The 57,671-nt window shown below is 65.1% G+C and carries 36 protein-coding genes and 1 pseudogene (1 of these 37 running past the window's edge); 19 read left to right on the top strand and 18 right to left on the bottom strand.

Features of this window, described 5'->3' with window-relative positions; translation table 11 throughout:
* Together IAE58_RS02170 and IAE58_RS02165 are read right to left on the bottom strand one after the other, a co-directional pair.
* Positions 1-116 carry the 5' portion of a cyclic peptide export ABC transporter gene (locus IAE58_RS02170; protein WP_199932983.1) on the bottom strand. Its footprint begins 1,561 nt before the window's first position, so 116 of the gene's 1,677 nt are visible here — the first part of the coding sequence; the start codon lies at positions 114-116; its stop codon lies off the left edge, out of view.
* Positions 113-2,584 (bottom strand): penicillin acylase family protein, encoded by a 2,472-nt coding sequence (locus tag IAE58_RS02165; protein ID WP_199932984.1) that lies wholly within the window; start codon positions 2,582-2,584, stop codon positions 113-115. The genes IAE58_RS02170 and IAE58_RS02165 overlap by 4 nt, the downstream gene beginning before the upstream one ends.
* Before the next feature lie 372 nt (positions 2,585-2,956).
* Between IAE58_RS02165 and IAE58_RS02160 the strand changes: the two genes are divergently transcribed.
* The 4 genes from IAE58_RS02160 to IAE58_RS02145 are packed head-to-tail and all read left to right on the top strand — an operon-like array spanning position 2,957 to position 12,122.
* On the top strand, positions 2,957-5,188 hold the full coding sequence (locus IAE58_RS02160; RefSeq protein WP_199932985.1) for a TonB-dependent receptor: 2,232 nt from the start codon (positions 2,957-2,959) through the stop codon (positions 5,186-5,188).
* 31 nt (positions 5,189-5,219) lie between these two features.
* On the top strand, positions 5,220-6,017 hold the full coding sequence (locus tag IAE58_RS02155; protein ID WP_199932986.1) for a metallophosphoesterase: 798 nt from the start codon (positions 5,220-5,222) through the stop codon (positions 6,015-6,017).
* On the top strand, positions 6,014-11,362 hold the full coding sequence (locus tag IAE58_RS02150) for a non-ribosomal peptide synthetase (RefSeq protein WP_199932987.1): 5,349 nt from the start codon (positions 6,014-6,016) through the stop codon (positions 11,360-11,362). Before IAE58_RS02155 ends, IAE58_RS02150 begins: the two co-directional genes overlap by 4 nt.
* Position 11,363: 1 nt before the next feature.
* The gene (locus tag IAE58_RS02145) at positions 11,364-12,122 is read left to right on the top strand and encodes a 4'-phosphopantetheinyl transferase superfamily protein (RefSeq protein ID WP_199932988.1); all 759 of its coding nucleotides are present in this window, start codon (positions 11,364-11,366) and stop codon (positions 12,120-12,122) included.
* Here IAE58_RS02145 and IAE58_RS02140 read toward each other — a convergent pair.
* Complete coding sequence (locus tag IAE58_RS02140; RefSeq protein ID WP_199932989.1) at positions 12,110-12,904, bottom strand: alpha/beta fold hydrolase; 795 nt, start codon at positions 12,902-12,904, stop codon at positions 12,110-12,112. The genes IAE58_RS02145 and IAE58_RS02140 overlap by 13 nt on opposite strands.
* Positions 12,905-13,082: 178 nt before the next feature.
* On the opposite strand from IAE58_RS02140, the gene IAE58_RS02135 reads away from it, so the two are divergent.
* Genes IAE58_RS02135 through IAE58_RS02125 form a run of 3 tightly spaced genes read left to right on the top strand, consistent with a single transcriptional unit; the run spans position 13,083 to position 29,030 of the window.
* Positions 13,083-16,460 (top strand): non-ribosomal peptide synthetase, encoded by a 3,378-nt coding sequence (locus IAE58_RS02135; protein ID WP_199932990.1) that lies wholly within the window; start codon positions 13,083-13,085, stop codon positions 16,458-16,460.
* A gap of 58 nt (positions 16,461-16,518) precedes the next feature.
* A complete protein-coding gene (locus IAE58_RS02130; protein ID WP_200734970.1) occupies positions 16,519-25,563 on the top strand; it encodes a non-ribosomal peptide synthetase/type I polyketide synthase in 9,045 nt (3,014 codons plus the stop codon).
* An 8-nt stretch (positions 25,564-25,571) separates the two neighbouring features.
* On the top strand, positions 25,572-29,030 hold the full coding sequence (locus IAE58_RS02125) for a non-ribosomal peptide synthetase (RefSeq protein WP_199934300.1): 3,459 nt from the start codon (positions 25,572-25,574) through the stop codon (positions 29,028-29,030).
* A 35-nt stretch (positions 29,031-29,065) separates the two neighbouring features.
* Here IAE58_RS02125 and glmS read toward each other — a convergent pair whose 3' ends face one another.
* The gene (glmS, locus tag IAE58_RS02120) at positions 29,066-30,904 is read right to left on the bottom strand and encodes a glutamine--fructose-6-phosphate transaminase (isomerizing) (RefSeq protein WP_108754230.1); all 1,839 of its coding nucleotides are present in this window, start codon (positions 30,902-30,904) and stop codon (positions 29,066-29,068) included.
* Between the two features lie 201 nt (positions 30,905-31,105).
* On the opposite strand from glmS, the gene IAE58_RS02115 reads away from it, so the two are divergent.
* The 7 genes and pseudogenes from IAE58_RS02115 (at position 31,106) to IAE58_RS02085 (ending at position 38,882) form a co-directional block, all read left to right on the top strand.
* Entirely contained in the window at positions 31,106-32,389 is a 1,284-nt protein-coding gene (locus tag IAE58_RS02115; protein ID WP_108754231.1) for an efflux RND transporter periplasmic adaptor subunit, read from the top strand.
* Positions 32,390-32,413: 24 nt separating this feature from the next.
* Positions 32,414-33,136 carry an ABC transporter ATP-binding protein gene (locus tag IAE58_RS02110; protein WP_108757225.1) on the top strand — a complete coding sequence of 241 codons (723 nt, stop codon included), beginning with the start codon at positions 32,414-32,416 and terminating at the stop codon, positions 33,134-33,136.
* 10 nt (positions 33,137-33,146) lie between these two features.
* Positions 33,147-34,448 (top strand): ABC transporter permease, encoded by a 1,302-nt coding sequence (locus IAE58_RS02105; protein ID WP_199934299.1) that lies wholly within the window; start codon positions 33,147-33,149, stop codon positions 34,446-34,448.
* A gap of 20 nt (positions 34,449-34,468) precedes the next feature.
* Positions 34,469-35,686 carry an FtsX-like permease family protein gene (locus tag IAE58_RS02100; RefSeq protein WP_199934298.1) on the top strand — a complete coding sequence of 406 codons (1,218 nt, stop codon included), beginning with the start codon at positions 34,469-34,471 and terminating at the stop codon, positions 35,684-35,686.
* Position 35,687: 1 nt separating this feature from the next.
* Complete coding sequence (locus tag IAE58_RS02095) at positions 35,688-36,077, top strand: PDZ domain-containing protein (RefSeq protein ID WP_199934297.1); 390 nt, start codon at positions 35,688-35,690, stop codon at positions 36,075-36,077.
* Positions 36,078-36,111: 34 nt separating this feature from the next.
* Positions 36,112-37,092, top strand: a pseudogene (locus tag IAE58_RS02090) (sigma 54-interacting transcriptional regulator); the annotation flags it as partial.
* Between the two features lie 428 nt (positions 37,093-37,520).
* Positions 37,521-38,882, top strand: a complete 1,362-nt coding sequence (locus IAE58_RS02085; protein ID WP_199934296.1) for an ATP-binding protein — start codon at positions 37,521-37,523, stop codon at positions 38,880-38,882.
* Positions 38,883-39,026: 144 nt separating this feature from the next.
* On the opposite strand, the gene IAE58_RS02080 is transcribed toward IAE58_RS02085, so the two are convergent.
* Both IAE58_RS02080 and glmU read right to left on the bottom strand, forming a co-directional pair.
* Positions 39,027-39,560 (bottom strand): GNAT family N-acetyltransferase, encoded by a 534-nt coding sequence (locus tag IAE58_RS02080; RefSeq protein ID WP_199934295.1) that lies wholly within the window; start codon positions 39,558-39,560, stop codon positions 39,027-39,029.
* Complete coding sequence (gene glmU / locus IAE58_RS02075; protein ID WP_199934294.1) at positions 39,529-40,896, bottom strand: bifunctional UDP-N-acetylglucosamine diphosphorylase/glucosamine-1-phosphate N-acetyltransferase GlmU; 1,368 nt, start codon at positions 40,894-40,896, stop codon at positions 39,529-39,531. Before glmU ends, IAE58_RS02080 begins: the two co-directional genes overlap by 32 nt.
* A gap of 81 nt (positions 40,897-40,977) precedes the next feature.
* Here glmU and IAE58_RS02070 point away from each other — a divergent pair, with 81 nt between their 5' ends.
* On the top strand, positions 40,978-41,364 hold the full coding sequence (locus IAE58_RS02070; protein WP_199934293.1) for a GtrA family protein: 387 nt from the start codon (positions 40,978-40,980) through the stop codon (positions 41,362-41,364).
* Between the two features lie 274 nt (positions 41,365-41,638).
* Here the strand turns inward: IAE58_RS02070 and IAE58_RS02065 are convergent, their stop codons facing one another.
* From IAE58_RS02065 to IAE58_RS02025, 9 genes are all read right to left on the bottom strand, one after another.
* Positions 41,639-42,061, bottom strand: a complete 423-nt coding sequence (locus IAE58_RS02065; RefSeq protein ID WP_005419509.1) for a F0F1 ATP synthase subunit epsilon — start codon at positions 42,059-42,061, stop codon at positions 41,639-41,641.
* Between the two features lie 2 nt (positions 42,062-42,063).
* On the bottom strand, positions 42,064-43,470 hold the full coding sequence (gene atpD / locus IAE58_RS02060; RefSeq protein ID WP_108750369.1) for a F0F1 ATP synthase subunit beta: 1,407 nt from the start codon (positions 43,468-43,470) through the stop codon (positions 42,064-42,066).
* Between the two features lie 38 nt (positions 43,471-43,508).
* Positions 43,509-44,372, bottom strand: a complete 864-nt coding sequence (gene atpG, locus IAE58_RS02055) for a F0F1 ATP synthase subunit gamma (RefSeq protein WP_010481324.1) — start codon at positions 44,370-44,372, stop codon at positions 43,509-43,511.
* Between the two features lie 83 nt (positions 44,373-44,455).
* Positions 44,456-46,003, bottom strand: a complete 1,548-nt coding sequence (gene atpA / locus IAE58_RS02050) for a F0F1 ATP synthase subunit alpha (RefSeq protein ID WP_199934351.1) — start codon at positions 46,001-46,003, stop codon at positions 44,456-44,458.
* Positions 46,004-46,047: 44 nt separating this feature from the next.
* On the bottom strand, positions 46,048-46,575 hold the full coding sequence (locus IAE58_RS02045) for a F0F1 ATP synthase subunit delta (RefSeq protein ID WP_199934350.1): 528 nt from the start codon (positions 46,573-46,575) through the stop codon (positions 46,048-46,050).
* A gap of 2 nt (positions 46,576-46,577) precedes the next feature.
* Complete coding sequence (locus tag IAE58_RS02040; protein WP_108750366.1) at positions 46,578-47,048, bottom strand: F0F1 ATP synthase subunit B; 471 nt, start codon at positions 47,046-47,048, stop codon at positions 46,578-46,580.
* Positions 47,049-47,155: 107 nt separating this feature from the next.
* Positions 47,156-47,461, bottom strand: a complete 306-nt coding sequence (atpE, locus tag IAE58_RS02035) for a F0F1 ATP synthase subunit C (protein WP_005411133.1) — start codon at positions 47,459-47,461, stop codon at positions 47,156-47,158.
* Between the two features lie 73 nt (positions 47,462-47,534).
* On the bottom strand, positions 47,535-48,335 hold the full coding sequence (gene atpB, locus IAE58_RS02030; protein ID WP_108750365.1) for a F0F1 ATP synthase subunit A: 801 nt from the start codon (positions 48,333-48,335) through the stop codon (positions 47,535-47,537).
* Between the two features lie 31 nt (positions 48,336-48,366).
* Positions 48,367-48,699 (bottom strand): hypothetical protein, encoded by a 333-nt coding sequence (locus IAE58_RS02025; RefSeq protein ID WP_057496518.1) that lies wholly within the window; start codon positions 48,697-48,699, stop codon positions 48,367-48,369.
* Positions 48,700-49,196: 497 nt separating this feature from the next.
* Here IAE58_RS02025 and IAE58_RS02020 point away from each other — a divergent pair, with 497 nt between their 5' ends.
* A complete protein-coding gene (locus IAE58_RS02020; RefSeq protein ID WP_199934349.1) occupies positions 49,197-50,015 on the top strand; it encodes a hypothetical protein in 819 nt (272 codons plus the stop codon).
* 425 nt (positions 50,016-50,440) lie between these two features.
* A complete protein-coding gene (locus IAE58_RS02015) occupies positions 50,441-50,686 on the top strand; it encodes a hypothetical protein (RefSeq protein WP_199934348.1) in 246 nt (81 codons plus the stop codon).
* Positions 50,687-50,799: 113 nt separating this feature from the next.
* Here the strand turns inward: IAE58_RS02015 and lpdA are convergent, their stop codons facing one another.
* The 3 genes from lpdA to IAE58_RS02000 all read right to left on the bottom strand — a co-directional run bounded on the left by lpdA (position 50,800) and on the right by IAE58_RS02000 (position 55,143).
* Positions 50,800-52,608: a dihydrolipoyl dehydrogenase gene (gene lpdA / locus IAE58_RS02010; protein ID WP_199934347.1), complete on the bottom strand. Its 1,809-nt coding sequence runs from the start codon at positions 52,606-52,608 to the stop codon at positions 50,800-50,802.
* Positions 52,609-52,714: 106 nt separating this feature from the next.
* Entirely contained in the window at positions 52,715-54,427 is a 1,713-nt protein-coding gene (gene aceF / locus IAE58_RS02005) for a dihydrolipoyllysine-residue acetyltransferase (protein ID WP_199934346.1), read from the bottom strand.
* A gap of 167 nt (positions 54,428-54,594) precedes the next feature.
* Positions 54,595-55,143 (bottom strand): DNA-deoxyinosine glycosylase, encoded by a 549-nt coding sequence (locus tag IAE58_RS02000; RefSeq protein ID WP_199934345.1) that lies wholly within the window; start codon positions 55,141-55,143, stop codon positions 54,595-54,597.
* Between the two features lie 154 nt (positions 55,144-55,297).
* Here IAE58_RS02000 and IAE58_RS01995 point away from each other — a divergent pair, with 154 nt between their 5' ends.
* Both IAE58_RS01995 and glpD read left to right on the top strand, forming a co-directional pair.
* Positions 55,298-55,933, top strand: a complete 636-nt coding sequence (locus IAE58_RS01995; protein ID WP_199934344.1) for an OmpW family outer membrane protein — start codon at positions 55,298-55,300, stop codon at positions 55,931-55,933.
* Between the two features lie 182 nt (positions 55,934-56,115).
* The gene (gene glpD, locus IAE58_RS01990; protein ID WP_199934343.1) at positions 56,116-57,597 is read left to right on the top strand and encodes a glycerol-3-phosphate dehydrogenase; all 1,482 of its coding nucleotides are present in this window, start codon (positions 56,116-56,118) and stop codon (positions 57,595-57,597) included.
* Positions 57,598-57,671: the final 74 nt, after the last annotated feature.

The raw sequence follows: 57,671 nt of genomic DNA, 5'->3' as shown, positions 1-57,671 counted from the left end.
TAGGCAATCCCCCCTGCAATGCCCGCCATCACTGCCACCAGGATGCGGTTTGGCGATCGCGATGCCAGGAAATGGAACTGCCCCCGATGCAGGTCCGCGCGCTCGATTGGCTTCATTGCGCAGCCCCCTTCGACTCGGCGTTCCGCGGGCGCAGGACCAAGATGCTGTCCGTGCCGCCGTCTGCAGTCGTTGAGCCGATGGAAATGCCCGGCCCCGTCCTGTGTCGCTGTGCAAAATCGGCGTAATGACGGTCGACAATGTTGCCGGACTGACCGCTGTCCAGGCTGAACAGGCTGGCGGCCGGATCGCCCAGCGGAATGACCTGCCGATACGTGGCTCCCAATACCCCATCGTAGCCATGCTCGTCGTCGTAGTCGGCGACTGACACGTTGATCGTGTATCGCCCCCCCGCCGATGGAATGCGTCGATCGAACAGGCGCGCCAGCAGCGGGAACTGGTCGAAGGGTGAGTGCGGAAGCTTCACCTGATGCACCTTGCCCCACGTCCAGTCATCAACGTCACTGCCGCGCAGGCGTCTCAGCTCGATGGCCGCATCATCCAGCGCCGCAAGCGCCATGTCTGCACAGCGCTGCTGCGACCCTCCACACCAGTGCTGCAGCTCACCGCCTGCAATACGCCGCACCAGCTCTGGCCGGAATGTCTCACGCTGCTCCTTGAGAATCGCAAGCCGTTCGCTGTGAACCAGATCCAGACGCAGTGGCGCCTCCGTCATGCGCAGCATCAGATGGCGCGACCATGCGTGATAGAGCGCCGCGCCCACGCTGTCTTCTGACATGCGCCGGTCCCAGTCGTGCAGGCGCTTCAGCAGGTCTTTCTGCAGCGGGGTATGGCCGACGGCGCGTGCAAGCAATGGCAGTGCCTCGGCAGCCTGTGTTTCCATGACGTCCATCTGCATGGCCGACATGTCGCCCGCGGTCAGCTTGCGGCCATCGGACGTGTGCGATGCAAGAAGTGATTCGATGCGTCGGGCACGGTAGTCGGGCTGCCAACTGTTGGAAATCAGCCAAGGATAGTCCGCGTCGTGAATGCGCTGGTTGGCACTCACCACCCGACCACTTACGGGATTGATCTGCGCCGGCAGTTCGGCCGCTTCCAGATAGCGCAACCATCGATGACTATCGTCCCAGCCAGGTGCCGGCAGGAGACCATTTCCGGCATTGCGTACCGGAATGCGGCCGGCCGCAAGCATGGCGATATCACCGCTGCGATCGGCGTAGACGAAGTTGAGTGCCGGTGCGGCGTAGTCGCTCAGCGCGTGGCGGAATGCAGGAAGGTCCTCGGCGTAGTTGATGGCGAGAATGCCGCCATAACTCCGATCATCGGGGTCCAGTGCCGTCCAGCGCAGTGCCAGCGCCCGGCCCCCAGCCGCGACCGCGTCACTTACCAGCGGCCCATTGCGCGTGGAGCGCACCCGCCAGCGGATTGGCGGGTAGCGCTCCCGCAGCGCCGCCGGGAATTCGGCCGCGACATGGATCCACTCATCGCGCGATGTGATCGGCACCCACCTGCCGTCCGCCTCGTACTGTTCCTTGTCCAAGGACAGGCGTTCGGCATAGAGATCCTGCGCGTCGGCGGCAAGATTGGTAGCGGCCCAGGCGATCTTCGCGTTGCGCCCGAAGACCACCACCGGCACGCCCGGCAAGGTTGCGCCGACCACGTCGATGCGATCGCCCTTCAGCTTGGCGAGGTAGAACGTGGTGGGCAGCTGTCGGCGCAGGTGCGGGTCACCGGCGAGCATCGGCACGCCCCCTTCCGTGTAGCGTCCAGCCACCGCCCAGGCGTTGCTGCCCACCCCTTTTCCTCCCAGGCCCGCGTCGCGCTCCATGCGGCCAGTGGCCTGCCATAGTCCGGCCATTGGGTCAGCCGCTGGGTCGCCCGCGCCGGTCACAGCCGTCGCCGGTTCACGAAGGTCCAGGCCGGTCAGCTCCGAGGCACGTTCAGCACCGAGGTGCATCACCAGCACCTGGTTGGCCAGTTCCTGCCGGTAGTTTCCCCCGAGGCTGAGCGCAAGCAGTTTCACCATCAGCAGTGAATCACTTTCTTCCCAGCGTTCCGGTCGTGTACCGAAGTAGCGGTACTCCACGGGAAGCTCGTGGTTTCCCGCAATCCAGGCGTTTACACCCGCCGCGTAGGCACGAAGCCCCGCGCGTTCAACGTCGGTGAGATGGGTCAGCGCCTGGCGTGCGGCTTGCTCCAATCCCAGCGTGCGCATCAGCTTGTCGCTCTGCAATGCACGCTCGCCAAGCACTTCGCTCAGCCTTCCGCGACCGAGTCTGCGCCGGTAGTCCATCTGCCACATGCGATCCTGCGCATGCACGTAACCCAGTGCGAAGAATGCATCGTGATCCGTGGCCGCCGTGATCGAGGGAACGCCGTCATCGTCGCGCTGGATGCGCACCGGCCGCTGCACGCCGGACACCTCCACACTCCCATGAATGCCCGGAACGCTGCGCTTCAACATCCATCCGGCACAAAGACCAGCTGCAAGAAGCGGAACGAACACACAAAGGAGCAATCGACCGACAAAAGGGGAGTGACGCATCCGTTCGTTTCCCACTTCCATATGGAGACTCCGCCGGATTAGATCAGAACCCCTCGCGCAGCGTCAACGCGCCTTTCAGCACGTCGCAGTCAACCCGATAACGTCGTCACAGCGATGCCACATACGTCATCCAAAGACGTAGAAGCGCTGGTCAGTGCGGCGGCTCACACTCTCGATGTGACGTGATCACAACTCAACGCCCGTGCCGTCCGCGCATTCAGCACGCTCTCCGGCTGAGTGCACTTGATGCCACCCAACCTCTCCCCTATGATCCAGCGGAAAGTCCTCTGGATGGAGGCAGGGATGTTGTAACGGTCAGGAGATTGATCGGGCATACGGCAGACCGCTGCAGTACCTGATCAAGTAGTACCCGTCTGACTACCCGGCCCTATCATGCTGAGATCTCTGGTACTTGGCGCTTCACTGCGCTCTCCGCTTTACGCAACCCTGCTGCTGTCACTGCAGAACGCATACGCCCAGGATCCGGCACCGGCTGCCTCTCCTGCAGATGAGGCCTCTTCCGCCACCGCAGGCGACGGAAAGAATGTCACCACGCTGGAATCGATGACCGTGCTCGGCGCCGCCGGGTATGACGCCCGTCGCGATGACACCGTGTCGCGCCTCGTCGTCACACAGGAAGATCTACAGAAGTTCGGTGACACCGAACTGTCCGAAAGTATCAAACGCCTACCCGGCGTCACCGTAGGCGTCGGCCCCGGTGGCAGGTCCGGCGCGATCACCCTGCGCGGCATGGGAAATGGGTACACCCAGATACTGCTCAATGGCGAACGCGCCCCCGAAGGCTTCTCGCTTGACTCGATTTCCCCGGACAGCATCGAGCGCATCGAGATCCAGCGCGCGGCGACGGCCGATCAGCGCGCCGAGGCCATTGCGGGCACGATCAACATCATCCTGAAGAAGGGCACCCGCAAGCGCAGCCAGGACCTCAAGCTCAGCCTCGCCAGCCTGCGCGGCCGTCTTTCGCCCAGCGCCAGCTGGCAGCTTTCCGACCAGCGCGGCGATCTGTCGTACGGGATCAATGGCACCGTGAGCCGGCGCGATTTCCTTGTCACCGAGACCGAGCGCCACACCGACCGCGACGCCAACGATGCCGTGCTGCGCATTCGCGATGGCGACATCCACGTCACCGGCACCACCGACACGCTGTCGCTGTCGCCGAGCATGAGCCTCGCTTTCGAGAATGGTGACACGCTGTCCGTGCAGGGCTTCCTTGATGCATCGGAGTTCCGCAAGAAAGGAGACATCGGGTATTCGATGGAAGTCGGTGACCCCGTCACCCATATGCGCTACCTGCAGGACAGCGACACTGACGACCTGCGCATGCGCGGCGACCTGAACTGGACACGCACCTTCGACAACAGCAGCCGGCTCACCACCAAGCTGGGGCTCAACAACAACCGCCAGGACTATCGCTTCCTCGAGCGTGGTTTTGCCGCCGATGGCAGCCAGAACCTGGACGACCACACCACCGCACGCATCCGCGAACACGGGGTGACCTCCACCGGCAAGTACGCCATTGACCTGTTCGATGACCACTCGCTTGAGCTGGGTTGGGACGGAAGCCTTCAGCGCCGTGAGGAGAGTCGCGTACAGCGGCTGGCCGACCTGCCTGGCGTGACCGGCGCCATCAGCGACCTGGATTTCGAGGCCCGCATCAGCCGAATCGCATTCTATGCGCAGGACGAATGGCAGGTAAGCAAGCAGTGGTCGCTGTATCTCGGGACCCGCTGGGAGTCCTTCAAGACCATCAGCACTGGCAGTTCGTTCAGCCGCATCCGCAACAGCGACCAGGTGCTGTCCCCGTCCATTCAGTCGCTATGGAAGCTGCCCAACACCCGCAACGACCAGATCCGCCTGGCACTGAGCCGCACCTACAATTCGCCCCGCATCGCCCAGCTCATTCCGCGTCCTTACACCTCCACCAACAACAACCCACTGGAACCTGACCAGCGTGGCAATCCGGCACTGAAGCCGGAGCTGGCCACTGGCCTGGACCTGGCCTATGAGCACTACTGGACCGACACTGCCATGTACAGCGTGGGCGTGTACGGCCGCCGCATCGAGGACGTGATCCGTGACGAGACACGTCTGATCGATGGGCGTTGGGTGTCCTCGCCTTACAACGGCGGCAAGGCGCATGCGTGGGGCGTTGAGATGGACAGCAAGTTCCCGCTGCGTTCGCTTCTGCCAAATGCGCCGGCCATTGATGTGCGTTTCAACCTGACGCGCAACTGGTCACGTGTTGACGACGTACCCGGGCCCGACAACCGGCTGCAGGATCAGGCAAAGCTCAGTTCCACGCTTGCAGCCGATTACGAGGTGAATACCGACTGGACCCTCGGCGGAAGCTTCACTTACCAGAATGGCGGCTACATTCGTAATACGCTGAACCAGGCCAAGTTCAGTGCCCCTCGCCGGGAGTTCGATGTCTATGGACTGTGGAGCATCAGCAAGAAAAGCAAGCTGCGCGTGAGCGTGGGCAACCTGCTGCAGCAGGCGATTGTTTCAGGCAACGCTTACTTCGACGCGAACGGCTCGACGGATATAGAGCGGCGCCGCAAAACGGCGCTGCTGTATCGGGCGACACTCGAAATCAAGCTCTGATCTCACGTTCACGACCGGTGCGGCCAGGGGAATGAGGATTTTCGCGCTGTCCGACCTGCACATCGACCATGCCCAGAACCGGGCATGGCTCGAGGCGCTGTCCTGCCAGGATCATGTGGACGACGTACTGATCCTGGCAGGTGACCTGTCCGACCAGCTGCCGCAGCTTCGCTGGTGCCTGACGACGCTGACCCGGCGGTTCCGCACCGTGCTGTTCGTGCCGGGCAACCACGATCTGTGGGTGCTGCGCGACGCACCCGCCCTGTTGTCTACTGGCAAGTTCGCACAGGTGCAGGCAGCGTGTGCCGAATGCGGGGTTTCGATGTCCCCTTTGCACCTGGGCGATATCTCCGTTGTGCCACTGCTTTCCTGGTATGACGACAGCTTCGGTGTGGCCGACGTGGCCCTGCGCGAACGCTGGATGGATTTCCATGCCTGCCGCTGGCCAACCGGCATGCCGGGCAATGGCATCAACGCGCATTTCCTCGGCATGAACGAATCGGCGCTGCGTGTCCGCAATCGAACCGTGATCAGCTTCTCGCACTTTGTTCCGCGTGTGGATCTGTTGCCGGCAGACAACCTGACGACGCGGCTGCTGCTGCCGGTGATGGGAAGCACAGCGCTGGAGGCGCAGATCCGCATGCTGGGCCCGGATATCCACGTTTATGGCCATAGCCATCGCAATACCGATGTAGTCCACGACGGCATCCGTTACATCAACCGTTCGCTGGGCTACCCCAACGAACGCAAGGAGATGGAAGCGGGCATGCGCTGCATCCTGGAACACTCCTTCAACGCTCCCCTGCAACCAAGCGATCTTCCGACATGAACCCATTGTCCAGCCCGGTGGCCGCCGCCACCCTTATCGATGTCGCGCGGGCACATGCGGCGAGCCGGCCGGGAAAGATCGCATTCCGCTTCCTGGGGCCAGAGGAGGAGGAGTCTACGCTGAGTTATGAGCAGCTCCACCACGCCGCGACCCACGTGGCCGCGCACCTGCTGTCGCGTACAGAGGGGAGGCCTGCAGCGGCATTACTGCTGTATCCACCCGGGCTGGAATTCATCCGCGCCTTCATTGGCTGCCTGTACGCCGGGGTGGTTGCCGTTCCTGTCCACCTGCCAGGCACGCGCCAGGAGCACTGGCAGCGATTGACGCGCATCGCCAGCGACGCTGGCGCCACCATGATCCTCACTGACGGGGCGGACCGTGCCGCGGTCAGCCGCTGGCTGCAGTGCGAGCCGGACCTATCCATGGCCGTGGTGGTGACGCCTGCTCTGCACGAAGACGGACGGGGCGCCGCTCACGCCAGGCTGCCCACGATTCCTGCAGAGGCGCTGGCCTTTCTCCAATATACCTCAGGCTCCACCGGCGACCCCAAGGGCGTGATGGTCAGTCACGCCAATCTGATGGGCAATCAGCGGTTGATGCAACGTAAGTTTGGCCATGACGACACGACGGTTGTTGCAGGTTGGCTGCCGCAGTACCACGACATGGGGCTGATCGGGAACATCCTCCAACCTCTGTTCCTCGGTGCGACAGCCATCCTGATGGCGCCCAATGCCTTCCTGCAGGATCCACTGCGTTGGCTGCAGACGATCTCCAGGTTCCGTGCCACGACCAGCGGCGGCCCTGACTTTGCCTATCGGCTCTGCGTCGATCGGATACGCCAGCAGGACAAGGCCGGGCTGGACCTGAGCCATTGGCGGGTCGCCTTCAACGGCGCCGAGCCGATCGCAGCCGCCACGCTGCAGCGCTTCAGCCACGCCTTCGCCGAATGCGGGTTCCGCCGCCAGGCGCTGTTCCCCTGCTATGGGCTGGCCGAGGCAACGCTGTTTGCCACCGGCGCGGCGTGCCAGCAGGGGGCGATCACCCAATGGGTCGACCGCCAGGCGCTGGCCGGGCACCGCGTGCTGCCCACCGGCGGCGATGGAAGCGATGCAGGGACAGCAGTGGAACTGGTCAGCAGCGGTGAACTCCCTGACGAGGGCGCACTCGTCATTGTCGATCCGGACACCGGCCTGCGCTGCGAAAGCGGCACCGTTGGCGAGATCTGGCTGCACAGCACCAGCGTGGCCCAGGGGTACTGGGGGCGCGAGGCGCTGACGCAGGAGAGTTTCCACGCACATCCGAAGGGGGACACGCGCGCGTTTCTGCGTACCGGCGATCTCGGCTTCATCCACGACGGCCAGATCTATGTCACCGGTCGCCTCAAGGACCTGGTCATCGTTCGTGGCCGCAACGTCTATCCACAGGATATCGAGGCTGCCGTGCAGGAGGCCTTCGCCGAGCTGCGGACCGGTGGCGGTGCCTGCTTCGGCACACAGCACGAAGGCGAAGAGGTGCTGACGCTGGTGCAGGAGGTCGAGCGCACCGCCTTGCGCCGGATCGATCCTTATGGATTGTGGCGTGACGTCTCCCAGCTCGTTGCAGAACAGTTCGGGGTTCGGCTGCACTGTCTTTCACTGGTCAAGCCGGCCCAGGTCCCCAAGACATCCAGTGGCAAGATCCGCCGCAGCACCTGCCGCCAGCTGCATGAGTCGCATGCATTGGATGAGCTGGCCCGCTTCCCGTCCGGCATCTCGGAAAGCCCTGCGGCATCCCCGGCCGGGGATGGCGAGGCAGCGCAGGTGTCGACGCCTGCCAACGATGCAAGCAGTGCCCTGCACCTTCTGGCTGAACTCCTGCAGGTGCCGCAGACCCAGCTGCGACCTGATCGCACCCTCACCGCTTATGGCCTGGACTCGCTGCAAGCCGCCGAGCTTGAGCACCGCTTGTCCGCACAGTTCGACCTTCATATCGGCATGGCCCGGTTGCTTGATGGCATGACCGTGGGCCAGTTCCGCGCGGAGACCATGGAGGCACACGCGCTGCCGCGTGCAGTCGTGGAGCTGCCGGCGGCCACGCCGGCTGCCGGGCCAGCAATCGGGCCACAGCAACAGGCGATCTGGCAACTGCAGGCGCTGCGGCCGGAAGCGCGCGCCTACAACATCTCCCTGCCCTTGCGGATAGCCGGCCAGCTGGACCCCGACGTCCTGCGGAAGGCACTGGCCCGTTTGATCGCCCGGCACCCAGTCCTGGACACCCTCTATCAGGAGGTGGACGGGAGACTGTCAGCCGTTCAGCGCGCCGCGGGTGGCGTGCCTTTGACCGTCGTTGCGCTTCCATCGATTCCAGAGGAGATCGAAGCCGCCCTGCACGCGCAGGCATCGGCCGAACTTGCCCTGGATCAGGCCGTATTCCACGCCTATCTTCTACACAACACAGGCCCGGATGAGAGCGTGCTGCATCTGGTGGTACACCACATAGCAGTCGATGCCTGGTCGATGCAGATTCTCGTTGCAGACCTAGCCCGCTCGTATGAGGAGATCATCCACGCACGGCCAGCCCACGATCTGCCGTCGCGATGCTACACCGACTTCCTGCAGATGCAGGAGCGCTGGCTGCACAGCGAAGCGGGGCAGGCACTGGTGGCCGCCGCCAGTGCTGCTACAGCCGCGTATGCCGGCATCATCACACTGCCATCGGATCGCCCCAGACCCAAGCACTTCGGCTTCCACGGCGATGAACTGACGGTTCACCTCGATGCAACGTTGTCGCAAGGCATCCGCAGGATGGCCGCTGGATGGCAAACCACCCTGTCCACTGCAATGCTGGTGGCATGGCAGGCGTTGATGCAACGGCTGAGTGGGCAGAGCTCGTTCATCATCGGCGTTCCGGTCTCGCAGCGCGCCGTGCCGGAGTTTGCAGACGTCGTCGGATGTTTCGTAGACCTCAAGCACATCGCCTGCGACGTCGATCCAGAAGCGCCCATCGACGTGCTGGTTACACAGACCCGCGCACGCGTGCTGGAAATGCTCGAGCAGAAGCAGGTGCCTTCCGCGCTCGCTGGGCGTGGCAACGCCACACCCAGCAGCTGGCCATCAAGCTTGCAACCCAACGTCCGCTTCGCCTTCCAGCAGGCTGGTGGGATCGCCGATGCCGCACCATTCCTGCTCAACCTCGACAACGCACAGATTGAACTGGCAGGGCTGCGGTTCTCGACCTGCCCGCTGTCCACCCGGAGCACACAGGCCGACCTTGGGCTGACCGTCCTTGAGTACCAGGGCAGACTGCATGCGCGTTACAACTACAACCGCGAGATCTTCGACAGGACGAGGATCGAGCGCTTCGCGGCAATGTATGAACAGCTCTGGCGCAGCATCCTGGCCGACGATCATGCTCCGCTGCGGTCGCTGCCCTTGATCGCACCGGCCGAACGCCAGGCGTTGATCCTTCACTCTGCGGCCGTTCCGGTGAGCTTCGACCTCGAACCCTGCGTGCACCTGATGATCGAGCGGCATGCGCGCTGTACGCCAGACGCGATTGCGGTCATCGCAGACGACGATGTTCTCACCTATGCCGACCTCAACACCCGCGCCAACCAGCTTGCACGCTGGATGCAGGCGTGCGGTGTGCAGCAGGAAACGCGGGTCGGACTGTACCTGCAACGCGGCGCTGACATGGCCGTTGCCTTCCTGGCGGCACTGAAGGCCGGTGCGTGCAGCGTCATGCTGGAACCCTCGCTGCCACCGGAGCGCTGCAGACTCATTGCCGAAAGCGCACAGATGGCACTGGTTCTGGTCAACTCCAGCGCAGATACCTGGATGACGCCGGAGACCCAGCTCGATCTGCGCGACACGGCACGATGGCACGTCAACGATGGCAGCAATCTCGATCTTCCAATCCCGCCTGATGCGGCGGCCTATGTCATCCATACCTCCGGCTCGACGGGGCTGCCGAAGGGTGTGGTCGGCGTCCACCGGGGCATCGCCAACCGCACGCATTGGATGATCAAGCACTTCGGCCTGCAAGCGGGTCATCGCGTCCTGCACAGCACGCCAATGGGGTTCGTACGGGCAGAGCGTGAGATCATCTTCCCGCTGGCAGCCGGCGCGACCCTGGTCATCCTGACGGCAGCGGCGCTGAATCGCGCAGACATGCTGCTTGATGCCCTGGAGCATCACGCCATCACCCATACCGCATCGTCGCCTTCACTACTGCGCATGGTCCTGGACCAGGATGCTGCGCGCTTCGCGCACCTGCCGCTGCTTACCCGCTGGTTCGTCGGTGCCGACGCACTCAACCCCGGGCTGATCTCGACGGTGCAGGCGGTGCGCCCCAGCTTGCAGCTGACCTACTTCTATGGGTCCACCGAAGTAAGCTCGGATGTCGCCTACTTCGATGTGCCCGCCGGCTATATCACCGACGCTTCGACCACACCAATCGGGGTGCCCCTGGCCAATACCGGGCTGTACCTGTTGGACGCATTCCTGGAGCCGGTGGCCGAGGGCATGCCCGGTGAGATCCACGTTTCGGGCGCGCAGCTTGCGCGCGGCTATCTGTTCGACCCACAGCTGACCGCAGAGAAATTCATCCCCGACCCGTTCTCCGACACGGTGGGCGCACGCCTGTACCGGACAGGGGATCTCGCCTACCGCCGTCCTGACGGAAACCTGGTGGTGATCGGACGCAATGATGACCAGCTGAATCTCTATGGCCACCGCATCGAGCTTGGCGAGATCGAGCATGCGCTGCGTTCGCTTGAACCTGTCCGTGACGCGGTTGTGCTTCCCCACAGACAGGCCGAGCATGCCATGCTGGTGGCCTACGTCGTCTGCACCGACAGCGTCTTCCTGGCCAAGGTTGGCAACCATCTGGCCGCACGGCTGCCGGACTATATGATCCCCGCACTGTTCATTCCACTGGAAGCGCTGCCGGTAACGGCGCTGGGAAAGATCGATCGTGCTGCCCTGCGTGGTCTCGACCTCGGGTTGGCCACATCAGGGCACCACGCGGCGGTAGAGACCCCGCTGCAGGAGCAGCTGGCAGGCATACTGGCCGAACTGCTGGGAATCCCGGTGTCGCTGATCAGCATCAACCGCAGCTTCTTCGAGCTCGGTGCCAACTCGGCCGCGCTGAGCGAGTTCGTCGTGCGCGCCAACCAACGCGCCCTCCCGCGACGGCTGCGGATCGCAGATGTGTTCCATCATCCCAACATCCGCGCGCTTGCCGCTGCGCTGCAGCCGGAAGCCCGGCACGGTGCTGCAGCCCATGCGGCCCTTCAGGCCGGCAACCGTGCACATGCCCGCCGTCATGCCAGAGAGAACCGCGTAGCGGCGCGGAAGCCTTCCTGACATGCACCCTGCCTCATGGACCATCGACGACAGCCTTCGGTCATATGGCGATGATGGGTTGCCGGCGAGCATCCGTCATCGCGCGCTTCCAGGGGCCAATGGGCACCGACTGTATCTGGTGGAATATGACCCCGCGCAGTTCGTCCCCTCGGCATTCACTGCTGCCGGCATCGCTTGCCCGGATACCATCGCGCGCAGCGTTCCCAAGCGCCAGGCCGAATTCTTCCACGGCCGCAGCGCTGCGCGTCTGGCGCTGATGCAGCTGGGTCACACGGCGCTGACCCAGGTCGGTATCGGGACGATGCGCCAACCGCTGTGGCCGGAAGGCATCATCGGCAGCATTACCCATGCGGGGCCCTACGCCGCTGCGATCGCGCTGCCTGCCTCGCCACACCGTGGAATTGGCATCGACATCGAGATGATCGTAGATGGAGGCACGCTTGAAGCGCTGCGGTCCACCGCTATGGATGCCGAAGAGGCAGCAGTGCTGCAGGCTGCGGTATGCGACCAATGGAGCTACCCCGCGCTGGCGACGGCCCTGTTCTCCGCGAAGGAAAGCCTGTTCAAGGCGGCCCATGCCAGCGTCGGGCGGTTCTTCGGCTTCGAAGCCGCGCGCTGCCGGCGCTGGGATGCGCGTTCCGGCTGCTTGCATCTGCAGCTGACCCAGCCCCTGTGCGCCGGATTCTCGCAGGGCGACACCTGCCAGATCAGTGTATCGCGCCTGGAACGCACAGCAGTGTTCACCAGCTACCTATGGTAGTGACCCGCCCCCCCCACCGCCATGCCGAGGGTGGCGAGCATGCGTTCGCGAACGTAATCGACGACCTCACGTTGATGGCTGTTGATGAAGAAGTGGTCACCCTCGAACCAACGCACCTCCGACCCCACCGTGCTCTCCTCGCCCCATAGGCTCACGTCAATGCCGCTGCCGCGATCATCGCGTCGGCCCGCAAGCACACTGAACGGGACATCCAGCGGCAAAGCCGACTGATAGCGATAGCCGTGCACCAAGGCAAAGTCGGCACGCAGCATGGGCAACAACAGGACCATCATTTCGCGGTTGGCCAGCACTTCCGTGGGCGTTCCATTGAACGCAGCCAACTCCCGTACAAGTGCATCATCTGACATCAGATGCAACGCTGGCCCGGGCGAGCGGTACGCTGCTGGCTCACTGCCGGACAGGAACAGGTGTATTGGAAGTCGGTGGCCCATGCGACGGACACCTCGCGCCACCTCGAATGCAAGCAGCGAGCCAAGGCTGTGGCCAAAGAAGGCGAAAGGCCGCCCATCATCAGCCTCTGCAATAGCTCCGGCAATATCAGTGATGAGAGTATCGAACGATGCTGCGGCGGGCTCGCGCATGCGCGCCCCGCGTCCGGGCAGTTGAATGCCACAGACTTCCACGTGGGGTTCAAGCAAGGCCTGCCAGGGTGCGAAAACTCCGGCGTGCCCACCTGCGTAGGCAAAGCAGTACAGGCGCAGCCGACGCGCGGCATTCGGGCGATGGATGATCCAGGGAGAGGCCACGGCGATGAGTATCATGCAGGGAGCTGGACGACGATAGTACAGGTCGATGCCAGGCAAGCGAAGGCCATGCTAGGATCCATCGACATGCGGACCGGCAGCGTCCTGCGCGCAGAAGGCGCACTGCATGACACACGAATGGACGCGGCCGCTGCCAGGCCTGCCTGCCAGAACGTCTTCATAAGGATATGAAGTTGTGAACGAGATTCGCGAGCTCCTGTCTGGCCTTGCACAGCGCGGCATCAAGTTCACGCTGGAGGATGTCACTCTGAAGACGCGCGCCCCCCCGGGCAGCATTGATGCTGACGTCGCAGCGCTCATCCGCGCGCACAAGCAAGACATCATCCATTTCCTGCAGGCACGCGCCGCGCGAGACGACATCCCGCCCTGTGATCCGCGCATGCGCATTCCGGCCTCGCTTTCACAACAGCGTCTGTGGCTCTCCGATCAGATCCATGATCCTCGCGCGCATACCCTCTGCACGGCATTGCGCATACAGGGAAAATTGAACACGCCGCGGCTGCAACGGGCGCTGGACACCATCGTGAACCGGCACCCGGCGCTACGCACCGTGCTGGAGCATGTAGATGGCCAGCTGTTTCAGCGCGTCCTTCCCTGCGCCCCACTGGATATCCAGCAACAGGATCTGCGCGCGCTCGACGGCCCGGCACGTTACTCCGAAGCGGCTACGCAACGGCGCCGCTTTGAGGCACGGCCCTTCGCCCTGGGTGTAGACCGCATGATGCGGGCACAACTGCTGAGGCTGGACGAGGAGACGTGGCTGCTGCTGTTGGCGGTGCACCATGTGGCCATGGATGATTGGTCCCTCGATATACTCCTGCACGAGTTCAGCACACTCTATGCAGCGGATGACACGGACGAATCGAACGACCCTCCTCCGTTGCCACCGCTGCCAGTCACCTACGCCGATTTTTCCTGCTGGCAACTGGCCCGCTCGCGTAGGCCGCGATGGCAGGCGCAACTGGCATATTGGCAACAGCACCTTGCCGGCATTCCGGCCACGCATTCCATCCCCCTCGATTTCCCCAGGCCCCGCACGATGGGTATATCGGCATTCCAGGTTACCGCACACCTGGATGCCAGCGTAGTATCGCGGCTGAGATCGGTAGCGCGCGCCCATGACGCCACGCTGTTCATGCTGATCCATGCCGCGCTGGCGACCGTCATCTCATGCTGGAGTGGTGAGCAGGACATCGTCATCGGCACACCGGTGTCCGGTCGCACCCATGCCAAGCTGACAGGACTGATCGGCTACTTCTCAAATACGCTGGCGCTGCGCACGCAGCTTGATCCCAGCATGAGCCTGTCGCAGTTGCTGCAGCTGAATCGCCAGCAATGCCTGCAGGCGTACGAGCACCAGGAAGCCTCCTTTGATGCGGTGCTGGATGCGCTGCGCCCGGCCCGCGACCCGGCCTACGCGCCTGTCTTCCAGATTTTCCTCTCAATGCCGCAACGGCATCTACGAAGTTTCAGTTCCTCCGGCGTATCGATGCAGTGCCTGTCACAGGAGAGCCACACCAGCGCCTTCGATTTCGATATTGCCGTCTGCGAACGTGACAACGGATTGACCATCGAATGGAATGCAGATGATGCACTGTTCGAGCGTACCTCGGTGGAACGCCTGGTTCGGGCCTACCTATCGGTCCTGATTGCCTTTACAGACGATCCGCAGGCACGCATCCAGGACCTCGCACTGTTCGACGCAGACGACGAGACCACGCTCACGGCATGGAACGGGACAACCATCGCCCGCACCCATACCTCGGCGCTGCACACGCTGGTAGAAGCGCAGGCATCGCGTACGCCCGAGAAGACAGCGCTAGTGTTCGGCGCCACCCACGTCAGCTATCGCAGCTTGAACGGATGCGCCAATGCACTGGCGACACAGCTGGCGGCGGCAGGTGCAGGGACGGGTTGCTTCGTCGCGGTGATCATGCCCGCCTGCATCGAGGTACCGCTTTCATTCCTGGCCATCATGAAGTCCGGGGCCGCGTTCGCGCCGTTGGACAGCGAGTGGCCGGAGGAGCGGCTGGCCGCTGCGCTGGAGCGGCTTGCGCCAGTGATGGTGCTGCACCTCGCTTCAACGACACGACGCTGGGCGTGGCCTTCACTGCAGGTGGACTGGCGTCAGCTCCCGCGTCAGGCTGATGACAGTATGCCAACGCGCGTCGATGCGCCGATCTATGCAATGCACACCTCCGGATCGACGGGAGCGCCCAAGGCGGCAGTGAATCTGCACAGTGGAATCGTGAACCGACTGGCCTACATGGACCGTTGCTTCGGCACGCAGGCGGACGACGTGGTGCTGCAGACCACCCACCATTGTTTCGATTCAGCCGTCTGGCAGTTCTTCTGGCCGTTGAGCCGGGGCGGCATCTGCGTGATGCGCGAACCCGCGCTGTACACCGATCCGGAACATCTCCGTGAACAGATCACCCGGCACGGAGTCACCCTGACCGATTTCACGCCGACACTGCTTGAAGTCTTCACTCGCCACCTGCAGCGCAGACGGGACGACAGCCCGCTGCCGCTGAAGCACCTCATCGTAGGTGGTGAGGCGATGACCCCGGCACTGGCCAAAGCTTGCGCGCGGGTATTGCCGCTCACCCAGCTGCACAACTTCTATGGCCCCACCGAGGCATCGATCGGGTGTGTGCATCATGTCCTTGCCTGCCCGGCAGGGTCCCGGGTACCCATTGGCAGACCCATCGACAACGTGGTCCTGGCCGTGGTCGACCCATTCCTTCGACCGCAGCCGATCGGTGCACCCGGCGAACTGCTCATCGGTGGAGCCTGCCTGGGCCTGGGCTACGTGGCGGATGCGCCGGCCAATGCCAGCGCCTTCGTGGCGCTCCCGTCACCGTTGTTCGGCCAGACACGCTTCTATCGCAGTGGCGACCGGGTCCGGTGGCGCGCCGACGGTGAACTGGACTACCTCGGCCGTATCGACGACCAGATCAAACTCCGTGGCTACCGCATCGACCCCGGTGACATCTGCGCCGCTCTGCAGGCGCACCCTGATGTACAGCAGGCGCATGTACTCGCAGTGGGTGACGGCAACGCCAGGCAGCTGGTGGCCTTTGTCGTGGCACCGGCGGCAGCGGCCAACGAGGCGTTCATCACCACGCTCCAGGGCGAGGCAGCGCGCGCACTGCCCGAAGTCATGCGCCCCAGTAGTTACGTGCTTGTCGATGCCATTCCGTTGCTGGCAAGCGGCAAGGCCGACCGACGCGCGCTCTCGGCCCTGGCGTGCGCGCCGCGCGCTGCGCGCCCGCACAGCACACCTGGAAGCGCAACCGAACGGATTGTGGCCGAAGCCTGGGCAACCCATCTGGGACGAATCGAACAGGATCTTTCAATGACCGACAACTTCTTCGAGATCGGGGGCAACTCGTTGCTGATCATCGCCGTTCAGCATGATCTCCAGCATCGCTTTTCCGTGCCGTTGGGCGTGGCTGACCTGTTCGCCAACCCGACGCCCCGGCAGCTGGCGCAGTTGATCGAAGAACGACGCGCGATCACGCATTCCCGCATCGACGTCAATCAACACTGAGCGCATCGTCCGCGCGCCCTCGCTTTGACAGCAACCTGCCCGACACCCTGGAAGCCCTATGCAGCCGTCCAACGCCCCGCAGAATCCGGTCACAGAAATTGCGATCATCGGCATGGCCGGTCGCTTTCCGTCCGCCGCCAATGTCGATGCGCTGTGGCAGCTCCTGATCGAGGGCCGTGAGGGGCTCCGTGGTGTCAGCGACGAGGAACTGGAAGCATCCGGTGTCAGCGACCAGATGCGGTCGCAGCCGGGGTACGTGCGCAAGCGGGGAGTGCTGGACCGGAAGCTCGAGTTCGATGCCGCTCTGTTTGGCTACACCCCTGCCGACGCCAGCGTCATGGATCCGCAGTTCGCGGTGTTCCATGAAGTGGCGTGGGAAGCCCTGGAAAACGCAGGCTACGACAGCGGCCAGTATGCTGGGACAATCGGCGTGTATGCTGGCGCCAGCGCCTCCGACGGCTGGTTGGCGCGCATTCTGGATGTCGAAGCGACCATGGCCGACCGCTTCAGCGTTGCCGCGCTGAACAAATCCGGTTACCTGAGCACACGCGTTGCACACCGTCTGGACTTGACCGGGCCAGCGCTGACCATCAACACCACCTGCTCCACTTCGCTGGTCGCAATCCACGCGGCCTGCCAGGCACTGATCGTCGATGACTGCACAATGGCACTTGCCGGCGGTGTGAGTGTGTCCATCGACAACGCGGGGTATGCCTACCAGGATGGCATGGTGCTCGCACCCGATGGCACCTGCCGGCCTTTCGACGTGGACGCCAACGGTACGGGGGCGGGCGAAGGCTGCGGCGTGCTGGTTCTGAAACGGCTGGATCGCGCGGTGGCAGACAATGATCGCGTGTTGGCGGTTGTGAAAGGTTCGGCCATCAACAATGATGGTCGAAACAAGGTGGGTTTCGCAGCGCCGAGCGTCGATGGCCAGGCCCAGGTAATCGCAGCAGCGCTGCAGCGGGCCCATGTCGCTGCCACGTCCATCGGCTACGTGGAAGCGCATGGCACCGGTACCCGCTTGGGTGATCCGATCGAGATCGCCGCGCTGAAGCGCATCTTTGCCGACGCGCCGAGCGCCTCACTTCCGATCGGCTCGGTCAAATCCAATCTGGGCCACCTTGGCGAGGCTGCTGGCGTGGCGGGGGTCATCAAGGCCGTGCTTGCGCTGGGTCATGGCAGTGTTCCGCCCACGTTGCACTATCGTCGCCCCAATCCCCTGCTGGAACTGGAGGGCAGCGCGCTGTACGTCGCGGACCGGCCACTGCCCTTGCGTGGCAAGGAGGGCAACCCCGCGCGCGTGGGCGTCAGTTCGTTCGGCATCGGCGGCACGAATGCCCATGTGATCCTGGAAGCTGCCGATGACAGCCAGCAGGACGACGCGCCGGCCGCGCCGCATCTGGTTTGCCTGTCAGCGGCCAGCGGGTCCGCACTCGCGCAGGTGGAGCAGCGCCTGATCGCCCATGCGGCCTCGCACCCACGCGAGAATCTCGCTGACTTGTGCTACACGCTGCAGGTCGGCCGTCGGCCGCTGCCCCACCGCATCTCATTTGTCGTTTCCGATATTGCTGCGTTGGCAGCTCGGCAGCCAACTGCCACCGGCGCTGGCGATGTCGCGGCCAGCGCACCTGCCGTCTGCCTGCTGTTCCCAGGGCAGGGGTCGGAGTACGCAGGCATGGGACGCGACCTGCATGCACGGGAACCGGTGTTTCGCCAGTACATGGAGCAGTGCCTGGACCTGGCTGATGGGATGGGGCGCACCGATCTGCGCGCGGCCTTCCTGGCTGGTACCGATGCCGCACTGATGCGCACCGACCAGGTACAGCCCCTGCTCTTTGCGGTGCAGTACGCCCTGGCGCAGCAACTCATGCACTGGGGTTGCCAACCCCATGCCCTGCTGGGCCATAGTGTGGGCGAGTACGCCGCCGCCTGCCTGGCTGGCGTGTTCTCGCTGCACGATGCCTTTGCCCTGGTGGTGGAGCGCGGCCGCCTCATGCAGACCCTGCCTGCGGGACGGATGGTGGCAGTGGCATTGGATGAACAGCAGCTGCTGCCGTTGCTGTCCCCGGAGGTTGCCGTTGCGGCGGTCAACAGCCCGCTGCAGACGGTCCTGGCCGGAGAGCCTGCAACCCTTGACGCGTTGCAGGCGCAGTTGCGGGCAGATGGTACGCACACCGCCCAGCTACCGGCACGCCACGCTTTCCACTCGCATCACATCGACCGGATCGTTGCGGAGTTTGAGCGGGCCTTTGAAGGGATCGCTCTGAGCGAACCTGCTTTCCCCATCGTGTCCAGTCTCAGCGGCGATTGGGTCGGTACCGCGGAAATCACTTCTGCAGGCTACTGGAGCCGGCAGATGCGCGAGACGGTCCGCTACGGCCAGGCGGTCCGCACGTTGTGCGTGGATTCAACATGGCTGATGGTCGAGACGGGACCCGGCGCGATACTGACGGCCTTCGCTGCGCAGAACGGCGCAGTCGCCGCCGGCAACCGAAGCATCAGCATGCTGCCATCGCGTGAGCATCCAGAGTACCACCAGCTTCTGGCGGGTCTTGGGCAGCTGTTCGAAGCTGGCGTCACCATTGACTGGACCGCTGTACACGCCGGCCAACAACGGCGACGCGTGGCACTGCCAACCTACCCGTTCGAGGGTAGAAGGCACTATCCGGAACACCTGGTTCGCGGCGTCCCCCGCACTGCTGGCACAGGTACCGTGCAGAGCGGTGAGGCGGCACCGGCACCGGCTCCGGTGCAGGTAAAGGAGCTGGCCGACGTGGAAGAACAGCTCACCACGCTCTGGAGAAACTTCATCGGCAATGACCAGATCCAGCGCCATGACGATGTGTTTGATCATGGTATCGATTCGCTGATGTCTATCCGGGTCATCACTGAGATGCGCGGACTGTTCGGCCTGGACATCACGCTGGAAAAGCTGTTCACGCTGCGAACCATCGCCAGCCAGGCCGAGGAGATCGAAAGGCTGTCGCGCCGACCCGCTGCCATCGATGCAGCGCCCCCGCTCGCGCGCCGGCACGGCATCAGCGAAGGACCACTTTCCGCCTCGCAGAAGCGGATGTGGATCATTTCCCAGCTTGAGGAGGACAGCTCCGCCTACAACACCGGTTTCCACCACTTCATCCGCAATCTGGACCGGCAGGCACTGGAACGGGCATTGCAAGCGGTCGTGCAACGGCATGAAGTACTGAGGACGGTCTATCACTATCGAGATGGCGGGCCCCGCCAGGTGGTCCTGGAATTGTCAGACGTTCCCATCGAGCAGATTGATATCCGCACCCTGCCACCAGAGGCCAAGCGCCACGCTTCCGAGCGCATCTGGCAGGACTGCCTGCTGCGGAGAATCGACCTTGAACGTGACCCCATGCTGCGTGCATGCGTGGTCCATCTCGACGAGGATCTCGACCTGCTGATCGTCACGCAGCATCACATCAGCGCGGACAACTGGTCCTTGAACCTGCTCATCGATGAGATCGCACAGGGCTACGATCGTGAGCTGCATGGCGGAGCGCCACCACCACCGCTGCCACTGCAGTACCTGGACTATGCATTGTGGCAGCAGGAATTCCTGTCCGCGGACGCGATCGAACGCGCGCTGCCCTACTGGAAGACGCGGCTGCACGGTGCGCCTGTGCTGCACAGCCTTCCGCTGGATGCTCCGCGACCTGCGCGTCAAAGCTACCGCGGCACACGCCTGCACAGCCAGGTCGGGCGCGCGTTGCTCGACCAGCTGCAGCAGCTGGGGCAGCGCAATGGTGCAACGCTGTTCATGGTCATGCAGGCCGCATTCTCCACGCTGCTGTCGCGTTACAGCGGTGAGCAGGACATCGTCACCGGCTTCCCTGTGGCCAATCGCCAGCAGACAGAGCTGGAGGGTCTGATCGGCTGCTTCGTCAATACTCTGGTATCCCGGTCGGACACCTCATCCGACCCCACGTTCACTGATTTCCTCCTGCACACGCGCGCAGATCTGCTGGCTGCCTACGCCCACCAGCAATTGCCGTTTGAGACACTGGTGGAGCATCTCAACCCGCCACGAAGCCTCAGCCACGAGCCTGTTGTGCAGATCATGCTGGTTTATCTGGATCAGAGCCAAGCAATGGGCGGGCGCAGCTCACATGCCGACCGCAGCGATGATGTACCGCTTGAACAGGGGGAAATGCGTCTTCCCTTCAGCAAGTATGATCTGACCCTCTACTTCAGCGTCGGCGATGATGGTCTGGCACTGGCGTGGGAGTTCGCAACGGACCTGTTCGCACCGGCAACCATCACCCGCATCACGCAGAACTTCGGTGCACTGCTGGCAGGTATCGCTGCAGCGCCGGACAGGCGCCTCTCCCAGCTGCCCCTGCTCGCCGGTCCCGAGCAGCGCCTGCTGGCTGAGTGCGGGAACCTTATGTCGACCGAGATCCAGCCCACGCCCAGACGCGGCACGGGCAGGAACGCCGACGCGTTCAATTTCAGCTTGTTCTTCTTCGCCAGCGACAACGATAGCGACTCCGCCGCTGACCGCTATCGCCTGCTGACCGAAGGTGCTCGATTTGCCGATCTGCACGGCTTCGAGGCCGTCTGGATGCCCGAGCGCCACTTTGGTGACTTCGGCGGTGCCTTCCCCAACCCTGCGGTGACGGCAGCCCTCATTGCTGGCATGACATCGCGCGTTGGCCTGCGGGCCGGCAGCTGTGTCCTTCCATTGCACAACCCGGTGCGCTTGGCCGAGGACTGGTCGGTGGTGGACAACGTATCAGGAGGGCGGGTAGGCATTGGCTTTGCCGCAGGCTTTTCTGCCCGCGACTTTGTCCTGGCACCAGACCGCTTCGGTCAGCGCCGCCAGACCCTGGCTGCCGATATCAACACTGTAAAGTCGCTCTGGCGTGGCGACGCCGTGTCCCTGCCGGATGGCAACGGCGCGCCTGCGCAGATCCGCATCCGCCCCCGACCGGTGCAGGCGGCGCTGCCGGTCTGGGTCACCACTGCGGGGGGAGAAGAGGGCTTTCGCCGTGCCGGGCAGGGCGGCGACAACGTCCTTACCCACATGATGGGGCAGACGCTGGAAGAACTGCGGAACAAGATCGGGATCTACCGCGAGGAGCGCACCAAGGCCGGTCACGACGGCCCCGGCACGGTGACATTGCTGGTCCACACCTTCCTGGCCGCCAACGAGACGGCCGCCCTGGCCGCCGCGAAGGAGCCGTTCAAGCGCTACCTGGTCGATTCGGTCGGCACGCCGCAGGACGTTACTCGCTTCCTCGGGCAGGACGCCGCCGGTGCGGGCCAGGATGACGTCGATGCCGTGATCGAGCACGCGTTTGATCGCTACTACCATGGCAGCACATTGATGGGCACCCTCGAGCGCTGCCAACCTCTGGCCGAGGCCATACGCGCGAGCGGAGTGAACGAGGTGGCCTGCCTGATCGACTTCGGTGTACCTGCAGACCAGGTGCTGGCGGGGCTGGACCATCTGCGCGCGCTGCGGGAATGCGTGCTTGCCACCCCCGAGCCGCCTGCCGTTGCACCGCCAGCCGCAGGCATGTCGTCCGGTATCGCGTTGACCCTCAGCGATGGTACCCACATCAGTCGGGCAATACTGGATGAGTCTGCGCAGGCACTGGCCCGTATGATGATGTTCCGCGGCCTGACGACCTCCGCGCAGCGAATCGGACTGCATGCTCGCGCGGGGATTGATTTCGCGGTAGGTCTGCTGGCGATTCTGCATGCAGGCGCATGCTGCGTACTGCTGGACATCGATGACGATGACGTTGTTCGGGAGCGTTGCATCGAAGCGGACGTTGCCTGCGTTCTGGCCAGCCCACAGGAAGCGGTCAGGCTGAGTGCGATGGGGCTGCCCGCGCTCGCCTGGGATGCTGCGGGCGCGCCGGAAGGGCCGGCACCTTCCGCGGCGTCGCACGATGGCATGGCGTGCGTCCTGTTCGATGCGGATGACACGGCGATGTATCTCAACCATGCCACCGTTGCCCGGCTTTCGCAGCAACTGCGGCAGCCGGCCAGCGGTGCCCCGACCATTTTCGGCCTGGACCCGACGCTGAGTCACGCAGACGCGTTCGCGGCCTGGCTGCGCATGCTGGCCGGTGACCATCTGGTACTGCTGCCATGTGTGCCCGCGCCGTCGCTGCCTGGGGTGACCGTGGATGAGCTGCTGGTGGCTGCCGACTGGCCGACACGCTGCGCCGGAATCGCTTCCCATGGCAACCCGGCGCGGGTGCGTGTGCTCGGGCCGGGCCAGCCGGAACCACATGCTGTCCTGTCATTGCAACGCGCACTGCCAGACGCGCAGCTGCTGCGCGAACACACCCTGCCCGGCTGTGTTGGGCCCATATCCGCATCGCCACTGCTGGGTCCGACATCAGCTTCAGCAACGCTCGGACGTCCGCACTCGCATGTCCGCGCGTACCTGCTCGATGGCCAGGGCCAACTGGTTCCCCATGGTGCAGTTGGACGGCTGTGGCTGGCAGGTGCGTGCGTGGCTGACGGGTACCTGGATCGACCTGGAGCCACGGCCATCCAGTTCGCGCGCGACGCAAAGCAGCAGGACGATGCCTCGATGTGCGACGCTGCTGTCAGCGCACGCTGGACGGCCGAAGGCCACCTACAGACAGTGGATGCACCGTTTCCGGTATCCGAAGTGCTGCCAGCGCACACTGCTGCCGCTCGCGGTCGCGACGGGCAGAACTGGCAACCGTCGAGCAGCTCCATGGCAGTCCTTGAAATGCAGCTTGCCGCACCGGATAGAGCGAGCCTGCGGGCGTTCGCCGACCGTTCCGGGGCGACCCTGCACCACTTGCTCTTCGCCGTGATGGGCGTGCTGCTGCATCGCTACACCGCGCAGGAGGATCTGCTGCTGGGCTGGTGCGCCGACGCCACCGCATTGCCGCAGCCACTGCACCTGCATCTGCCACCGGAACGGTCGTTCAACGAACATCTGCGCGAAGTACAGGCCGTCTGCAGCGCTGCACGCCGGTTGCCGATCGCTGCCTCACACCCACCTGCCGACACTGCCATACCGGCGGTGGCGATGTTGGTCGGTGCCGGATCACATGCCGCGTCCGGCGCCGCGCTCAGCGCCCGATGGCGAATCGACGGGCAGGGATTGCATGCGCGACTTTGCCATGACCCGAAGCTCTACGACACCGCATCGGTCACACGCTGGGCCATCCACTTCCGTGAACTGCTCGTCGCCTGCATCGCGCAACCGGATACACCTGTCGCAGCATTGCCCATGTTGCCGGCCGAGGAAGCCCATGCGCTGCAGGCGGCCTGCGACCAGAACCATCGCGACTACGGCCCGGCAACCTCCCTGCACCGCATGTTCGAAGCCAGTGTTGATCGCCATCCCGACCGGACCGCCCTGGTTTGTGGCAGCTACAGCATGAGCTATGCAGAACTGGATGTACGTGCCAACCAACTGGCGCATGCGCTGTCCGCGCAGGGCGCATTACCCGGCGCGCTGGTCGGGTTGTGCCTGGCACGCAACCCTGACCTGATCGTCGCCATGCTTGCCGTACTGAAATGCGGCGCAGCCTATCTTCCGTTGGATCCGGGATATCCGGCCAACCGGCTTCGCTTCATGCTGGATGACGCACGCCCCGTTCTGGTTCTGACCCAATCGGCGACCCGGGCTGCCGTCGCGTCGTCCAACATCCGCACGTTCTGCCTGGAGAGCAACGGTCGTTGTTGGGGACACGATGCATCGGTGCAGCGCCCCTCCGTACCTTCGCTGCCGGAAGATCTGGCCTATGTGCTCTACACCTCCGGGTCCACCGGGCAGCCGAAGGGGGTGATGATCGAACACCGCAACGTCACCAACCTGGTCCATTGGGGACGCGAGTTCTGTGGCGAGCAGGCATTGGCCCGTACCGTGCTGGCGACGTCGATCAATTTCGATCTGGCCGCCTTCGAGCTGTACGTGCCTCTCTGCGCCGGCACCACGGTCGTGCTGGTGGATGATGCACTTTCACTGACGGCCAAGGACATGCCGAGCCAGCTTACGGCCGTGCCTTCGATCACTGCAGCGCTGATCGCGCATTCTGGCCTGCCTGACTCGCTTCAGTGGCTGAACCTGGCGGGCGAAGCCGTCGCACCTGCGCTGCTGCGGGGCGGCGGGGGGGGGGCCGCCCCCCACCGACGCATCTGCAATGCCTATGGTCCCACTGAAACGACGACATTCTCCACCGCCGCCCTGATGCGCAGCGATGCACCCGATGATGTCCATATCGGTTGCGCCATCGCCAACACACGGCTTCTGGTGCTCGACCGGGTGGGATGCCGGGTACCTGTCGGAGTCGTTGGCGAACTCCATATCGGCGGCGCCGGTGTTTCGCGCGGGTACCTGAACCGGCCAGACCTTACCGCTGAGCGTTTTGTGGATGATCCCTCCGGGCACAGCGGGGACCGGCTGTATCGCACTGGCGACCTGGTCCGCTGGCGGCCAGACGGCTGCCTGGACTACATCGGCCGCATGGACCAGCAGGTCAAGGTCCGCGGCTTCCGCATCGAACTGGGGGAGATCGAAGCCACGCTGCTGGCCCAGGCCGGTGTTTCCGAAGCAGTGGTCTCTGTCCATGCCGCTCACGACCGCGATCGCAAGCTCATCGCCCATGTCACCGGCCATGGCCTCCGTGCTGGCCAACTGAAGCGGGCGCTGGCCGAGCATCTGCCGGAACACATGGTCCCGGCGGTGATCGACGTGCTTGAGCAGATGCCGCGCCTGCCCAACGGAAAGCTGGATCGTAATGCGCTGCCACAGCCGTCCGACGAAGGGCCCACCAGCGCGGGACCGGACAACGACAGCCAGTCGCGCCTGGCCGCGCTGTTCAGCCAGGTACTGGGGGTGTCAGAGGTTGGTGTGCATGATGATTTCTACGCGCGCGGGGGCCACTCGTTGCTGGCCATCGAGTTGCTTGGCCTGGTCAATGCCACCTTTGGCACCGAGCTGGTGCTGCGCGACATGTTCCAGTCGCGCACCGTGGCCGAGCTGTCCGTGCTCATTGAGCAGAATCGTCTGGTTGAACGCCTTCTGGTGCACGTCGATGAAGACGATTCCACCCTGGAAACCTTCGAGTTCTGAGGCCCCTGATGAACGACATCCTGCGTACGCTCGCCGAAGCCGGCGTCACCCTCTCTCTGCGCGCGGACGGTGTACTGCAGGCCAAGGCGCCGCCGGGTGTACTGGACGATGCACTGCGCAGCCTGATTACCCGCCATCGGGACGCGCTCACCACGGCATTGGCCGGCCGCAGTAGGCCCGCCGCTGCCGCCGTTGCCCTGCCCTCCAGCGAGGGCGGCCCGCCACCTGCTTCCTTCCCGCAGCAGCGGTTCTGGTTCCTGCACCAGTTCGATGCCAATGCCGGTGCCTACGCCATTCCCCTGGCGTTTCGATTGACGGGCGAAGGACCGTTGGCCGAGCAGATCCAGTTCCTCCTCGATGCCCTCGCCGAGCGCCATGCCATCCTGCGCACCACGTTCGCACAGCATGACCACGGACTGATACAGATCGTGCACGCACGCATGCCTGTTCCGGTGCAGTGTGAGGACATCAGCGGGCTCCCCTTCGCGGAAAGGGAGGTGCACCTCCAGGCCTGCATGCTTGCCGAGTCCCGCCAGCCGTTCAATCTGCAGCGTGGCCCACTGCTGCGGGCACGCCTGTTGATGCTGGGCCCGCAGACGCATGTACTGCTGCTGACAGTGCATCACATCATCTTTGATGGCTGGTCGATGGGCGTACTGCTGGATGAAGCCAGGGTGCTGCTTCCCCTGCATGCCCATGACCGCGGCAATGCAGCAACCGCGCTGCCTGCACCTGCGCTGCAGTATGCAGACTTTGCGCGATGGCAGAGGCACCACCTCGACGATGCCACCACACGCCTGCTGCTGGACTACTGGCGTGCCCAGCTGGATGGTGCGCCTGCGACGATGAACCTGCCACAGGACCATGCGCGGCCTGCCGTACGCCAACACCGGGGCGGCCGCGTACCGCTCGACCTTTCGCCCGCAGCGACCGGGCGTCTGGCAGACCTCGCGCGCAGCCACGGCGCCACCCTGTACATGGTATTGCTGGCAGCGTTCAAGACACTGCTGTACCGGTGCTCGGGCGACACCGACATCAGTGTCGGCACGCCGGTTTCCGGCCGCTCCCGGCCGGAGTTTGAAGGCCTGATCGGTTGTTTCATCAACACGCTTGTACTGCGCAGCCGGATCGACGGAAACCTTCCTTTTGTCGCGTTCCTTCACCAGGTCCGCGATACGGCGCTAGGTGCCTACGCTCACCAGGAACTACCTTTCGAGCGCCTTGTAGACGCCCTGCAGCCCGAGCGCAGCCGGGCCCACACGCCATTGTTCCAGGTGATGTTCTCGCTGCAGAACACCCCGCGTTCGGCATTGGAAATTCCAGGACTGCGCATGGAGCCACTGTCGCCGCCCGCAGAGGCCAAGTTCGATCTCGAGTGCGCCTGGACACCCGATGACGACGGCCTTTGCGGCAGTTTCATCTACGACGCGGATCTGTTTGAAGCCGATACCGCAGCGGCCTGGGCAAGCGCCTATCGTGTGCTGCTCGATGGCATTGCGGCGGATCCACTGACGCCGCTGGTCGACCTCCCCTTGCCCTCGCCCTGCATCGCACGTGGTGAGCAGGAACGCCTTGACCAGGTCACTGCATCGGAGAAAGGCGAACCGCTTCTGCATCAGCTGTTCGAGGCACAGGTAGCGGCTCGCCCGGATGCCTGTGCCGTGGTCTCCGCCGAGGCGAGCCTGACCTATGCCGAGCTGGACCGGCGCGCACAGCGCATCGCCCGCCATATCGCACTCCACGGGATCCGCCCGGATGATCGGATCGCGCTGCATGCGGGCCGGACCGCCAACCAGATCGCCGGCATCCTTGGCATTCTCAAATCCGGGGCGGCCTATGTTCCCCTCGACCCTGACCATCCCCACCAGCGCCTGGCCGCCATTGTCGCCGATTGTCAGCCGCTGCTGATTCTCAGCCAGACAGACCAAGACACTCTGCCCTTCCACTACGACGGCCCGGTTGCTGCACTGGACTGCATCTCCGAGGACCCCTCGCAGGATCATCTGCCCGTTCCGCCCACTCCAGGAGGTCTTGGGCCGTCGAGCCTGGCTTACGTGATCCATACGTCCGGCTCCACAGGCCGTCCCAAAGGCGTCATGGTCGAGCACCGCTCTGCGATCAACTTCCATGCAGCCATGGCAACGTCCACCCACCACGGCTGCGCGGCGGGTACCCGCGTTGCATTGAACGCATCGGCGTCGTTTGACATGTCCCTGATGGCGGTGCTGCAACTCCTGTCAGGCCATTGCATCCACGTTCTCCCCTCCGCCGAACGCATGGATGGCCAGGCGCTGCTGCGCTATCTAGAACAGGAGCAGATCGACATCTTCGACTGCACTCCTTCGCAGCTGGAACCGCTGCTTGCAGCCGGGCTGCTCGACCCCGCCCAACCTGCGTCATTGGCTGGCACGGTGGGCGCTCCGCACCGGCCAGGGCGGGTCCTGCTGGGCGGTGAAGCGATCCCCCCCGCATTGTGGTCACGCCTGCTGACCAGTCAGAGCATCCGCTTCTTCAATGTCTACGGCCCCACTGAATGCACCGTCGCGGTAACCCTGCATCCGATCAGTCATGACCAGCCCGCCCCCGTTCTCGGCCGGCCGATCCGCCGCACGAATCTGTACGTGCTCGATCCGCAGGGCAGGCCGTTGCCGCCGGGCATGGTCGGAGAGATCCACATTGGCGGTGCCAGTGTGGCGCGCGGCTACCTCAATCAACCCGCATTGACTGCGGCACGTTTCGTGCCCGATCCGTTCGACACCACACCTGGTGCACGCATGTATCGCAGCGGGGACCTGGGTCGCTGGGACAACGATGGCATCCTGCGCTTCCACGGGCGCAACGACAGCCAGATCAAGGTCCGTGGCCACCGCATCGAACCCGGCGAGATCGAACACATCCTGCGCCGCATCAGCGGCGTTGATGGGGCTGCCGTGGTGTGGCAACCCGACAGCGGAGGGGGCCGTATCCTGGCCTACTTCACCGGAACGGCCGATCCGGCCGAAGTCCGAACGGCAGCGCTGGATTCACTGCCCGCCTACATGTTCCCTGCCTCGATTCAGCGGCTGCAACAGTTGCCGTTGAATGCCAACGGAAAGCTCGACCGCGCGTGCCTGCCGATTCCGCCTGCCGACGTCGCAACCACCAGCCGAACGCCACCGCAAGGGGCAACTGAAATCGCCCTGGCGGCACTCTGGGCGGCGCTGGTGGGAGTGCCCCATGTTGGGCGCGAAGACAACTTCTTCACCATCGGCGGCCACTCGCTTACGGCCATGCGCCAGCAGGCGCATCTGCGCGAAACGTACGGAGTCGACATTCCTGTTTCCGTACTCTTCGACCATCCGGTGCTGCGCAACTTCGCAGACGCCGTGGACAGCCTTCGCCTAGCCACGTCCGACATTGACGATGACTACGCCAGAATGGACGAGGAGGCACTACAGCAACTGCTGGACGCACCTCCTGCGCACTGACCTGCGCTGGCCAGAGGCGGCCAGCGCAGTGCGGCTTATTCCACCGTAACGCTCTTGGCCAGGTTGCGCGGCTTGTCCACGTCGGTGCCGCGTGCCAGCGCGGTGTGGTAGGCCAGCAGCTGCACCGGAATGGTGTGCACCACCGGGCTGAGCACGCCGGCATGGCGCGGGGTGCGGATCACGTGCACGCCTTCGGACTCGTTGAAGTTGCTGTCCTGGTCGGCGAACACGAACAGTTCGCCGCCACGCGCGCGCACTTCCTGCATGTTCGACTTCACCTTTTCCAGCAGGCTGTCGTTGGGCGCGATCACCACCACCGGCATGTCTTCGTCCACCAGCGCCAGCGGGCCGTGCTTCAGCTCACCGGCCGGGTAGGCCTCGGCGTGGATATAGGTGATTTCCTTCAGCTTGAGCGCGCCTTCCAGTGCGATCGGGTAATGCAGGCCACGGCCCAGGAACAGCGCGCTGCTCTTGCGCGCGAAGCGCTCGGCCCAGGCGGCGATCTGCGGTTCCATGTTCAGGGCGTGCTGCACGCTGCCCGGCAGGAAACGCAGCTGTTCCAGGTATTCCGCTTCCTGCGCTGCATCCACCCGGCCATGCAGCTTGCCCAGCACCACGGTCAGCTGGAACAGCGCGGCCAGCTGGGTGGTGAAGGCCTTGGTGGAGGCCACGCCGATCTCGGCACCGGCACGGGTGTAGCAGACCAGTTCGCTGGCGCGCGGAATCGCGCTTTCCGGCACGTTGCAGATCGACAGCGTGTGGGTGTGGCCCAGCGACTTGGCGTACTTCAGCGCTTCCATCGTATCCAGCGTTTCGCCGGACTGGGAAATGGTCACGATCAGGTGCTTGGGATTGGCATACGCGGCGCGGTAGCGGTACTCGCTGGCAATTTCCACGCTGCACGGCAGGCCGGCGATGGATTCGATCCAGTAACGCGCGGTCAGACCGGAGTAGTAGCTGGTACCGCAGGCCAGGATCTGCACGCCTTCAATGCCAGCCAGCACGGCCTCGGCATTCTTGCCGAACAGCTCGGCCGGGAAACCACCGGCGTCGATCGCCGCTTCAATGGTGTCACCCAGCGCGCGCGGCTGCTCGTGGATTTCCTTCTGCATGAAGTGGCGGTACGGGCCCAGTTCCAGCGAGGCCAGCGACACATCGGAAAGATGGGTGTCGCGCTGCACCGGCTGGTCGTGTTCGTCGAACACCTGCACGCCATCACGGCGGATATCGGCGGTGTCGCCCTCTTCCAGGAAGATGACCTTGCGCGTGGCCGAGATCACGGCCGAGACATCGGACGCGACGAAGTTCTCGCCCTCGCCCAGGCCCACCAGCAGCGGGCAGCCCATGCGCGCGCAGACGAAGTGGTCCGGCTCGGCGCGGCTGACCACAGCCAGGGCGTAGGCGCCGGTCAGCTCCTTCACCGTGCGCTGCAGCGCGCCCAGCAGGCTGTCGCCGCCCTTCAGGTGGTGGTGCATCAGGTGCGCGATCACTTCGGTGTCGGTCTGCGACTCGAAGGTGTAGCCCAGCGCGCGCAGCTTCTCGCGCTGCTCTTCGTGGTTTTCGATGATGCCGTTGTGCACCAGCGCCACGCCGTGGCTGATGTGCGGGTGCGCATTGGCCTCGGTCACCCCGCCATGGGTGGCCCAGCGGGTGTGGCCGATGCCCAGGCTGGCGTTGAAGCCCTCGGCCTCGGCGGCGGTGGCCATTTCCGAAACACGGCCGGTGCGGCGCACGCGGCGCACGTCCGGGCGCTCGCCCTGGTCGATCACCGCAATACCGGAAGAATCGTAGCCGCGGTATTCCAGTCGTTTCAGTCCTTCGATCAGTACCGGCACCACATCGCGATCAGCGATCGCACCTACGATTCCACACATGTCGCGTTTCCTTGAAGACGGTGTCGGCATTCTAGCGTGGGTGTCCGCCCTCCCCCGCCTGTCCGCTTAATGAATGTGTCCGCTGAAGTGTCCGCGGACACCCGGACACCGACCGCCGGCCGCTAAATCACTGATTCATAACACCAAAAAGTTGGCACGCGACGTGCTTGGTATGGGCTACCACCGACAGGCACGCACCCGATGATCCGCGACACCTCTGCCCAGGACCAGATCGTTTCCTCCGCCCCGGCCGGCACCTCCCGCTCGGGCGCCGCCCTGCGCCGTTACCGTTGGCCGGTGCTGGGCGGGCTTGCCCTGCTGGCCGCCATCGGCTGGGCGGTGCATGCCTGGTCCAATGCCAGCCGCTCGTTCGACAGCAGCCGGGTGCGCATTGCCGAAGTGCAGCGCGGCGACCTGGTGCGCGACATCGCCGCCGACGGCCGCGTGATCGCCGCCAACAGCCCCACCCTGTACGCCATCTCGGCCGGCACCGTGGACCTGAAGGTGGTGGCCGGTGACGTGGTGAAGAAGGGCCAGGAGCTGGCGATCATCGACAGCCCGGAACTGCGCAGCAAGCTGGCCCAGGAACAGGCCACCCTGGCCGGCCTGGAAGCCGAAGCCAGCCGCGCCGCGCTGGACGCCACCCTGGCCCGCGCCAAGTCGCGCAAGGAAACCGACCAGGCCAGCATCGAACGGCAGGCCGCCGACCGCGACCTGCAGCGCTACCAGCGCGGCTACGACGGCGGCGCGGTGCCGCAGATCGACCTGGCCAAGGCCCAGGACAGCCTGAAGAAGGCCGACATCACCCTGGCCAACGCCACCACCGACGCCCGCCTGCAGAGCCAGGGCGCCGACCTGGATGCGCGCAACAAGCGCCTGCTGGCCGACCGCCAGAAGGCGGTGGTGGCCGAAGTGCAGCGCCAGGTGGACGCACTGACCCTGCGCGCCCCGTTCGATGGCCAGGTGGGCCAGGTGCAGGCCACCCAGGCCACCAACCTGGCGGCCAACGCGCCGGTGCTGGGCGTGGTGGACCTGTCCAAGTTCGAAGTGGAGATCAAGGTGCCGGAAAGCTTCGCCCGCGACCTGGCCATCGGCATGCCGGCGCAGCTGACCGGCGGCAACGGCAAGCCGTTCGCCGGCGAGATCAGCGCCGTCTCGCCGGAGGTGGTGAACGGTGAAGTGAATGCCCGCGTGCGCTTTGCCGCCGCACAGCCCGAAGGCCTGCGCCAGAGCCAGCGCATGTCGGTGCGCGTGCTGCTGGATACGCGCCGGAACGTGATGAAGGTCGAGCGTGGCCCGTTCGTGGAACAGGGCAACGGCGTGGCCTATGTAATGGACGGCCGCACTGCGGTGCGCCGGCCGGTGGAACTGGGCGTCAGCAGCCTGGGCGAAGTGGAAATCAAGTCGGGTGTGCAGCCGGGCGACCGCATCGTGGTCTCCGGCAGCGACCTGTTCAAGGACGCCGAACGCGTCTCCGTCAACTGACACATCCTGGAGAGAGGACACCCCATGTACATGCTCGAAATGCGTTCGGTCGCCAAGGTCTTCCGCACCGAACAGGTGGAAACCCACGCACTGCGCTCGCTGGAACTGCAGGTGAAGGAAGGCGAATTCGTGGCCGTGACCGGCCCGTCCGGCTCCGGCAAGACCACCTTCCTCAACATTGCCGGCCTGCTGGAAACCTTCACCAGCGGCACCTACCTGCTCGATGGCCAGGACGTTAGCACGCTGGGCGATGATGCGCGCAGCCGCCTGCGCAACCAGAAGATCGGCTTCATCTTCCAGGGCTTCAACCTGATTCCTGACCTGAACCTGTTCGACAACGTGGATGTGCCGCTGCGCTACCGCAAAATGAGCGCCAACGAGCGCCGCGAGCGCATCGAGAAGGCGCTGACCCAGGTCGGCCTGGGCTCGCGCATGAAGCACTACCCCAACGAACTTTCCGGCGGCCAGCAGCAGCGCGCGGCCATTGCCCGTGCCCTGGCCGGCAGCCCGCGCCTGCTGCTGGCCGACGAACCGACCGGCAACCTGGACACGCAGATGGCACGTGGTGTGATGGAGCTGCTGGAAGAGATCAACGCCGCCGGCACCACCATCGTCATGGTCACCCATGACCCGGAACTGGCCGCACGCGCGCAGCGCAACGTACACATCGTCGATGGCCAGGTGACCGACCTGGTGCGTGAGCCGGTGCTGGCCACGCCGCGCCGCATCGTTGCCGTGAACGAGTGAGGGCCTGACCATGTTCGCCTACTACGCCCGCCTGGCGACGCGCAGCTTCCGCCGCAACAAGGTGCTGACCGCGCTGATGGTGGTGGCCATCGCGCTGGGCATCGGTGCCTCGATGACCACCCTGACCGTCTTCCATGTGCTCTCCGGCGATCCGATTCCGGACAAGAGCGATCGCCTGTTCTACGTGCAGCTGGACCCGGGTCCGCGCGGTGGCTACGTGCCCGGCGAAGAACCCAATTCGCAGATGACCCGCTTCGACGGCGAGGCCCTGCTGCGCGAAGCCAAGGCCGAACGCCAGGCGTTGATGAGCGCCGGCGGCGGTACCATCGAACCGGACAGCAGCACCCTGCAGCCGTTCACGATCGATACGCGCTGGACCTCGGCCGACTTCTTCCCGATGTTCAACGTGCCCATGCAGTACGGCCGCCCCTGGACCCGCCAGGACGATGAGGGCCGCGCGCGCGTGGTGGTCATCTCCAAGGCGCTGAACGACAAGCTGTACCAAGGCGGCAACAGCGTGGGCAAGGACATCCGCATGGATGGCCAGAGCTTCCGCATCGTGGGCGTGATGAAGGAATGGAATCCCGAACCGCAGTTCTTCGACCTGACCACCGGCAGCTACGGCAAGGATGAGGATCTGCTGCTGCCGGTCACCACCTCCTTCGACATGAAGCTGGGCAGCAGCGGCAACATGAACTGCTTCGGCGAGAACCCGGACGGCAACAGCTATTCGTTGAACGCGCCCTGCACCTGGCTGCAGTACTGGGCCGAAGTGCCGCCGGAAAAGGCCGACGACTACCGCCGCTACCTGGAAAACTACTCCAGCCAGCAGCGTGAGGCCGGCCGCTTCGAGCGCCCGCCGAATGTGCGCCTGCGCAACGTGATGGAGTGGCTGGACTTCAACGGCGCGGTGCCCAGCGATGTGCGCCTGCAGCTGTGGCTGGCGCTTGGCTTCCTGGGCGTGTGCCTGGTCAACACGGTGGGCCTGCTGCTGGCCAAGTTCCTGCGCCGCAGCGGCGAAATCGGCGTGCGCCGTGCGCTGGGCGCCAGCCGCGGGCAGATCTTCCTGCAATGCCTGGTGGAAGCCGGTGCGGTGGGCGTGGTCGGCGGCGTGCTCGGCATCGGCGTGGCCCTGCTCGGCCTGTTCGCGGTGCGCCAGCAGCCGGTGGACTACGCCAAGCTGGCCCACCTGGACGGCAGCATGCTGCTGCTGGCCATCGGCCTGACCCTGTTTGCCAGCCTTGCTGCCGGCTTCCTGCCCGCCTGGCGCGCGATGCAGGTCACCCCGGCCATCCAGCTCAAGTCGCAGTAAGCACCCGAACGAGGACTCCGATGGACATCCGCCCCATCCTCAGCACCCTGCGCCGGCACAAGACCGCTGCCGCCCTGATCGTGCTGGAAGTCGCCCTGACCTGCGCCATCGTCTGCAATGCGCTGTTCCTGGTCAGCCAGCGCGTGGAAAAGATCAGCATGCCCAGCGGCATCGCCGAGAACGAACTGGTAATGGTGCGCGTGAGCGGCATCGGCAAGCAGACCAACGGCCTGGCCCGCACCCGCGAAGACCTGGCCTCGCTGCGCGCCATTCCCGGCGTCACCAGCGCCACCATCATCAACCAGCTCCCCTTCCGCAGCGGTTCTTCAAGCAGCAGCATCCAGCGCCAGCAGGACCAGGAACAGCCGACCACCGAAGCATCGATGTACACGATGTCCGAAGACGGCATCCGCACGATGGGCATCAACGTGATCGCCGGGCGTGACTTCCAGCCCGACGAATACCGGGACTATGAAGTGGTCAGCAAGGCCGGTTCGCAGGACAAGGCGATCCCGGTGATCTTCACCCAGGCCACCGCCGCGAAGATGGAACCCAACGGCAATGCGCTGGGCAAGACCTACTACATGGGCAAGCAGCCGCTGCATGTGATCGGCATCGTCGATACGCTCACCACCCCAACCGGCTGGGCCAACAACTGGTCCGAATCGATGCTGATGCCGCTGCGCCGTGGCTTCGACGAAGGCGGCACCTACATGCTGCGCACCGCACCGGAACGCCGCGACGAGGTACTGAAGGCCGCGGTGGCTGCACTGGAACGCAACGATCCCAACCGCCTGATGCGCGACAAGCTGACCTATGAAGAACAGCGCCAGAAGTACTTCAGCAACGACCGCGCCATGGTCGGCCTGCTGGTGACGGTGTGCGTGGCGCTGCTGGTGGTCACGGCCCTGGGCATCGTCGGCCTGGCCAGCTTCTGGGTGCAGCAGCGCAGCAAGCAGATCGGCATCCGCCGTGCGCTGGGTGCCACCCGCGGGCAGATCCTGCGCTACTTCCAGACCGAGAACTTCCTGCTGGCCACCCTGGGCATCGTGCTGGGCATGCTGGCGGCCTACGCCATCAACCTGGCCCTGATGAACATGTACGAGCTGCCGCGCATGCCGCTGCTGTACCTGCCGCTGGGCGCGCTGCTGCTGTGGGTGCTGGGCCAGATCGCGGTGTTCGGCCCGGCCCGGCGTGCCGCTGCGGTGCCGCCGGCGGTGGCCACCCGGGGGGCGTGAGATGCGCACCCTGGTTCTGGCCCTCGCATTGGTCCTGCCGTTGCCGGCGCTTGCCGGCAGCAGCACGGTGCAGACGATGAACTGGCAGCAGGATGGCGCGCAGCTGGCGCTGCGCTCCACCGAAGGACAGGTGGACGTGCAGGCAGTGCGTCCCGAGGCACGCTTCGGCGTGCGCCGGGGCGACCGCATCCTGCGCGTGGACGACACGCCGGTCCGCCAGATCGATGCGCTTGCCACCGCCCTTCGCCGCGCAGATTCGGCGGGCAGACAACAGGTGTACCTGCTGCTGCGCCGCGACGGCCGCACGCTCAGCCAGGCGGTCAGCGTGGCGACCTGGAAGGCGGTGCTGGTACCGCCGCCAGCGCCGCCGCCCCCGCCACCGCCGCACTGACCTCCCGGCCCCCTGCGCAGCCACGGGTTTGGCTATGCTTGATGGGTGGCGCCGGTCACGGCTCTCTCGGCGCCACCCATCCCTTCTCCAGAATGCGTCCATGCCTGCGATCCTGATCATCGACGACAACGCCAGCGTAGCCACTGCGTTGGACGTGCTGTTTTCCCTGCATGACATCGACACCCTGCAGGCGCAGAGCCCGGCCGAAGGGCTGGCCCTGCTGGAATCGCAGCCAGTGGATCTGGTGATCCAGGACATGAACTTCACCGAGGACACCACGTCCGGTGAGGAAGGCGAAGCACTGTTCGCGCAGATCCGAGCGCGCCACCCCGATCTGCCGGTCATCCTGCTGACCGCCTGGACCCACCTGAGCAGTGCGGTGGACCTGGTGAAGGCCGGTGCCGCCGACTACCTGGCCAAGCCGTGGGATGACCGCAAGCTGCTGACCACGGTGAACAACCTGCTGGAGCTGTCCGAGGCGCGCCGCGAGCTGGACCAGCGCCGCGCCCGCGAACAGCGCCAGCGCACGGCGCTGGAAACCAAGTACGAGCTGTGTGATGCGGTGTTCGCCGATCCAGCCAGCGAGCGCATCATCGCCCTGGCCTGCCAGGTGGCACGCTCAGAACTGCCGGTGCTGATCACCGGCCCCAACGGCGCCGGCAAGGAAAAGATCGCGCAGATCATCCAGGCCAATTCACTGGCGGCCAAGGGCCCGTTCGTGGCGGTGAACTGCGGCGCGCTGCCCTCGGAACTGATCGAAGCCGAACTGTTCGGCGCCGAGGCCGGTGCCTATACCGGTGCCAACAAGGCGCGCGAGGGCAAGTTCGAAGCGGCCGACGGCGGCACGCTGTTCCTGGATGAGATTGGCAACCTATCCCTGGGCGGGCAGATGAAACTGCTGCGCGTGCTGGAAACTGGCCGCTTCGAGCGCCTGGGCTCCAACCGCGAGCGGCAGGTCAAGGTGCGCGTGGTCAGCGCGACCAATGCGGACCTGCCGGCGATGATCCGCGACGGCAGCTTCCGCGAAGATCTGTATTACCGCTTGAACACCGTGGAGCTGGCACTGCCGCCGCTGGCCGAGCGTCCCGGTGACATCCTGCCGCTGGCCGAGCGCTTCCTGGCCGCTGGCAAGCCGCTGTCAAGCGCCGCCGCCGCCGCGCTGCAGCGCCACCCGTGGCCCGGCAACGTGCGCGAACTGCGCAATGTGATCCAGCGCGCCGAACTGCTGGCCAGTGGCCCGCGCATCGAGGTGACCGACCTGAACCTGCCGCGTGCGCCGGCTGCAGCACGCCCCGCGCCGAGCGCCGGCAATGACCCCGACCGCGCGCGTATTGAAGATGTGCTTGCACGCAACCACGGGGTGATCGCGCAGGCGGCCGCGGAACTGGGGTTGAGCCGGCAGGCGTTGTATCGCCGCATGGATCGCCACGGCATTCCGCGCGAATGAAGCGGCGCTCGTTCACCTTCCGCCTGTTCCTGCGCCTGCTGCCGGTGCTGGCACTGGCTGCGGCATTGCCGTGGTTGCTGGCCTACTGGCTGGACCACGGCTGGGCGGTCACCCTGGTTTCCACCGTGCTGCTGCTGGCGCTGATGTGGTGGGCGCTGCGCCGTGCCACCGCACCGGTGCGATCGCTGATGCGGGCATTGGCCGGCACCACCAGCAGCTATCGCGACGGCGAATACAACTTCAGCGTGCATTGGCCCGGCAATGACGAGTTGGGTGACCTGGTGCAGGCCCACCGCGAACTGGGCGATGTGCTGCGCGAACAGCGCCAGGGCCTGGTGCAGCGCGAGCTGCTGCTGGACACCATGGTGCAGAACACGCCGGTGGCCATGCTGCTGATCGCCGCCGGTGGCGATGGCATTGCGCGCGTGGTGTTTTCCAACCTGGCCGCACGCAAGCTGCTGCACGGTGGCTGGAAGCTGGAAGGACAGCGGCTGCAGGATGTGCTGCAGCAGATGCCGGTGGAGCTGCGCGATGCCATCGAGCGCGGCGGCGACAGCCTGTTCGCAGTGCGCCCGGACGTGGACGACGGTACCGAAGTGGACGAGGACGACGAACAGGTTTACCACCTGTCGCGGCGCGCGTTCCATCTGAACGGCCGCCCGCACGATCTGCTGCTGGTGCGGCTGCTGACCGCCGAACTGCGGCGGCAGGAAGTGCAGACCTGGAAGAAGGTGATCCGGGTGATCAGCCATGAGTTGAACAACTCGCTGGCGCCGATCGCCTCGCTGGCCCATTCCGGCGGCGAGCTGGTGAAGCGCGAGCGTTTCGACCGCCTGCCCGAGATCTTCAGCACCATCGAAGACCGCGCACGCCACCTGGAAGGCTTCATCCGCGGCTACGCGCGCTTTGCCAAGCTGCCGCAGCCGCAGCTGCAGACCGTGCACTGGGCGCCGTTCCTGGCCAGCCTGGGCCAGCAGATTCCGTTCACCATGGACCACCCGCCCAGCGAAGACCTGAGCAGCCGCATCGACATTGCCCAGTTCGGCCAGGCGTTGTTGAACCTGCTGAAGAACGCGCATGAAGCCTGCGCCGAAGCCGACCCGCCCAACGACGATGTGCAGGTGCAGCTGACCCGCCTGCCGCAGTGGCTGCGGCTGGATGTGCTGGACCGCGGCAAGGGCATGAACGAGCAGGTGCTGCAGAACGCACTGATGCCGTTCTATTCCACCAAGCGCAACGGCACCGGGCTGGGCCTGGCGCTGACCCGGGAAATCGTGGAAGCGCATGGCGGGCGGGTGTCATTGCAGAACCGCGGCGAGGGCGGGCTGTGCGTGTCGATCCTGTTGCCGGTGGGGTGAACGGGGGGACGTATCCACGCATGGCGTGGATCTACGGCCGATGACCTGGACGTATCCACGCGTGGCGTGGATCTACCGGCGTAGGGCCATGGCCGGCGGCAGTAGATCCACGCTATGCGGGGATAGGCCGATCAAGGTCGGCCGCTACAGCACCCTACGCATCGCGACCCGCAGATGCATCGGAAACGCCAACGCAGCCTCTTCGGCCATCACGGCCTGCAGGCCGGCGCCACATTCCGCTTCCGGCACCGTGACGAATCCTTCGCTGGCGTAGAAGGCCGCGTTCCACGGCACATCGCTCAACGTGGTCAGTACCGCTGCCGGATAGCCGTCTGCCCTGGCCATCGCCAATGCGTGGCGCAACAGCGCACGTCCATGGCCCCGGCGCGCGTGCGCGGGATCCACATCCATCTGCAGCACATGGAACTCACCTGCCAGTTCACCGGCCAGCAGGTAACCGGCGATTCCGCCGTCGGCCGCATCCACCACCCACACCTGCCGGCGCCGCAGACCTTCGTGTAGCGCAGGCAGATCCAGGCCATGCCCGGCAAACACCTGATAGGCATCATGGCCCTTCAGCAGCTCGCCGGCGCGCTGTTCGATGCCTGGTAGCACGCCGAGCTCATCTGCGTGCGGCACACGTGGCTCAGGACTTCCTGATCGGGCGCTTCCAGCCATCGATGGTTTCCTGTCGTGCGCGCGCCAGGGTCAGCTTGCCATCGGGTGCGGTGCGGGTGATGACCGAGCCCGCCGCAATGGTGGCGCCTTCGCCGATCAGCACCGGTGCCACCAGCGCACTGTTGGAACCGATGAAGGCGTTGTCGCCGATGGTCGTGGTCGACTTGTTCACCCCGTCGTAGTTGCAGGTGATGGTGCCGGCGCCGATGTTCACCTTGCTGCCGATCACCGCATCGCCCAGATAGGTCAGGTGGTTGGCCTTGCTGCCCACGCCCAGGGTGACCTTCTTGGTTTCCACGAAGTTGCCCACGTGCACACCATCGGCCAGCACCGTGCCCGGACGCAGCCGCGCGAACGGGCCGATCTGTGCGGCGCCTTCGCTCACCACGCCTTCCAGATCGCAGTGCGCGCGCACCTCGGTGCCCGGCCCCAGGGTCACGTCCTTCAAGCGGGTGAACGGCCCGATGCTTACGCCATCGGCCAGCACCACGGTGCCTTCCAGGATCACGTCCACGTCGATCTGCACGTCGCTGCCCACGGTCACCTGGCCGCGTACATCCACGCGGGCCGGGTCGAGCACGCGCGCGCCCTGGGTACACAGTGCACGCACCGCGCGGCGCTGCCACGCACGTTCCAGCTGCGAGAGCTGCCAGGGATCGTTCGCGCCTTCGGCTTCCTGGGCGTCGGCCACCAGGGCCATCTCCGCCGGGGTGAACTCATGCGCCGCAAAGGCGAACACATCGGTCAGGTAGTACTCGCCCTGCGCGTTGCGGTTGGACAGCTGCGACAGCCAGCGCCGCAGCGCGGTCGATTCGGCGGTGATGATGCCGGTGTTGATGATGCGGATGCGGCGCTGCTCGTCATCGGCATCCTTCTGTTCGACGATGGCGCCGACCTTGCCCTCGGCATCGCGCAGGATGCGGCCGTAGCCGGTCGGGTCGTCCATCTCGGCCACCAGCACTGCCAGGCGGCCCGGCTGCGCCAGCAGGTCACGCAGGGTCTGCGCACGGATCAGCGGCACATCGCCGTACAGCACCAGCACCTGCGCGGCGTCGGGCACTTCGGGCATGGCCTGGGCCACGGCGTGGCCGGTGCCCAGCTGCTGCGCCTGCTCGGCCCACAGCAGGTCCGGCTGGTCGGCGAAGCGCTGGCGGACCGCATCGCCACCATGACCGTAGACCACGTGGATCGCCGCCGGCTGCAGCTCGCGCGCGGTGGCGATCACATGCGCCAGCATCGGCTGCCCGGCGATCGGCTGCAGCACCTTGGGCAGCACCGATTTCATGCGCTTGCCGGCGCCGGCGGCCAGGATGATCACGTGCAGGGGTTGGGTCATGGGCGGCTATCCGTAGGTCGTTGCCGACGATTCTAGAACGCAGGCCGTTAACATGGGCATCCATCGCCATTGTTGTCCGCCATGAGCCTGTTCCGCCAAGGCACCGCCTACCTCGTGATCGGCCTGGCCCAGCTGCTGCTGGACTGGCTGCTGTTCGTCGCCTGCACGGCGGCGGGCATGCCGGTGGTGCCGGCCAACGTGGTGGGGCGACTGGGTGGCATGCTGCTGGGGTTCTGGCTCAACGGGCGCTACACCTTCGCCGATGCACAGGGCGGCCAGCGCCTGGGCTGGCGCCGGTTCGCACGCTTCCTGGCGCTGTGGGTGCTGATGACGATCGCCAGCACCCTGCTGGTGGCCGCCGCCGACCATGCGCTGGGGCTGCAGTACGCGTGGGTGGCCAAGCCGCTGGTGGAAGGCGGGTTGGCGTGCGTGTCGTTCCTGCTGATGCGGTTTGTGGTGTACCGCTGAGGCGACGCGCGCGGTGGTCGACCAACGGTCGACTCTACCCCGCCGGTGTCATGGAAAAACCTACCCGGTAGAGTCGACCGTTGGTCGACTGCTCTTCCGGGATGCCGCTGAAAACCAGCGCTGCGCGCGATAGTCGACCAACGGTCGACTCTACGCCGACCATTGCTCGAAAAGCAGTCGAGCAAGCTCGACTCTACCGGGCCTCGGCCCATTACCCGCACAAACAAAAACGCCGGCACTGGGCCGGCGTTTTCGTGGGCGCTGCGGGTGAACCTCAGTGCTTCAGGTTCTTGCGCAGACGTTCCAGGGCCTGCAGCTGGACCACGGCTTCGGCCAGCTTCTGCTGGGCTTCGGCCACTTCCATCGCTTCACCACGGTTGGCCAGGATGCGCTCGGCTTCTTCCTTGGCCTTACGGACCGAGGCTTCGTCGATGTCCTGTGCGCGGATGGCGGTGTCGGCCAGCACGGTCACTACCTGCGGCTGCACTTCCAGGATGCCGCCGGAAATGGCGAAATCCAGCTGCTCGCCGTTCGGCGTGGTGACCACGACCTTGCCGGGCTTGAGTCGGGTGATCAGCGGGGCGTGCTTGGGCGCAATGCCCAGCTCGCCCAGCTCACCGGTCGCCACGACCAGGGTCGCTTCGCCACGGAAGATTTCCTGTTCAGCGCTGACGATGTCGCAACGAATGGTGCTCATGATCAGGCCTTCTCAGCCATCTTCTTGGCCTTCTCGACCGCTTCTTCAATGCCGCCGACCATGTAGAACGCCTGCTCCGGCAGGTGGTCGTACTCGCCATCGACGATGGCCTTGAAGCCACGGATGGTGTCCTTCAGCGGCACGTACTTGCCCGGCGAACCGGTGAACACTTCGGCCACGTGGAACGGCTGGCTGAAGAAGCGCTCGATCTTGCGGGCGCGCGACACGGCCTGCTTGTCTTCTTCGGACAGCTCGTCCATGCCCAGGATGGCGATGATGTCCTTCAGTTCCTTGTACTTCTGCAGGGTCTGCTGGACGCGCTGGGCGGTGTCGTAGTGCTCATGGCCGATGACCAGCGGGTCCATCTGGCGGCTGGTGGAATCCAGCGGATCGACGGCCGGGTAGATACCCAGCGAGGCGATCGAACGCGACAGGGTGACGGTCGAGTCCAGGTGGGCGAAGGTGGTCGCCGGCGACGGGTCGGTCAAGTCATCGGCGGGAACGTAGACGGCCTGGATCGAGGTGATCGAACCGTTCTTGGTCGAGGTGATGCGTTCCTGCAGGACGCCCATTTCCTCGGCCAGGGTCGGCTGGTAACCCACGGCGGACGGCATACGACCCAGCAGTGCCGACACTTCGGTACCGGCCAGGGTGTAGCGGTAGATGTTGTCGACGAACAGCAGGACGTCCTTACCCTTGCCGTTTTCGTCCTTCTCGTCGCGGAAGTACTCGGCCATGGTCAGGCCGGTCAGGGCGACGCGCAGACGGTTGCCCGGCGGCTCGTTCATCTGGCCGTACACCATCGCCACCTTGTCCAGGACGTTGGAGTCCTTCATTTCGTGGTAGAAGTCGTTGCCCTCACGGGTACGCTCACCCACGCCGGCGAACACGGACAGACCGCTGTGCGCCTTGGCGATGTTGTTGATCAGTTCCATCATGTTGACGGTCTTGCCGACGCCGGCGCCGCCGAACAGGCCGACCTTGCCGCCCTTGGCGAACGGGCACATCAGGTCGATGACCTTGATGCCGGTTTCCAGCAGCTCGGTAGCCGGGGACTGGTCTTCGTACGACGGGGCCGCACGGTGGATTTCCCAGCTGTCGCTGGCGGCCACCGGGCCGGCTTCGTCGATCGGACGGCCCAGCACGTCCATGATGCGGCCCAGGGTACCAGCGCCGACCGGCACGGAGATGCCGCGGTCGGTGTTGATGGCCACCAGGTTGCGCTTCAGGCCGTCGGTGGAACCGAGGGCGATGGTACGCACCACGCCGTCGCCCAGCTGCTGCTGGACTTCGAGGGTGATCTCGGTGTTTTCAACCTTTAGTGCGTCGTACACCTTCGGCACCGACTCACGCGGGAATTCGACGTCGACGACCGCGCCGATGATCTGAACGATCTTGCCCTGACTCATTGCTGCATCCTCTAAATGTGTGCTTTGAACGAACGCGGTCAGACTGCTGCCGCGCCGCCGACGATTTCGGAGATTTCCTGGGTGATCGCTGCCTGGCGCGCCTTGTTGTAGACGAGCTGCAGGGTGCCGATCAGCTTGTTGGCGTTGTCGCTCGCCGCCTTCATCGCGACCATGCGTGCGGCATGTTCGGAGGCGACGTTTTCCAGCAGTGCCTGGTACACCAGCGATTCGATGTAACGCGTCATCACGTGCTCCAGCACGGTCGCGGCATCGGGTTCGTACAGGTAGTCCCAGTCATGGTGGGCGACCTGCTTTTCAGCCGGCGGCAGCGGCAGCAGCTGATCGAAGCTGGCCTTCTGCACCATGGTGTTCACGAAGCGGTTGTAGACCAGGTACACGCGGTCGACCTTGCCTTCGGTGAAGGCGTCGAGCATGACCTTGATCACACCGATCAGCGATTCCAGCTTCGGCACGTCGCCGATGTGGGTCACGCTGCCGACCATGTTGACCTTCACGCGGCGGAAGAAGGTCGATGCCTTCTGGCCGATGGTCACCAGGTCCACTTCGGCACCCTTGTCCTGCCATGCCTTGGCTTCGCCCAGCATCTTGCGGAACAGGTTGTTGTTCAGGCCGCCGGCCAGACCGCGATCGGAGGAGATCACGATGAACCCGACCCGCTTGACCTGCTCACGCTCGACCAGGAACGGATGCTGGTAATCGGTGCTGGCCTGGGCCAGGTGGCCGATCACCTGCTTCATCGCCTGCGCGTACGGACGCGAGGTCTTCATCCGATCCTGCGCCTTGCGGATCTTGGAGGCCGAGACCATTTCCAGGGCGCGCGTCACCTTGCGGGTGTTCTGCACGCTCTTGATCTTGGTTTTGATTTCGCGTCCGCTTGCCATCTCTTGTTTCCCGTGGCGCGGGGCTGCTGCCCCGCGTTGTTCAACCGTTTGAGCGGGGCGAGCCCCGCTCTACGAGCGCTGGATTACCAGCTGCCAGTGGTCTTGAACTCGGCGATGCCCTTCTTGAAGGCACCTTCGATGTCGTTGTCCCAGCCGCCGGTGGCGTTGACCTTGCTGACCAGTTCGCCCTGGGTGTTGGCGAAGTAGGCGTGCAGGCCTTCTTCGAACGCCAGCAGCTTGTTGACCGGCACGTCGTCCAGGTAACCCTCGTTGACGGCGTAGATCGACAGCGCCTGGTTGGCGATGGACATCGGCGCGTACTGCTTCTGCTTCATCAGCTCGGTCACGCGCTGGCCGCGCTCCAGCTGCTTGCGGGTCGCTTCGTCCAGGTCCGAGGCGAACTGCGCGAATGCCGCCAGCTCACGGTACTGGGCCAGCGAGATGCGGATGCCGCCCGACAGCTTCTTGATGATCTTGGTCTGGGCCGAGCCACCGACGCGCGACACCGAGATACCGGCGTTCACGGCCGGGCGGATGCCGGCGTTGAACAGGTCGGTTTCCAGGAAGATCTGGCCGTCGGTGATCGAGATCACGTTGGTCGGAACGAAGGCGGACACGTCGCCGGCCTGGGTTTCGATGATCGGCAGCGCGGTCAGCGAACCGGTCTTGCCGGTGACCTTGCCTTCGGTGAACTTCTCCACGTACTCCTCGGACACGCGGGCAGCGCGTTCCAGCAGGCGCGAGTGCAGGTAGAACACGTCACCCGGGTAGGCTTCACGGCCCGGCGGGCGCTTCAGCAGCAGCGAGATCTGGCGGTAGGCCACGGCCTGCTTGGACAGATCGTCGTACACGATCAGCGCGTCTTCGCCGCGGTCCATGAAGTACTCACCCATGGTGCAGCCCGAGTAGGCGCTGATGTACTGCATGGCAGCCGATTCGGAAGCGGTAGCGGCCACCACGATGGTGTGGGCCAGCGCGCCGTTCTCTTCCAGCTTGCGCACGATGTTGGCGATGGTCGAAGCCTTCTGGCCGATCGCAACGTACACGCACTTGATGCCGGTGCCCTTCTGGTTGATCACCGCATCGATGGCCATCGCGGTCTTGCCGGTCTGGCGGTCACCGATGATCAGCTCGCGCTGGCCACGGCCGATCGGGATCATCGAGTCGACCGACTTGTAACCGGTCTGCACCGGCTGGTCGACCGACTTGCGCCAGATCACGCCCGGAGCAACGCGCTCCACCGGGGCGGTGACGTCGGTGCCCAGCGGGCCCTTGCCGTCGATCGGTTCGCCCAGGGCGTTCACCACGCGGCCCAGCAGTTCCGGACCGACCGGCACTTCCAGGATGCGACCGGTGGTCTTGGCGACGTCGCCTTCGCGCAGGTGCTCGTAGTCACCCAGGACCACGGCGCCGACCGAGTCGCGCTCCAGGTTCAGGGCCAGGGCGAAGGTGTTGTTCGGCAGTTCGATCATTTCGCCCTGCATCACGTCGGCCAGACCGAAGATGCGCACGATGCCGTCGGACACGCTGGTCACGGTGCCTTCGTTGCGCGATTCCGCGGCCAGCTTGACCTTCTCGATGCGGTTCTTGATCAGTTCGCTGATTTCGGAGGGGTTGAGCGTGGTTGCCATCGTCAAGTCCTAGTGCCGGCAGCGGGGCCGGACGTTAAATGAATTCAGTTAGCGAGCGCGGTCTGCAGACGGGCCAGCTTGCCCTTCAGCGAACCATCGATGACCACGTCGCCGGCATCGATCACGGCGCCGCCGATCAGCGAGGCATCCACCGCAGTGGTCACATCGACCTCGCGGTTGAAGCGCTTGCGCAGCGCGACCTTGATCGCGTCCAGCTCGCTGGCCGACAGTTCGGCGGCCGAGGTCACGGTGGCCTTGACCACGTGTTCGGCTTCGGCGCGCAGGGCGTCGTACATGCCGGCGATTTCCGGCAGCAGCGGCAGACGATGCGATTCGGCCAGGATGGCCAGGAAACGCGAGTAGCTTTCGCCGTGGTTCACCGGCGCCAGCAGGGCGACGGCGTCGTCACGGCCCAGCTCCGGGTTGGCGAGCAGGGCCGCCACGCGCGGGTCGGCGGCGACGTGGGCGGAGAACGCGAGGGCGTCCGACCACGGCGCGAACGTGCCTTCGTCGCGCGCGGTCGCGAAGGCGGCGCGGGCGTACGGGCGGGCAAGCGTGAGGGCCTGGCTCATCCTTAGATCTCCGAGGCCAGCTCGTCGAGCAGCGCCTTGTGGGCGTTGGCGTCGATTTCGCGCTTGAGCAGCTTTTCGGCACCGGTCACGGCCAGCGCGGACACCTGCTTGCGCAGATCTTCACGGGCACGGTTGGCGGCGGCGTCGATTTCAGCCTGGGCCAGTTCCTTCTGACGGGTGGCTTCGGTGATCGCTTCGGTACGGGCAGCGTCGACGATCTGGTTGGCGCGCGCGTGGGCCTGGTCGATGATCTCGTTGGCCTTGGTGCGGGCGTCCTTCAGTGCTTCGTTGACCTTTTCCTGCGCCTGGGCCAGATCTTTCTGGCTGCGGTCGGCAGCGGCGAGGCCTTCAGCAATCTTCTGCTGGCGCTCTTCGATCGCGTTCATCAGCGGCGGCCAGATCTTGGTCGCGATGATCCAGATCAGACCAGCGAAGGCGAGCGCCTGCGCAAGAAGGGTGAAATTGATATTCATGGTTAGCTCGATCGCTGGTTTCGGGGTGGATGCGCCGCCGGAGCGGCGCACCCGGACCTTCATCCGAAACCGGGTGCATCAGCACCCGGTCGTCTCAAACCGCTGTATCAGCCGGCCAGAGCCTTGGTGACGGCGCCAGCGAAGGCGGCCGACAGCGGGTTGGCGAAGGCCAGCAGCAGGCCGACGGCGACCGAGATGATGAACGCGGCGTCGATCAGGCCGGCGGTGATGAACATGCGGACCTGCAGGACCGGGATCAGTTCCGGCTGGCGGGCGGCCGACTCCAGGAACTTACCAGCCATGATGGCCAGACCCAGACCGGCGCCCAGCGCGGCCAGGCCGATCATGATGCCGACGGCAAGGGCGGTGGAGCTCTGAATCTGCGCGAAGTTGGTCAGGACGGCGAAGTACATGGTTATCTCCAGGAACTAAGTTGCTAAGGGTGATGAAACGGATGAAGGTTGAAACGCGTTGAAGCTTGGAACTTTAGTGAGCGTCTTCCGACAGGCTCAGGTACACGATCGACAGCATCATGAAGATGAAGGCCTGCAGCGGGATCACCAGCAGGTGGAACAGCATCCAGCCAAGGCCGAACGCACCACCGGCAATGGCACCGAAGAAACCGGCACCACCCAGCACCCAGATCAGCAGGAACACGATTTCGCCGCCGAACATGTTGCCGAACAGTCGCATCGCCAGCGAGATCGGCTTGCTCAGCCACTCGACGATGTTCAGGATCAGGTTGAACGGCATCATCCACTTGCCGAACGGCGCCGTCAGGAATTCCTTGATGAAACCACCCAGGCCCTTCGCACGCAGGGCGAAGAACAGCATCAGGAAGAACACGCTGAAGGCCATGCCCAGAGTGGCGTTGACGTCAGCGGTCGGCACCGGCTTCCAGTAATGGATACCGGCCATTTCCAGCGGCTTGGCGATGAAATCGGCCGGGATCATCTTCAGCAGATTCATCAGCAGAATCCAGAAGAAGATGGTGATGGCGATCGGCGTGACCAGCTTGCTCTTGCCGTGGTAGGTGTCCTTGGCCTGGCGGTCGACGAACTCCAGGCAGATTTCCACGAACGCCTGCCACTTGCCCGGCACGCCAGCGGTGGCCTTGCGGGTGCCCAGCCAGAACGCGACCACGATCACCAGGCCCATCAGGACCGCGGTGAGGAACGTATCGACGTGGATGTGCCAGAACATCCCTTCGCCGTTACCGACCGGGGCGGTCAGGTTCTGCAGGTGATGCTGGATGTAGCTGGTAGGGGTTAGAGCCTCGCCCGCCATGTGTCCGGAACCTTCGTTAATTGAATTTTTGTCAACGCCTGGCCATGGCCAGGACCTGGAACATCAAACCGACGGCGATACCGGCCAGCAGCGCCAATGCAGGCAGCTTGAAGACCAGGAACCCCACCAGCAGGACGCCGAAAACCACGACCCACTTGGCAACGATCGCGACAATCAGCCGCGCCATCGCCGAACCCGCTGCCACCGCCCCACCACTGAGCGCCATCCGTGCCGCCACCCAGCCACCGGCCGAGATCGCAACCCCGGACGCCAGGGCGCCAAGGGCGTACTTCGGCCCTACCAGGAGGAAGGCCAGAGCCAGCACAGCGACTGCAGCCAGCGGGTAGACCGCGGCGCGCAGCATCAGTCGCCGACCCGCTTCAACGGAGTTCAGCACAGGACGTCCCACGTGGTTACAAGTGAATGGCTGAGGCTGCTGAAACAGGGGGTGCCTCATCGAGCCGCCAAATTATAGCAATGGGACAATTTGCGAGACAACCGCTGCCTGTTCATCCCGGGAGCTGCAAGTTGCGGGAACGGCAGGTTTTTTAGGGCCCAACAGGGGGACAATCGCGTCCGCCGCATGCTGCAGCGCAGCGTATTGAACTTTGGTCGCACAGGCGGGAACTTTCCCGCACGCCGGTAGTCTGACCTTTCGACCTGCCTGCTGCACTTCCTCGTCGATGCTCCGCCCAGCAGGTCCCAGGATGGCCCCGAAGCGCGCTCCGGGGCCATCTTCTTTGCAACGTCATTACCGCGCTGAACCGTCCACGCGGCGTGGACCATACGTTCACGTAGGGTGGACGCGCGCGTCCGGCACAGTGGCCTTCATCCCGAATGAACCACTGCAAGGACCCTCTGATGCGCTCCGTACCCACCCTGCTCGCTCTCTCGCTGCTCGCCGCCGGTGCCTCGTTCGCCAACGCCGCCCACGCCGCTGAGGGCGATCCGCGCTTCACGCTGCGCGTGGGTGCCATGAACATCGAGAACGACAACACCATCCGTGGCAACACCACCGTTGCCGGCCAGGACGTCAACGTCAGCGAAGACTTCAAGATGGGCGGCAAGGAGTGGGAGCCGCGCATTGATGGCGTGTTCCGTGTCAGCGACCGCCAGCGCCTGATTTTCGACTACTTCAAGTGGGACAAGGACCGCCGCGAGACGCTGGATGACGGCATCGCCTTCGGCCAAATCAACGTGCCGGAAGGCAGCTTCGTCAAGGCCGAGCTGAAGTACCAGGTCGCCAGCCTGGTGTACGACTACTCGGTGGTGGACACCGAGAAGTTCGACCTGGGCCTGCAGCTGGGTGCCGAATGGGCCAAGGTCAGCGCCAAGGGCTTTGCCGACCTGGGCAACGTCTACAACGGCCGCTTCCTGGACGAGAGCGAGAGCGGCGTGGCACCGGTGGTGGGCGCGCGCCTGAGCTTCACCCCGGCCGACCGCTGGCTGATCAACATCCAGGGCCAGTACCTGAACACCAAGTGGGGCAGCTTCGACGACTATGACGGCGACCTGAGCCGTGCCAATGCCATCGTCGAATACCGCTTCACCGAGACCTTCGGCGTGTTTGCCGGCTATGACTGGTTCAAGCTGGACGTCGACCAGAAGGGCAGCGACGGCGTCGTGGGCCTGAAGCAGGAGTTCAAGGGCCCGATCGCTGGCATCAGCCTGACCTTCTGATCGAGCGTTACCCGATCTCTCCAACGCGGCGCCCGGGCAGCCGGCGCCGCGTTTTTTGTGCCGCGTGGGAGCGGTAGAGTCGACTGTCAGTCGACTGCACTTCGCGGGGAAAGCTGCAAGCCCGCGCTGCGCGCGATAGTCGACTCTACCGCGACGCGTCAGCTGCCGGTTCGCTGGAAACAACCGGAGCCGTCGCAATCAGGACGTTTGATCGCGCCCATCCACGGTCAAGCACCACGTTCGCCGCGTGAGGCAACTACCGAGCTGCAACCCAGTGCACGGATCGGGACGTTCGCAGTCCTAAAACGGAGCGAAAACAAGGCAACCGTGATCTCAGGCCCGTCCCCGGCCTGGGCGATCTCTACCCTGCATGGGCCGATGCGAATCGCCGCGTCGGCGGCTCCTTCCACATGCAGGTAATGCCCATGAAGATCCTTCCCTCTCTCGCTGGCCTGATGCTGGCGCTGTCCATCGCCACCGCTTCGGCACCCGCCCTTGCTACCCAGCCCACCAACGGCCTGCTGGCGGTGTTCCAGGCCGAATACCAGTACTACAAGTGTGTGATCGAGCAGCCCGGCGGCCCGGCTTACGTCATTTCGAACGTCTGGGCGCGCCCTGCGACCGAGGCTGCAAACCTGGCGCGCAGTCGCATCCCGATGGGCCACCGGTAAACGCCTGCGGCATCTGGTAAGCGAAGGGCTGCGATCCAGCCCGCGTCGGCCTCACGGTCGACCACAAAAAACCCGGCTTTCGCCGGGTTTTTTGTGTGCAACGCGCAGGCGCGTTACTTCTTCTTCGGCATGTACAGATCGGTGATGGTGCCGTCGTAGATTTCCGAGGCCATCGCCACCGATTCACTCAGCGTCGGGTGCGCATGGATGGTGTGGCCGATGTCTTCGGCTTCCGCACCCATCTCGATGGCCAGGCCGATCTCGGCCAGCAGGTCACCGGCGTGCACGCCGACGATGGCACCACCGATGATGCGGTGGGTCTCTTCGTCGAAGATCAGCTTGGTGAAGCCTTCGGTACGACCGATGCCGATCGCGCGGCCGCTGGCGGCCCACGGGAACTTGGCCACGCCCACCTTCAGGCCCTTGGCCTTGGCTTCGGTCTCGGTCACGCCCACCCAGGCGATTTCCGGGTTGGTGTAGGCCACCGACGGAATCACGCGGGCGACCCATTCCTTCTTGTGACCAGCGGCCACTTCAGCGGCCAGCTTGCCCTCGTGCGTGGCCTTGTGGGCCAGCATCGGGTTGCCGACGATGTCACCGATGGCAAAGATGTGCGGCACGTTGGTGCGCATCTGGCGGTCCACCGGAATGAAGCCGCGCTCGGTGACCTGCACGCCGGCCTTCTCGGCATCGATCTTCTTGCCGTTCGGCGAGCGGCCCACGGCCACCAGCACGCGGTCGAAGGTGCCCTGCGCCAACGCCGGCGCCTGGCCCTCCTCGGCGGCCTCGAAGGTGACCGTGATGCCCTTGGCATCGGCGGTGACGCCCGACGCCTTGGTCTTCAGGTGCACTTCAATGCCCTGCTTCTTCAGGCGGTCGGCCAGCGGCTTGACCAGGTCCTTGTCAGCGCCCGGCATCAACTGGTCCATGAACTCGACCACGGTGACCTTGCTGCCCAGCGCGCCATACACGGTGGCCATTTCCAGACCGATGATGCCGCCGCCGACAACCAGCAGCGAGCCCGGCACTTCGGCCAGCTCCAGCGCGTCGGTGGAATCCATCACGCGCTTGTCGTCCCACGGGAAGTTCGGCAGCTTCACCGCCTGCGAACCGGCGGCGATGATGCACTTCTGAAAGCGCAGCAGCTGGGTGCTGCCGTCAACGGCGGTGATTTCCAGCTCGTTGGCCGAAACAAACTTGCCCACGCCCTGCACGCTGCGGACCTTGCGCTGCTTGGCCATGCCGGCCAGGCCCTTGGTCAGCTGGTTGACCACCTTTTCCTTGTACTGGCGCAGCTTGTCCAGGGTGATGGTCGGCTTGCCGAATTCGACGCCGAAATCGCCGGCATGGGCCACTTCGTCGATGACCGCGGCAGCGTGCAGCAGGGCCTTGGACGGAATGCAGCCCACATTGAGGCAGACGCCGCCGAGACTGGCGTAGCGCTCGACCAGCACCGTGTCCAGGCCGACGTCGGCGGCGCGGAAAGCGGCAGTGTAGCCGCCTGGGCCCGAGCCCAGCACGACCATTTCGCATTCGATGTCGGCCGGCTTGCCGCTGGACAGCGCCGGCTTCGGTGCCGCCGGCTCGGCCGGGGCGCGGTGCGACGGGGTGACCGGCGGCTTGCTGGCCGGGGCGGCCGCCGCCGGGGCCGGCGCAGCGGCCTTGGCCGGGGCTTCGGCGGCACCTTCGGCGTCCAGCAGCACGACCACGGCGCCTTCGGAGAGGGTGTAGCCCAGCTTGACCTTGATTTCCTTGACCACACCGGCGGCCGACGACGGCACTTCCAGGGTGGCCTTGTCCGATTCCAGGGTCACCAGGCCCTGGTCCTTCTTCACCGTGTCGCCTACGGCGACCAACACTTCGATCACCGGCACATCGCTGTAATCGCCGATGTCGGGAACCTTGACTTCAATCGTGGCCATGGTGGTTTTCCTCGTGCCCGGCCGGGCGGGCCGGCGGGCTGTCACTGCATCTGTTCACGCGGCCGCGCCAGGGGCAGCGGCCGCACGGTGGGGGCGAAACGCGGCCTTACAGCAGCACGCGGCGCATGTCGGCCAGTACCTGCGACAGGTACGTGGTGAAGCGTGCGGCCAGGGCGCCATCGATGACGCGGTGGTCGTAGCTCAGCGACAGCGGCAGCATCAGCTTCGGCGCGAATTCCTTGCCATTCCAGACCGGCTGGATGGAGGACTTGGACACGCCCAGGATGGCCACTTCCGGTGCATTGACGATCGGGGTGAACGCGGTGCCACCGATGCCGCCCAGCGAGCTGATCGAGAAGCAGCCGCCGCTCATGTCGGCCGGGCCCAGCTTGCCGTCGCGCGCCTTCTTGGCCAGCTCGCCGGTTTCCTGCGCGATCTGCACCACGCCCTTCTTGTCCACGTCGCGGATGACCGGCACGACCAGGCCGTTCGGCGTATCGGCAGCGAAGCCGATGTGGAAGTACTTCTTCAGGGTCAGGTTTTCACCGCTGGCATCGAGCGAAGCGTTGAATTCCGGGAACTTCTTCAGTGCCGCGGCGCTGGCCTTGATGAGGAAGGCGAGCATGGTCAGCTTGATGCCAGCCTTCTCGTTTTCCTTGTTCAGCGCCACGCGCAGGCCTTCCAGGTCGGTGATGTCGGCCTGTTCGAACTGGGTGACGTGCGGGATCATCGCCCAGTTGCGGGCCAGGTTCGCGCCGGAGATCTTCTTGATGCGCGACAGCGGCTGCACTTCGGTTTCGCCGAACTTGCTGAAGTCGACCTTCGGCCACGGCAGCAGGTTCAGGCCACCACCGGCGGCCACGGCGGCACCGCCGGCAGCCGGCACGCCACCGCTGAGCGCGGCCTTGACGAACTTCTGCACGTCACCCTTGGTGATGCGGCCGCCCTTTTCGGTGCCGCTGATCTGCAGCAGGTCCACGCCCAGTTCGCGGGCGAACACACGCACGGCCGGGGTGGCATAGGGCACCTTGGCCGGCAGCACGCCATCGGCGTTGAACTGCACCGGCGGGCTGGTCGGGGTACCGGCCGAGGCGATCTCGCGCGCGGCCAGCTTGTCCGGCTGGGCCGGAACGGCGACCGGCTCGACCTTGGTGGCGGTCTCGGCAGCGGCCGGGGCGGCAGCAGCGGCGGCCTTGCTCGGGGCCGGCGCGGCAGCGCCTTCGGCTTCGATGATGGCGACCACGGCACCCTGCGACAGGGTGTCGCCGACCTTGACCTTCAGTTCCTTGACCACGCCCGCGACCGAGGACGGCACTTCCATGGTGGCCTTGTCGCTTTCCAGCGTGACCAGGCCCTGGTCCTTCTTGACCGTATCGCCGACGGCGACCAGCACTTCGATGACCGGGATGTCGGTGTAATCACCGATGTCCGGCACCAAGGCTTCAACGGCACCGCCGCTGGCGGCCGGCGCGGCCGGGGCAGCCGCCGCCGGGGCCGGGGCGCTCTGGGTGGCGGCGGCCGGGGCAGCGGCCTTGGCCGGGGCCGGGGCAGCAGCGGCCGGCTTGGCAGCCTCGCCTTCAGCCACTTCGATCAGGGCCACGACCTTGCCCTCGGAGAGGTTGTCGCCGACCTTGACCTTGATTTCCTTGACCACACCGGCAACCGAGGACGGCACTTCCATCGTGGCCTTGTCGCTTTCCAGCGTCACCAGGCCCTGGTCCTTCTTGACCGTATCGCCGACGGCGACAAGCACCTCGATTACCGGGATATCGCTGTAGTCACCGATATCGGGGACAAGTGCTTCCTTGATTTCGGCCATGGGGATAACTCCGGCAATCTGGTGTAGGGAAACGTCTATTGTGCGGCCAGAGGGGGCCAGCGCCAACCGTTACAGGTGTTTTCAGTACGCACGCCGCCGGGACACGCTGTTGCCACGGGCCTGCGCGGCCTTCCAGTGGGTAGCGTATTGTCCCGCCGATGTCCGCTTCATGTCGCCAGTGCGTCGGCCACCGGCTGCCAGGCTTGGCGCAGGCGGGGCAAGGACCAGGCGGCATTGGCCGGGCTGGTGGAGGGCAAGGCCAGCACCGGCGGCGGCGCCACCAGCTGCGGCAGCACCCAGCGCCGGAAGGCCTGCGCGGCGGCGGCACCGTTACAGCCGATCAGCACCAGCGACGGCAGGCCGGCAATCAACGCGGGCAGCGCATTGGGCACTTCGCTGCCACGCACGATGTCCGCATCCAGGCTGCCGCGCCGCTGGCACTGGCCGATCACATCCCACAGCCCCACCCGCGCAGCGGCCAGCGCGTGCAGGCGCTGCGCGTAGGGCAGGTCCGCATCGAAACCGCACAGCGCGCCCAGCAACGGCCAGAAACGATTGCGCGGGTGCGCGTAGTACTGCTGTTCCTGCAGCGATGCCACGCCCGGCATCGAACCCAGCAACAGCACGCGACAGTCGTCGTTCACCTGCGCAGGAAAGCCGATGCACAGGTGTTCGACACTCACATCATCTACAACAGCATGAACATCACGCCGCATGAAAAACCCCTTTGAAACAGCGCTTTCGCGCTGCTCGCTGAACAAGGAAAACCATTTTTTAACGCGCGTCGGATTCGATTCATGTTGGGGCGACTACGGTGTGCTCGCCCCGCAACCGGGGGCCCAAAAACAAGAAACAACAGGAGATTCCCCCATGCACTCCATCCGTATTCTGAGCCTCGCCCTGCTGACTTCCGCCGCCTTTGCGCCGGCCGCTTTCGCCCAGGACAGCAGCAGCACCGACACCGCCTCGGGCAAGCATTTTGCCGTGGTTGGCGGGGTGACGCTGCTGCAGCCGAAGAACGATCCGATCGAAGGCGTGAAGAAGGTCGATGGCGGCCCGGCGCCGACCGTCAGCTTCAGCTACTACGTCAACGACAACTGGGCCGTTGAACTGTGGGGCGCCGCTGACAAGTTCGACCACCGCGTGAAGGGTCCGGGCAATGCCCGCCTGGGCAGCGTCGAGCAGCAGCCGGTCGCACTGAGCGGCCAGTACCACTTCGGCCAAGCTGACAACGTGTTCCGTCCGTTCGTGGGCGTGGGCTACTTCCAGTCGGCATTCAGCAATGAATCGCTGTCCGATGGCAGCACCTCGGACATCCGCCTGAAGGATGCCAAGGGCGTGATCGGTACCGTCGGCGTAGACATGAACATCAATTCCACCTGGTTCGCCCGTGCCGACGCGCGCTACATGCGCTCGCGCCCGGACGTGAAGATCGATGGCGTGAAGGTGGGTGAAGCCAAGATCGACCCGTGGACCGTGGGCTTTGGTATCGGTGCCCGCTTCTAAGCACGAACCCGCTTCACTGCAATAACGCGACGGGCCCTGCGGGGCCCGTCGTCGTTTCCGTCACCACGGAATTGACTGGTAGAGTCGACTGTCAGTCGACTGCCGTCATAGAGCAGTCGACTGACAGTCGACTCTACCAGTCGGCTCTACCGGTCGATTTTTGCCGACGGATGGGGGACGCCATGCACGAGGTAGACCTGCTGGTGATCGGTGGGGGCATCAACGGTGCCGGCATCGCCCGTGATGCCAGCGGCCGTGGCCTGCGCGTGCTGTTGTGCGAACAGCACGATCTGGCCGCGCACACTTCCAGCGCCAGCAGCAAGCTGATCCACGGTGGCCTGCGCTACCTGGAACAGGGCGAATTCGCGCTGGTGCGCAAGGCCTTGAGCGAACGCGAGATCGTCCGCCGGCAGGCCCCTTTCCTGGTGCAGCCACTGCGCTTCGTGCTGCCGTGGGAACCGCACCTGCGGCCGCGCTGGATGCTGCGGCTGGGCCTGTGGCTGTACGACCATCTGGGCCAGCGCAGCCCGTCTTTTCCCTCCGCCACCGCAGTAAACCTGCAGGCCGACCCGATCGGCGCCCTGCTGCAACCGCATCTGCACCATGGTTTCAGCTACGCCGACGCACAGGTGGATGATGCGCGCCTGGTGCTGGTCAATGCACTCGATGCCGCCGGCCGCGGCGCACGCATCCTGACCGGCACCCGCTGCCTGCAGGTGCAGCAGCACGGCACGCATTGGCAGGCGCAGCTGCAGACCGCCGCCGAACCGCCCTTCGCCGTGCACGCCCGGGCGGTGGTGAACGCCGCCGGCCCGTGGGCGGGCAGCCTGCTGCAGCAGATGCACGGGGACAGTGGCGCGCCAGCGCTGCGCCTGGTGCAGGGCAGCCACATCGTGCTGCGCCGGCCCTGGCCCAGCCACAGCGCCAGCCTGCTGCAGCAGCCCGATGGCCGCGTGGTGTTCCTGCTGCCCATTGCCAGCGACCATCTGCTGGTCGGCACCACCGATACCGACTATCGCGGCGACCCGGCACGCTGCACGGTGCTGCCTGAAGAAATCGACTACCTGTGCGCTGCAGCCAGCCGCTACCTGCGCGATCCGGTCACGCCATCGCAGGTGGTCTGGCAGTTCGCCGGCGTGCGCCCCCTGCTGGCCGACCCGGACCCGCGCGCAGCACGCCTGAGCCGCGACTACCGGCTGCAGCTGCAGGACGACGGCGCGCCCGCGCTGCACGTGCTGGGTGGCAAGCTGACCACCTACCGCGTGCTGGCCGAACAGGCGTTGGAGCTGCTGCGCGGCGCGCTGCCGCAGATGGGCCCGGCCTGGACCGCGCACGGCCCCGCCCTGCCCGGCAGCGACTGGGGTGACGCCGCAGATGCCACGGCGCAGCTGCAGCAGCGCGCCCCATGGCTGCCCGCCGACCTGGCGCACCGTTGGGCCCGCGCCTACGGCAGCCGCAGCGCCGAACTGCTGGGCGATGCGCGTGACCTGCACGCGCTGGGCGAAGACTTCGGTGCCGGCCTGCATGCGCGCGAAGTGGCGTTCCTGCGCGAACACGAATGGGCACGCACTGCAGAAGATGTGCTGTGGCGCAGGAGCAAGCTCGGCCTGCGCCTGGATGCAGCGCAGGCAGCGCACCTTCAGACCCGGATGCAGGGCCGGTAGAGTCGAGCTTGCTCGACTTCCCGCTTCGTAAAGTCGAGCTTGCTCGACTGCCGTGGAAAGCAGTCGAGCAAGCT

Origin of the sequence: Stenotrophomonas sp. S49 (genome assembly GCF_016624905.1) — a bacterium.
In the GTDB taxonomy this organism is placed as follows: Bacteria; Pseudomonadota; Gammaproteobacteria; order Xanthomonadales; family Xanthomonadaceae; genus Stenotrophomonas.
The sequence above is the reverse complement of the archived record's forward strand: the minus strand, read 5'-3'. Positions and strand labels throughout refer to the sequence as shown.

What these genes read in the sequence shown, in the direction of transcription:
- IAE58_RS02165 (WP_199932984.1), bottom strand. Translation starts at nt 2,584, where the DNA reads ATGGAAGTGGGAAACGAACGGATGCGTCACTCCCCTTTTGTCGGTCGA.
- IAE58_RS02160 (WP_199932985.1), top strand. Translation starts at nt 2,957, where the DNA reads ATGCTGAGATCTCTGGTACTTGGCGCTTCACTGCGCTCTCCGCTTTAC.
- IAE58_RS02155 (WP_199932986.1), top strand. Translation starts at nt 5,220, where the DNA reads ATGAGGATTTTCGCGCTGTCCGACCTGCACATCGACCATGCCCAGAAC.
- IAE58_RS02150 (WP_199932987.1), top strand. Translation starts at nt 6,014, where the DNA reads ATGAACCCATTGTCCAGCCCGGTGGCCGCCGCCACCCTTATCGATGTC.
- IAE58_RS02145 (WP_199932988.1), top strand. Translation starts at nt 11,364, where the DNA reads ATGCACCCTGCCTCATGGACCATCGACGACAGCCTTCGGTCATATGGC.
- IAE58_RS02140 (WP_199932989.1), bottom strand. Translation starts at nt 12,904, where the DNA reads ATGATACTCATCGCCGTGGCCTCTCCCTGGATCATCCATCGCCCGAAT.
- IAE58_RS02130 (WP_200734970.1), top strand. Translation starts at nt 16,519, where the DNA reads ATGCAGCCGTCCAACGCCCCGCAGAATCCGGTCACAGAAATTGCGATC.
- IAE58_RS02125 (WP_199934300.1), top strand. Translation starts at nt 25,572, where the DNA reads ATGAACGACATCCTGCGTACGCTCGCCGAAGCCGGCGTCACCCTCTCT.
- glmS (WP_108754230.1), bottom strand. Translation starts at nt 30,904, where the DNA reads ATGTGTGGAATCGTAGGTGCGATCGCTGATCGCGATGTGGTGCCGGTA.
- IAE58_RS02115 (WP_108754231.1), top strand. Translation starts at nt 31,106, where the DNA reads ATGATCCGCGACACCTCTGCCCAGGACCAGATCGTTTCCTCCGCCCCG.
- IAE58_RS02110 (WP_108757225.1), top strand. Translation starts at nt 32,414, where the DNA reads ATGTACATGCTCGAAATGCGTTCGGTCGCCAAGGTCTTCCGCACCGAA.
- IAE58_RS02105 (WP_199934299.1), top strand. Translation starts at nt 33,147, where the DNA reads ATGTTCGCCTACTACGCCCGCCTGGCGACGCGCAGCTTCCGCCGCAAC.
- IAE58_RS02100 (WP_199934298.1), top strand. Translation starts at nt 34,469, where the DNA reads ATGGACATCCGCCCCATCCTCAGCACCCTGCGCCGGCACAAGACCGCT.
- IAE58_RS02095 (WP_199934297.1), top strand. Translation starts at nt 35,688, where the DNA reads ATGCGCACCCTGGTTCTGGCCCTCGCATTGGTCCTGCCGTTGCCGGCG.
- IAE58_RS02085 (WP_199934296.1), top strand. Translation starts at nt 37,521, where the DNA reads ATGAAGCGGCGCTCGTTCACCTTCCGCCTGTTCCTGCGCCTGCTGCCG.
- IAE58_RS02080 (WP_199934295.1), bottom strand. Translation starts at nt 39,560, where the DNA reads ATGGCTGGAAGCGCCCGATCAGGAAGTCCTGAGCCACGTGTGCCGCAC.
- glmU (WP_199934294.1), bottom strand. Translation starts at nt 40,896, where the DNA reads ATGACCCAACCCCTGCACGTGATCATCCTGGCCGCCGGCGCCGGCAAG.
- IAE58_RS02070 (WP_199934293.1), top strand. Translation starts at nt 40,978, where the DNA reads ATGAGCCTGTTCCGCCAAGGCACCGCCTACCTCGTGATCGGCCTGGCC.
- IAE58_RS02065 (WP_005419509.1), bottom strand. Translation starts at nt 42,061, where the DNA reads ATGAGCACCATTCGTTGCGACATCGTCAGCGCTGAACAGGAAATCTTC.
- atpD (WP_108750369.1), bottom strand. Translation starts at nt 43,470, where the DNA reads ATGAGTCAGGGCAAGATCGTTCAGATCATCGGCGCGGTCGTCGACGTC.
- atpG (WP_010481324.1), bottom strand. Translation starts at nt 44,372, where the DNA reads ATGGCAAGCGGACGCGAAATCAAAACCAAGATCAAGAGCGTGCAGAAC.
- atpA (WP_199934351.1), bottom strand. Translation starts at nt 46,003, where the DNA reads ATGGCAACCACGCTCAACCCCTCCGAAATCAGCGAACTGATCAAGAAC.
- IAE58_RS02045 (WP_199934350.1), bottom strand. Translation starts at nt 46,575, where the DNA reads ATGAGCCAGGCCCTCACGCTTGCCCGCCCGTACGCCCGCGCCGCCTTC.
- IAE58_RS02040 (WP_108750366.1), bottom strand. Translation starts at nt 47,048, where the DNA reads ATGAATATCAATTTCACCCTTCTTGCGCAGGCGCTCGCCTTCGCTGGT.
- atpE (WP_005411133.1), bottom strand. Translation starts at nt 47,461, where the DNA reads ATGTACTTCGCCGTCCTGACCAACTTCGCGCAGATTCAGAGCTCCACC.
- atpB (WP_108750365.1), bottom strand. Translation starts at nt 48,335, where the DNA reads ATGGCGGGCGAGGCTCTAACCCCTACCAGCTACATCCAGCATCACCTG.
- IAE58_RS02025 (WP_057496518.1), bottom strand. Translation starts at nt 48,699, where the DNA reads ATGCTGCGCGCCGCGGTCTACCCGCTGGCTGCAGTCGCTGTGCTGGCT.
- IAE58_RS02020 (WP_199934349.1), top strand. Translation starts at nt 49,197, where the DNA reads ATGCGCTCCGTACCCACCCTGCTCGCTCTCTCGCTGCTCGCCGCCGGT.
- IAE58_RS02015 (WP_199934348.1), top strand. Translation starts at nt 50,441, where the DNA reads ATGAAGATCCTTCCCTCTCTCGCTGGCCTGATGCTGGCGCTGTCCATC.
- lpdA (WP_199934347.1), bottom strand. Translation starts at nt 52,608, where the DNA reads ATGGCCACGATTGAAGTCAAGGTTCCCGACATCGGCGATTACAGCGAT.
- aceF (WP_199934346.1), bottom strand. Translation starts at nt 54,427, where the DNA reads ATGGCCGAAATCAAGGAAGCACTTGTCCCCGATATCGGTGACTACAGC.
- IAE58_RS02000 (WP_199934345.1), bottom strand. Translation starts at nt 55,143, where the DNA reads ATGCGGCGTGATGTTCATGCTGTTGTAGATGATGTGAGTGTCGAACAC.
- IAE58_RS01995 (WP_199934344.1), top strand. Translation starts at nt 55,298, where the DNA reads ATGCACTCCATCCGTATTCTGAGCCTCGCCCTGCTGACTTCCGCCGCC.
- glpD (WP_199934343.1), top strand. Translation starts at nt 56,116, where the DNA reads ATGCACGAGGTAGACCTGCTGGTGATCGGTGGGGGCATCAACGGTGCC.